At 62.0% G+C, this 55,345-nt stretch carries 59 protein-coding genes and 1 pseudogene (1 of these 60 cut by a window edge); 27 read left to right on the forward strand and 33 right to left on the reverse strand.

The window, feature by feature from the left end; translation table 11 throughout:
* Positions 1-199: 199 nt before the first annotated feature.
* The 5 genes from rpsN to RIF72_RS15225 form a co-directional block, all read right to left on the reverse strand.
* Positions 200-505: a 30S ribosomal protein S14 gene (gene rpsN, locus RIF72_RS15205; RefSeq protein ID WP_011776360.1), complete on the reverse strand. Its 306-nt coding sequence runs from the start codon at positions 503-505 to the stop codon at positions 200-202.
* Between the two features lie 4 nt (positions 506-509).
* Positions 510-677, reverse strand: coding sequence for a 50S ribosomal protein L33 (rpmG, locus tag RIF72_RS15210; protein WP_003798558.1), 168 nt, complete (start codon positions 675-677; stop codon positions 510-512).
* Complete coding sequence (gene rpmB / locus RIF72_RS15215; RefSeq protein ID WP_011776361.1) at positions 677-913, reverse strand: 50S ribosomal protein L28; 237 nt, start codon at positions 911-913, stop codon at positions 677-679. Before rpmB ends, rpmG begins: the two co-directional genes overlap by 1 nt.
* Before the next feature lie 400 nt (positions 914-1,313).
* The gene (locus RIF72_RS15220) at positions 1,314-2,078 is read right to left on the reverse strand and encodes an SGNH/GDSL hydrolase family protein (RefSeq protein ID WP_091463440.1); all 765 of its coding nucleotides are present in this window, start codon (positions 2,076-2,078) and stop codon (positions 1,314-1,316) included.
* A gap of 53 nt (positions 2,079-2,131) precedes the next feature.
* Positions 2,132-2,611, reverse strand: coding sequence for a MarR family transcriptional regulator (locus RIF72_RS15225; protein ID WP_309075680.1), 480 nt, complete (start codon positions 2,609-2,611; stop codon positions 2,132-2,134).
* 68 nt (positions 2,612-2,679) lie between these two features.
* On the opposite strand from RIF72_RS15225, the gene RIF72_RS15230 reads away from it, so the two are divergent.
* Positions 2,680-2,967: a YciI family protein gene (locus RIF72_RS15230; RefSeq protein WP_309075681.1), complete on the forward strand. Its 288-nt coding sequence runs from the start codon at positions 2,680-2,682 to the stop codon at positions 2,965-2,967.
* Positions 2,968-2,996: 29 nt separating this feature from the next.
* On the opposite strand, the gene RIF72_RS15235 is transcribed toward RIF72_RS15230, so the two are convergent.
* The 6 genes from RIF72_RS15235 to RIF72_RS15260 all read right to left on the reverse strand — a co-directional run bounded on the left by RIF72_RS15235 (position 2,997) and on the right by RIF72_RS15260 (position 9,209).
* Positions 2,997-3,833, reverse strand: coding sequence for an SGNH/GDSL hydrolase family protein (locus tag RIF72_RS15235; RefSeq protein WP_309075682.1), 837 nt, complete (start codon positions 3,831-3,833; stop codon positions 2,997-2,999).
* 200 nt (positions 3,834-4,033) lie between these two features.
* On the reverse strand, positions 4,034-5,089 hold the full coding sequence (locus RIF72_RS15240; RefSeq protein ID WP_309075683.1) for a siderophore-interacting protein: 1,056 nt from the start codon (positions 5,087-5,089) through the stop codon (positions 4,034-4,036).
* Positions 5,086-5,910, reverse strand: coding sequence for an ABC transporter ATP-binding protein (locus tag RIF72_RS15245; RefSeq protein WP_309075684.1), 825 nt, complete (start codon positions 5,908-5,910; stop codon positions 5,086-5,088). Before RIF72_RS15245 ends, RIF72_RS15240 begins: the two co-directional genes overlap by 4 nt.
* Before the next feature lies 1 nt (position 5,911).
* A complete protein-coding gene (locus tag RIF72_RS15250; protein ID WP_309075685.1) occupies positions 5,912-7,021 on the reverse strand; it encodes an iron chelate uptake ABC transporter family permease subunit in 1,110 nt (369 codons plus the stop codon).
* A complete protein-coding gene (locus RIF72_RS15255; protein ID WP_309075686.1) occupies positions 7,018-8,133 on the reverse strand; it encodes an iron chelate uptake ABC transporter family permease subunit in 1,116 nt (371 codons plus the stop codon). Before RIF72_RS15255 ends, RIF72_RS15250 begins: the two co-directional genes overlap by 4 nt.
* A 5-nt stretch (positions 8,134-8,138) precedes the next feature.
* Entirely contained in the window at positions 8,139-9,209 is a 1,071-nt protein-coding gene (locus RIF72_RS15260; RefSeq protein WP_309075687.1) for an iron-siderophore ABC transporter substrate-binding protein, read from the reverse strand.
* A 489-nt stretch (positions 9,210-9,698) separates the two neighbouring features.
* Here RIF72_RS15260 and RIF72_RS15265 point away from each other — a divergent pair, with 489 nt between their 5' ends.
* Entirely contained in the window at positions 9,699-10,193 is a 495-nt protein-coding gene (locus RIF72_RS15265) for an FBP domain-containing protein (protein ID WP_309075688.1), read from the forward strand.
* Between the two features lie 101 nt (positions 10,194-10,294).
* On the opposite strand, the gene RIF72_RS15270 is transcribed toward RIF72_RS15265, so the two are convergent.
* The 3 genes and pseudogenes from RIF72_RS15270 to RIF72_RS15280 all read right to left on the reverse strand — a co-directional run bounded on the left by RIF72_RS15270 (position 10,295) and on the right by RIF72_RS15280 (position 16,249).
* Complete coding sequence (locus tag RIF72_RS15270) at positions 10,295-13,786, reverse strand: ATP-binding protein (RefSeq protein ID WP_309075689.1); 3,492 nt, start codon at positions 13,784-13,786, stop codon at positions 10,295-10,297.
* Between the two features lie 238 nt (positions 13,787-14,024).
* A pseudogene (locus RIF72_RS15275) lies at positions 14,025-14,799 on the reverse strand (DUF4194 domain-containing protein); the annotation flags it as partial.
* On the reverse strand, positions 14,792-16,249 hold the full coding sequence (locus tag RIF72_RS15280; protein WP_309075690.1) for a DUF3375 family protein: 1,458 nt from the start codon (positions 16,247-16,249) through the stop codon (positions 14,792-14,794). The pseudogene RIF72_RS15275 and the gene RIF72_RS15280, both read right to left, overlap by 8 nt.
* A 233-nt stretch (positions 16,250-16,482) precedes the next feature.
* Between RIF72_RS15280 and RIF72_RS15285 the strand changes: the two genes are divergently transcribed.
* On the forward strand, positions 16,483-16,785 hold the full coding sequence (locus RIF72_RS15285) for a hypothetical protein (protein WP_309075691.1): 303 nt from the start codon (positions 16,483-16,485) through the stop codon (positions 16,783-16,785).
* Positions 16,786-16,847: 62 nt separating this feature from the next.
* Positions 16,848-18,812 (forward strand): acyl-CoA dehydrogenase family protein, encoded by a 1,965-nt coding sequence (locus RIF72_RS15290; protein ID WP_309075692.1) that lies wholly within the window; start codon positions 16,848-16,850, stop codon positions 18,810-18,812.
* 4 nt (positions 18,813-18,816) lie between these two features.
* Here the strand turns inward: RIF72_RS15290 and RIF72_RS15295 are convergent, their stop codons facing one another.
* The gene (locus RIF72_RS15295) at positions 18,817-19,221 is read right to left on the reverse strand and encodes a YchJ family protein (RefSeq protein ID WP_309075693.1); all 405 of its coding nucleotides are present in this window, start codon (positions 19,219-19,221) and stop codon (positions 18,817-18,819) included.
* 187 nt (positions 19,222-19,408) lie between these two features.
* Here RIF72_RS15295 and RIF72_RS15300 point away from each other — a divergent pair, with 187 nt between their 5' ends.
* Positions 19,409-20,275, forward strand: coding sequence for a hypothetical protein (locus RIF72_RS15300; RefSeq protein WP_309075694.1), 867 nt, complete (start codon positions 19,409-19,411; stop codon positions 20,273-20,275).
* 26 nt (positions 20,276-20,301) lie between these two features.
* Here the strand turns inward: RIF72_RS15300 and RIF72_RS15305 are convergent, their stop codons facing one another.
* Complete coding sequence (locus RIF72_RS15305; RefSeq protein WP_309075695.1) at positions 20,302-20,793, reverse strand: flavin reductase family protein; 492 nt, start codon at positions 20,791-20,793, stop codon at positions 20,302-20,304.
* Positions 20,794-21,045: 252 nt separating this feature from the next.
* Between RIF72_RS15305 and RIF72_RS15310 the strand changes: the two genes are divergently transcribed.
* Together RIF72_RS15310 and RIF72_RS15315 are read left to right on the forward strand one after the other, a co-directional pair.
* Positions 21,046-22,080, forward strand: a complete 1,035-nt coding sequence (locus RIF72_RS15310) for an aldo/keto reductase (RefSeq protein ID WP_309075696.1) — start codon at positions 21,046-21,048, stop codon at positions 22,078-22,080.
* Between the two features lie 163 nt (positions 22,081-22,243).
* Positions 22,244-23,347: a sulfite oxidase gene (locus RIF72_RS15315; protein ID WP_309075697.1), complete on the forward strand. Its 1,104-nt coding sequence runs from the start codon at positions 22,244-22,246 to the stop codon at positions 23,345-23,347.
* 90 nt (positions 23,348-23,437) lie between these two features.
* Here RIF72_RS15315 and RIF72_RS15320 read toward each other — a convergent pair whose 3' ends face one another.
* A complete protein-coding gene (locus RIF72_RS15320; RefSeq protein WP_309075698.1) occupies positions 23,438-24,829 on the reverse strand; it encodes an MATE family efflux transporter in 1,392 nt (463 codons plus the stop codon).
* A 320-nt stretch (positions 24,830-25,149) separates the two neighbouring features.
* On the opposite strand from RIF72_RS15320, the gene RIF72_RS15325 reads away from it, so the two are divergent.
* The 4 genes from RIF72_RS15325 to RIF72_RS15340 all read left to right on the forward strand — a co-directional run bounded on the left by RIF72_RS15325 (position 25,150) and on the right by RIF72_RS15340 (position 28,030).
* Complete coding sequence (locus RIF72_RS15325; protein WP_026267468.1) at positions 25,150-25,530, forward strand: RNA-binding S4 domain-containing protein; 381 nt, start codon at positions 25,150-25,152, stop codon at positions 25,528-25,530.
* Between the two features lie 321 nt (positions 25,531-25,851).
* Positions 25,852-26,070 (forward strand): hypothetical protein, encoded by a 219-nt coding sequence (locus tag RIF72_RS15330; protein ID WP_309075699.1) that lies wholly within the window; start codon positions 25,852-25,854, stop codon positions 26,068-26,070.
* Positions 26,071-26,573: 503 nt separating this feature from the next.
* Positions 26,574-27,089, forward strand: a complete 516-nt coding sequence (locus RIF72_RS15335) for a DUF6318 family protein (protein ID WP_309075700.1) — start codon at positions 26,574-26,576, stop codon at positions 27,087-27,089.
* The gene (locus RIF72_RS15340; RefSeq protein ID WP_309075701.1) at positions 27,086-28,030 is read left to right on the forward strand and encodes a PKD domain-containing protein; all 945 of its coding nucleotides are present in this window, start codon (positions 27,086-27,088) and stop codon (positions 28,028-28,030) included. The genes RIF72_RS15335 and RIF72_RS15340 overlap by 4 nt, the downstream gene beginning before the upstream one ends.
* A gap of 188 nt (positions 28,031-28,218) precedes the next feature.
* Here the strand turns inward: RIF72_RS15340 and RIF72_RS15345 are convergent, their stop codons facing one another.
* The 3 genes from RIF72_RS15345 to RIF72_RS15355 all read right to left on the reverse strand — a co-directional run bounded on the left by RIF72_RS15345 (position 28,219) and on the right by RIF72_RS15355 (position 29,955).
* Entirely contained in the window at positions 28,219-28,680 is a 462-nt protein-coding gene (locus tag RIF72_RS15345; protein WP_309075702.1) for a DUF3817 domain-containing protein, read from the reverse strand.
* Between the two features lie 84 nt (positions 28,681-28,764).
* On the reverse strand, positions 28,765-29,370 hold the full coding sequence (locus RIF72_RS15350; protein ID WP_309075703.1) for a hypothetical protein: 606 nt from the start codon (positions 29,368-29,370) through the stop codon (positions 28,765-28,767).
* Between the two features lie 78 nt (positions 29,371-29,448).
* Positions 29,449-29,955, reverse strand: coding sequence for a hypothetical protein (locus tag RIF72_RS15355; protein ID WP_309075704.1), 507 nt, complete (start codon positions 29,953-29,955; stop codon positions 29,449-29,451).
* Between the two features lie 214 nt (positions 29,956-30,169).
* On the opposite strand from RIF72_RS15355, the gene RIF72_RS15360 reads away from it, so the two are divergent.
* The 8 genes from RIF72_RS15360 (at position 30,170) to RIF72_RS15395 (ending at position 37,751) form a co-directional block, all read left to right on the forward strand.
* Positions 30,170-31,279: a thermonuclease family protein gene (locus tag RIF72_RS15360; RefSeq protein WP_309075705.1), complete on the forward strand. Its 1,110-nt coding sequence runs from the start codon at positions 30,170-30,172 to the stop codon at positions 31,277-31,279.
* A gap of 115 nt (positions 31,280-31,394) precedes the next feature.
* Positions 31,395-31,619, forward strand: a complete 225-nt coding sequence (locus RIF72_RS15365; protein WP_309075706.1) for a helix-turn-helix transcriptional regulator — start codon at positions 31,395-31,397, stop codon at positions 31,617-31,619.
* A gap of 31 nt (positions 31,620-31,650) precedes the next feature.
* Positions 31,651-31,884 (forward strand): HipA N-terminal domain-containing protein, encoded by a 234-nt coding sequence (locus tag RIF72_RS15370; protein WP_309075707.1) that lies wholly within the window; start codon positions 31,651-31,653, stop codon positions 31,882-31,884.
* An 80-nt stretch (positions 31,885-31,964) separates the two neighbouring features.
* Entirely contained in the window at positions 31,965-32,684 is a 720-nt protein-coding gene (locus RIF72_RS15375) for an FCD domain-containing protein (protein WP_309075708.1), read from the forward strand.
* Positions 32,681-33,769, forward strand: a complete 1,089-nt coding sequence (locus RIF72_RS15380) for an asparaginase (protein ID WP_309075709.1) — start codon at positions 32,681-32,683, stop codon at positions 33,767-33,769. Before RIF72_RS15375 ends, RIF72_RS15380 begins: the two co-directional genes overlap by 4 nt.
* 13 nt (positions 33,770-33,782) lie before the next feature.
* Entirely contained in the window at positions 33,783-35,216 is a 1,434-nt protein-coding gene (locus RIF72_RS15385) for an aspartate ammonia-lyase (protein WP_309075710.1), read from the forward strand.
* A 149-nt stretch (positions 35,217-35,365) separates the two neighbouring features.
* On the forward strand, positions 35,366-36,874 hold the full coding sequence (locus RIF72_RS15390) for an amino acid permease (RefSeq protein ID WP_309075711.1): 1,509 nt from the start codon (positions 35,366-35,368) through the stop codon (positions 36,872-36,874).
* A gap of 205 nt (positions 36,875-37,079) precedes the next feature.
* Positions 37,080-37,751: a FadR/GntR family transcriptional regulator gene (locus RIF72_RS15395; RefSeq protein WP_309075712.1), complete on the forward strand. Its 672-nt coding sequence runs from the start codon at positions 37,080-37,082 to the stop codon at positions 37,749-37,751.
* On the opposite strand, the gene RIF72_RS15400 is transcribed toward RIF72_RS15395, so the two are convergent.
* From RIF72_RS15400 to RIF72_RS15420, 5 genes are read right to left on the reverse strand one after another with little or no spacing between them, the layout of a single operon-like run.
* Positions 37,748-38,617 carry an amidohydrolase family protein gene (locus tag RIF72_RS15400; protein ID WP_309075713.1) on the reverse strand — a complete coding sequence of 290 codons (870 nt, stop codon included), beginning with the start codon at positions 38,615-38,617 and terminating at the stop codon, positions 37,748-37,750. The two genes, RIF72_RS15395 and RIF72_RS15400, sit on opposite strands and share 4 nt — an antisense overlap.
* Positions 38,614-39,558, reverse strand: coding sequence for an aldo/keto reductase (locus tag RIF72_RS15405; RefSeq protein WP_309075714.1), 945 nt, complete (start codon positions 39,556-39,558; stop codon positions 38,614-38,616). Before RIF72_RS15405 ends, RIF72_RS15400 begins: the two co-directional genes overlap by 4 nt.
* Positions 39,555-39,869 (reverse strand): L-rhamnose mutarotase, encoded by a 315-nt coding sequence (locus RIF72_RS15410; RefSeq protein ID WP_309075715.1) that lies wholly within the window; start codon positions 39,867-39,869, stop codon positions 39,555-39,557. Before RIF72_RS15410 ends, RIF72_RS15405 begins: the two co-directional genes overlap by 4 nt.
* Positions 39,862-41,154: an alpha-L-fucosidase gene (locus RIF72_RS15415; protein WP_309075716.1), complete on the reverse strand. Its 1,293-nt coding sequence runs from the start codon at positions 41,152-41,154 to the stop codon at positions 39,862-39,864. Before RIF72_RS15415 ends, RIF72_RS15410 begins: the two co-directional genes overlap by 8 nt.
* Positions 41,151-42,455 (reverse strand): L-fuconate dehydratase, encoded by a 1,305-nt coding sequence (locus RIF72_RS15420; protein ID WP_309075717.1) that lies wholly within the window; start codon positions 42,453-42,455, stop codon positions 41,151-41,153. Before RIF72_RS15420 ends, RIF72_RS15415 begins: the two co-directional genes overlap by 4 nt.
* A gap of 140 nt (positions 42,456-42,595) precedes the next feature.
* Here RIF72_RS15420 and RIF72_RS15425 point away from each other — a divergent pair, with 140 nt between their 5' ends.
* From RIF72_RS15425 to RIF72_RS15440, 4 genes are all read left to right on the forward strand, one after another.
* Complete coding sequence (locus RIF72_RS15425) at positions 42,596-43,510, forward strand: fumarylacetoacetate hydrolase family protein (RefSeq protein ID WP_309075718.1); 915 nt, start codon at positions 42,596-42,598, stop codon at positions 43,508-43,510.
* A 7-nt stretch (positions 43,511-43,517) separates the two neighbouring features.
* On the forward strand, positions 43,518-44,279 hold the full coding sequence (locus tag RIF72_RS15430) for an SDR family oxidoreductase (protein ID WP_309075719.1): 762 nt from the start codon (positions 43,518-43,520) through the stop codon (positions 44,277-44,279).
* A 109-nt stretch (positions 44,280-44,388) separates the two neighbouring features.
* Positions 44,389-45,687, forward strand: coding sequence for a GNAT family N-acetyltransferase (locus tag RIF72_RS15435; protein WP_309075720.1), 1,299 nt, complete (start codon positions 44,389-44,391; stop codon positions 45,685-45,687).
* A gap of 31 nt (positions 45,688-45,718) precedes the next feature.
* Positions 45,719-46,963: a low temperature requirement protein A gene (locus RIF72_RS15440; RefSeq protein WP_309075721.1), complete on the forward strand. Its 1,245-nt coding sequence runs from the start codon at positions 45,719-45,721 to the stop codon at positions 46,961-46,963.
* Between the two features lie 87 nt (positions 46,964-47,050).
* Here RIF72_RS15440 and RIF72_RS15445 read toward each other — a convergent pair whose 3' ends face one another.
* Together RIF72_RS15445 and RIF72_RS15450 are read right to left on the reverse strand one after the other, a co-directional pair.
* Positions 47,051-47,587 (reverse strand): phosphohydrolase, encoded by a 537-nt coding sequence (locus RIF72_RS15445; RefSeq protein ID WP_309075722.1) that lies wholly within the window; start codon positions 47,585-47,587, stop codon positions 47,051-47,053.
* A gap of 102 nt (positions 47,588-47,689) precedes the next feature.
* Positions 47,690-48,481, reverse strand: a complete 792-nt coding sequence (locus RIF72_RS15450) for an SDR family oxidoreductase (RefSeq protein ID WP_309075723.1) — start codon at positions 48,479-48,481, stop codon at positions 47,690-47,692.
* Between the two features lie 102 nt (positions 48,482-48,583).
* On the opposite strand from RIF72_RS15450, the gene RIF72_RS15455 reads away from it, so the two are divergent.
* Positions 48,584-49,195, forward strand: a complete 612-nt coding sequence (locus RIF72_RS15455) for a WHG domain-containing protein (protein ID WP_309075724.1) — start codon at positions 48,584-48,586, stop codon at positions 49,193-49,195.
* A gap of 24 nt (positions 49,196-49,219) precedes the next feature.
* On the opposite strand, the gene gluQRS is transcribed toward RIF72_RS15455, so the two are convergent.
* Positions 49,220-50,107: a tRNA glutamyl-Q(34) synthetase GluQRS gene (gene gluQRS / locus RIF72_RS15460; RefSeq protein ID WP_309075725.1), complete on the reverse strand. Its 888-nt coding sequence runs from the start codon at positions 50,105-50,107 to the stop codon at positions 49,220-49,222.
* Positions 50,108-50,468: 361 nt separating this feature from the next.
* On the opposite strand from gluQRS, the gene RIF72_RS15465 reads away from it, so the two are divergent.
* Entirely contained in the window at positions 50,469-50,927 is a 459-nt protein-coding gene (locus RIF72_RS15465; RefSeq protein WP_309075740.1) for an Lrp/AsnC family transcriptional regulator, read from the forward strand.
* A gap of 6 nt (positions 50,928-50,933) precedes the next feature.
* On the opposite strand, the gene RIF72_RS15470 is transcribed toward RIF72_RS15465, so the two are convergent.
* Positions 50,934-51,389 carry an Lrp/AsnC family transcriptional regulator gene (locus tag RIF72_RS15470; RefSeq protein ID WP_309075726.1) on the reverse strand — a complete coding sequence of 152 codons (456 nt, stop codon included), beginning with the start codon at positions 51,387-51,389 and terminating at the stop codon, positions 50,934-50,936.
* A gap of 103 nt (positions 51,390-51,492) precedes the next feature.
* Between RIF72_RS15470 and RIF72_RS15475 the strand changes: the two genes are divergently transcribed.
* Entirely contained in the window at positions 51,493-52,134 is a 642-nt protein-coding gene (locus RIF72_RS15475) for a LysE family translocator (RefSeq protein WP_309075727.1), read from the forward strand.
* A 25-nt stretch (positions 52,135-52,159) separates the two neighbouring features.
* Here the strand turns inward: RIF72_RS15475 and RIF72_RS15480 are convergent, their stop codons facing one another.
* The 3 genes from RIF72_RS15480 to RIF72_RS15490 form a co-directional block, all read right to left on the reverse strand.
* Positions 52,160-52,627 carry an SRPBCC family protein gene (locus RIF72_RS15480; protein WP_309075728.1) on the reverse strand — a complete coding sequence of 156 codons (468 nt, stop codon included), beginning with the start codon at positions 52,625-52,627 and terminating at the stop codon, positions 52,160-52,162.
* Entirely contained in the window at positions 52,624-53,010 is a 387-nt protein-coding gene (locus RIF72_RS15485; RefSeq protein WP_309075729.1) for a metalloregulator ArsR/SmtB family transcription factor, read from the reverse strand. Before RIF72_RS15485 ends, RIF72_RS15480 begins: the two co-directional genes overlap by 4 nt.
* Positions 53,011-53,115: 105 nt before the next feature.
* A complete protein-coding gene (locus RIF72_RS15490; protein WP_309075730.1) occupies positions 53,116-54,087 on the reverse strand; it encodes a hypothetical protein in 972 nt (323 codons plus the stop codon).
* A gap of 156 nt (positions 54,088-54,243) precedes the next feature.
* Here RIF72_RS15490 and RIF72_RS15495 point away from each other — a divergent pair, with 156 nt between their 5' ends.
* Positions 54,244-54,723 carry a DUF4383 domain-containing protein gene (locus tag RIF72_RS15495; RefSeq protein WP_309075731.1) on the forward strand — a complete coding sequence of 160 codons (480 nt, stop codon included), beginning with the start codon at positions 54,244-54,246 and terminating at the stop codon, positions 54,721-54,723.
* A gap of 109 nt (positions 54,724-54,832) precedes the next feature.
* On the opposite strand, the gene RIF72_RS15500 is transcribed toward RIF72_RS15495, so the two are convergent.
* Positions 54,833-55,345: the 3' portion of an IclR family transcriptional regulator gene (locus RIF72_RS15500; protein ID WP_309075732.1), read on the reverse strand. The gene runs 303 nt beyond the window's last position; the window shows 513 of its 816 coding nt (coding positions 304-816); its start codon lies off the right edge, out of view — the gene reads right to left on this strand; the stop codon is at positions 54,833-54,835.

Consider the following 55,345-nt stretch of genomic DNA (forward strand, 5'->3'; position numbering starts at 1 on the left):
AACCCCGGTGACAACACTCTCAAGATCATCGGATCGACAGAGCGACGCAATCATGCCGGGATCAGCAGGCCAGCACACCCATATCCTGCACCAGGAAACAGGCTACGAAAAAGGTAACGAGCGTCGGAAGGGTAGACGCGCTTAGACGCAGAAAGGGCCGGCAACCATAACGGTTGCCGGCCCTTTCAGAGCTTCGTGATTACCAGGAAGACTTGGTGATGCCCGGGAGCTCACCGCGGTGAGCCATGTCGCGGAAGCGAACACGGGAGATACCGAACTTCTGGAGCGTGCCGCGGGGACGGCCGTCGATCTGGTCGCGGTTACGCAGACGGATCGGGGAGGCGTTGCGGGGCAGCTTCTGCAGGCCGAGGCGTGCAGCTTCGCGTGCTTCGTCAGTCGCGTTGGGATCAACCAGGGTCTTCTTCAGTTCGAGACGCTTGGCAGCGTAACGCTCAACAATGACCTTGCGCTGCTCGTTGCGAGCAATCTTTGACTTCTTTGCCATGTGTTTAGCGCTCCTCTCGGAATTCGACGTGCTGGCGGATCTTGGGGTCGTACTTCTTCAAGACCAGGCGGTCAGGATCGTTACGACGGTTCTTGCGGGTTACGTAGGTGTAACCGGTGCCCGCAGTGGACTTCAGCTTGATGATCGGACGTACGTCCTTGTCCTTTGCCATTAGAGCTTCACTCCTCGTGCCAGGATGTCGGCGACGACTGAGTCGATGCCGCGTACGTCGATTGTCTTGATGCCACGGGCTGACAGGGTCAGCGTGACGTTACGGCGCAGGGACGGAACCCAGTAGCGCTTCTTCTGAATGTTCGGGTCGAACCGACGCTTGTTGCGACGGTGCGAGTGCGAAATGCTGTGTCCAAAGCCCGGCTCGGCTCCGGTCACTTGGCAGTGTGCTGCCATGACTCTCCTCCAAAGATTGAATGTAACGGCGTGCAGATGTTCCTGCGTTGCCGTGCGACAGGCAGCGTCCGCTTCCGGGTCCAAACCATTTCGGTAGTTTCCACAGCAAGTGCGGCGAAGAAGGTTGGCCTCAGGACCGGGCAGTGATAATCACTGGAACAGATCCTGGGATACCGGGCGAATACAGGAATGCACGCAACTTGAGCCCCTAACTACCGGCCACCGGGACGTCAGTAAAACCGACAGTCACCACCAACCGGAGCAATTGCACACGATCCGCACTACCTAGCGCCTAACTATTCTACGGGTCAGGCCAAATTAAGACCAATCCGGCATCATAAGCCCTTGGCGTCCACCGCCGGAACACCGACTCAGATTTGGCGGGTCGCCCGACAGCGGACTACAGGGGCCGAATCAGTTCCGGGTATTTCGGGCTCAAACCGTCGCCGGAAGACACCCCCCGCACCCGGCGGGCAACCCATGGCGCCGCGGATTCCCGGAACCATCGTGCGTTTGCTTTCAATGCCTCAACGCGGTTCATCAGTCGGACCGGCGCCAGTTCGGGAACCTCGATGACGTGCTCGTGCTCGAGGACATCCAGGACTCGCTTTGCCATGTTGACGTGGCCTGCGGTGGACATGTGCATCCGGTCCTCGCCCCAGAGGCGCCAGTCGTCGTACTCGTCGAACCGCCAGTAGTCCACCAGCAGCGCGCCGTGGTTTTCGGCGATTTCGCGCACCAGTTCGTTGTAGATCGCAGTGCGGCCGCGCATGGCACTGAAAACCTTCGAGCCCTTCGCATCAAAGCCCGTGAAGAGGACCACGGTGGCTCCCGACGCGCTCAACTTGGCGATGCCGGCGTCGTACTCCTCCAAAAGCGAGTCAATATCGATCTTGGGCCGCAGGATGTCGTTCGCCCCCGCATACAACGTCACCAAAGTTGGTTTCATCGCGACGGCAGCATCAACCTGCTCCGCCATGATCTGCCGGAGCTTCCGGCCTCGGATAGCCAAGTTGGCGTAGCCGAAGTCCGGGTTGCTGTAGGCGAGCTGCCCGGCAACGACGTCGGCCCAGCCGCGAACGCCGTTGGGGCGGGCGGGATCGTCGTCTCCAACACCCTCGGTGAACGAGTCCCCCAGGGCAACATAACGGGCAGAAAAATCCATGCCGTCAGTCTGCCACTTCAACGCTTGAGGCCACAAAGCCTGCAGCAGGAGGGCTAGGAATCGCGCAGGATCCAGTGGTTGTTGTCCAAGCGGGCAACAATTTTCTCGCCGATGCGTGCAAGGTCCGAGACGTCCTCGGGGCTTAGGGAATCGAGCATCAATGTGCGCACGGACTCCACGTGTCCCGGCGCGAGGGACACGATGGTGGACATGCCGGCGTCGGTCAGGTGGGCTACGGTCACACGGGCGTCGCCGGGGTGCGCTTGCCGTTCCACCCAGCCGCGTTTTTGCAGCTTGGTCACCACGTGGGAAAGGCGTGACAACGAGGCACTTGTCCGTGCGGCGAGCTCACTCATGGAAAGGTATCGGCCCTCGGTTTCGGAGAGCATCGCAAGCACGTTGTAGTCGAACAAGGAGAGTTTGCCGGCCGACTGAAGCTGGGTGTCCAACGCCGAGGGGAGCAAAGTGTTGATGCTCAGCAGGGCCAGCCAAGCACGGCGTTCGTCGGCGTTCAGCCAGCGGGGTTGAGTCATGGCTCCATCTTATGAGAATTCGTTGCTTGCCCGGTCCGCGGTGGCTGCCTTGGCGATAGGCTGGCGGCATGTTTGTCGTCTCATTGACCTACAAAGTTCCCGACGAAATCGTCGATTTCCACCGCCCCGGCCATATGGCCTGGCTTAAAGAAGCGTTCGACGCCGGGACCTTCCTAGCGTCCGGACGCCGCGTCCCAGCCACCGGCGGCGTTCTGCTCTCGAAAGTGGACAGGGCGACGCTGGATGCTTCTCTAGCGAAGGACCCGTTCTACAGCAACGGAGTGGCCGAGTTCGAGATCATCGAATTCACTGCCACCAGCGTGGCTGAGGGTTACGAAAACCTGCTCGACAGCTGAGGTTTTGCCTGAGCGGTTCCCAGGCTGGTTCACTGTGCTTTCTCCCGGTCCTCGATGAGCTTTTTCAGGCCGCCCTTATGTGGAACCTTCACGGGCTCCGGCCAACGCGGGCTGATGGAATCCCCCAGAGTGACGCCGCGTAGCTTGCGTCCGAACAGCGGAACCACCCAGTCGTTGACCCAGCGGCGTTGCCGGCGCTCCCACTCACGCATGGACAGGCGGGTGGGCGGGTCCCATTCTTTCGGGGAGAATTTGTGCGGGATGTTGAGGTGATCCAGAACCTGGGCAGCCAAATATTTGTGGCCCGCCTTGGACATGTGGAGCCGATCCGGAGCCCACATCCGTGAGTCCTTGTACGCGTCGAAGCACCAGTAGTCCACCAGGACTGCGCCATATTTGGCTGCGATGTCGCGGACTCTCTGGTTGTAGTGGGTGTTGCGTTTCTTGAAAGGTTCCAAGACGGCAGACACCTTTACGTCGAAGCCGGTAAACAGGACCACCGTGGCCCCGGTTTCGCTGAGGCGCGCTACGAGCAACTCATAGTCATTGAGGAGAGCATCCATGTCGGTACCGAAATCGAGGATGTCGTTGCCGCCTGCGTAGAGCGTGACCAGCGTCGGCTCCATAGCGAGGGCGGGCTCGAGTTGTTCATCGATAATGTGCCGAAGCCGTTTGCTGCGCACTGCCAAGTTGGCGTACTCCCACCCCGGCTGGGCCTTCGCCAATTTCTCGGCAACCCGGTCTGCCCATCCGCGGACACCGTTGGGCAATACGTTGCTCGGGTCCCCCACTCCTTCGGTGAAGGAATCCCCGATGGCGACATACCGCCGTCGAACCTTTTTTCCGTCCCCGAATTCCTCCCGCACGCAGCCGACGCTACCCGTCCCCGGTTACACCGGAACCAACCCAAAGTGAACAAGCCCGAGGGAAGTGAAAGAGCGTTGGAAGCTGGCGCAAGGACGGGCCGGTTGGCGGCCATCCGGCAGCGTGCGTCAAAGCGACGAAGGAGCAGCACGCCGAGGATGGCCGCCAACCGGCCACCCAGCGGCGGACTAGCAGAGGAGGCTTAGCCCTCGGCCTTGCCGCGTCGCCAGTAACCCATGAAAGCAACCTGCTTGCGGTCGATGCCAACGTCCCGCACCAGGTATCGCCGCATTTCCTTGATCACGAACGCTTCACCGGCGATCCAGGCGTAGAACGGCAGGGCACCAGCTGGAAGGGTGGGGTTTTTGGTGGCTTCGATGGCTGCGGTGTCCATGCGCTGCGGGGTTTCCCAGAGGATGTCCTGGTCCACGTTGACGTCTTCGGGCTCGGGTCCGGCGGCGGTCCCGACGCCCTTGATGCCTACCCAGCCCGGCACGGGAACGGCCTTGGCGACGGCTTCCTTGAGGAGTTCGCCGTGGGGACGTGAGCGTCCGATGGCTGCGCCACGTGCGAGCCAGGTGATTTCGATATCGGCTGCCGTGGAGATGTCTTGGAAGTCGCCGGCTTCGGGTACCTCGAGGAAAGCGTGGCCGGTGATGTCAGCCGGGAGGCTTTCGAGGATGGCGCTAATTGCGGGAACGGCGGTTTCGTCGCCCGCCAGGAGGACGCGCTGGGCCAGACCCGGGCGCCATTCGATGCCGCCGTAGGCACCGGCCGTGGTGCACTGGGCTGCGCGATTGTTGGGGCCGATGATGGTGATGGCGTCCCCTGGTTTCGCAGAAACAGCCCAGTTTGCAGCGGGTCCGCCGTGTCCGGCATCGTCGAAGTGCATGACGAAGTCGATGTCGATCTCGGGGTAAACGGCGTCGAGACGCTCGGACCGGACGGTGTAAGTGCGCATGTCACCGCGCACGGACGGGTCCATCGCCAACCATTCCTGGTACCAGCCAGCCTCTTCCATCTTGAAGGGAGGCAGCGGAATGACGTTGCCGGATGCGTCGAAGGACGGGATCATCAGCTTCACGCGGAGGTCCAGGGTGTCCCCGGCAACGCCGAAGTCACGCAGCGAGTAACCGCCGAAGGTGATACGACGGAAGTTGGGGCTGAGCTCCTGAACAGCCGTCACGGTGACGTCGAAGGCGAGGGTCATGGGCTCCACGGCGGCACTTGCTTTTGCCTGGGTCGGTTGTGCACTCATGAGGCGATCTCCAGTTCGTTGGTTGAAGCGGGGCGTGCGTGGTGGCGTCCGATGGGTACGATCAGCGGTGTGCCTGAGATGGGGTCCGGAACCACTCGGGATTCCAGGCCGAAAACGTTGAAGACCAGTTCTTCTGTCACGACGACGGGCGCCGGTCCTTCGGCCACGATGCACCCGCCTTTCATGGCGATGACATGGTCGGCGTAGCGTGCAGCGAGATTGAGATCGTGGAGCACGATCGCCACGGTGGTTCCGCGGCTGCGGTTGAGGTCCGTGATCAGGTCCAGGACTTCCACTTGGTGTGCCAGGTCCAAATACGTGGTGGGCTCGTCCAGCAGCAGGACTTCCGTTTCCTGTGCGAGGGCCATGGCGATCCACACGCGCTGGCGCTGTCCGCCGGACAACTCGTCGATGCTCCGCTCAGCGAGTTCCTGCGTGGAGGTGGCGTCGAGCGCGCGCTGCACCGCGGCGTCGTCGGCTGCGCTCCAGCTGCGGAAGAAGCCTTGGTGCGGGTAGCGCCCGCGGCCTACGAGGTCCCGGACGATGATGCCGTCGGGGGCGGTGGGGTGCTGTGGGAGCAGGCCAAGGGTGCGCGCGAGTTCGCGGGCGGGACGGGTGTGGATGTCCTTGCCGTCCAAGGTCACCGCACCACCAGTGGGCTTGAGGAGACGCGACAAGCCGCGCAGGAGCGTGGACTTGCCGCAGGCGTTAGCGCCCACGATCATTGTCACTTTGCCCTCAGGGATCTCGGTGGTGAGTCCCTCCACCACCTTGCGTGCCTCGTACTGGAGCGTGAGGTTGTTGGCATTAAGGACGGCCATGTCAGGCCTCCTTTCGGTTGGACGTGACCAGCAGCCACAGCAGGAAGGGGGCACCGAGGGCGCCGGTGATAACGCCGACCGGAAGGACGGTTCCGTCGAGGATGACGGGTGCGATGTTGGAGGCGAAGAACTCTGCGAGCAAGACGATGAGGGCGCCGGTGAGGGCCGACGCCGGGAGGCTGGGTTTACGGACGACGCGGCGGGCTATCGGTCCGGCGAGGAAAGCGACGAACGCTACCGGACCGGCGGCAGCGGTTGCGACGGCGGCAAGTCCGACTGCGGTCAGCACCAGCGCCAGCCGGGCTGCGTTGACCCTGATTCCGAGGCCCGCAGCGGCGTCGTCGCCGAGTTCGAGGATCCGCAATGGGCCGGCAAGGGCAATGACTGCGGGGACCAGGATCAGCAATGACACTGCGAGGACGCCCGCCCGGTCCCAAGTGGCTGAGTTCAGGGAGCCGTTGAGCCAGATGAGGGCGTCCGCAGCAGTTCGGATATCTGCGCGGGTCATGAGGAAGTTGACCACTGCATGAAGTGCGGCGGCGATACCAACGCCGGCCAGGATGAGGCGGTTGCCTGCTGCGTTGCCGCGGCTGCCTCCACCCGCGCCGGTGCCGCCGCGGGAAATCGCGTAGATGATGGCCGCAACACCAAGCGCTCCGCCAAGGGCTGCACCGGAAACCACGGCTCCGGAAGCGCCGAAGATCACGATGGCCGTCACGGCTGCGGCACTGGCACCGTAACTGATTCCAATGATGTCCGGGCTGGCCAGCGGGTTGCGGAGCATGGTCTGGAACAGTGCACCGGCCAAACCGAAAGCGATACCGATCATGGTGCCCACGACGGCACGGGGCAGCTTATGCTCCATCACGATGAAGCTGGCTCCGGGGATTTTCTCGCCGCCAGTCAGGTGGTTGACGACGATGGTGAAGAAGTCGGGGATGGTCACGGTGTAGCTGCCCAGGAGAACGTACACCGCGAATATGACCACGACTGCCAGCCCGAGGAAGAACGTGGGGCTCAGCACGCGCCGAAGTGACATTTGATGCCCATGTTTGTGGGAATCATTGGTGTTAAGTGCCAACTCGGTGGGGAGTTTGTGAATGGTGGTCACAGTCCGGCCCCCTTTCCGCGGCGGATGAGCCAGACGAAAACGGGAGCGCCAATGATCGCCGTCATAATGCCTGCCGGAACTTCACCGGGAAGAAGGATCACGCGGCCAACAATATCGGCGCTGATCAGCAGGATAGGGGCAGCAACAGCGGAAAACGGCAGGATCCACCGGTAGTCCGGGCCAGTCAGCGAGCGGACGGCGTGAGGTATGACCAGGCCGAGGAAGGCAATAGGTCCGGCGACGGCGGTAGCGGATCCGCACAGCAACACAATGCCCAGCCCAGTAATGCTGCGGGCCAGCGTGACGTTTTGGCCGAGACCGCGGGCAATGTCGTCGCCCAAGGCCAGGCTGTTCAGGATGCGGCCACCGGCAAGGACAATCACGGCCCCGACGGCGAGGAACGGCAGCGCGGGAAGGAGGACGGACCAGTCACGTCCGCCGACGGTGCCCACCTGCCAAAAACGGAAGCGGTCGAAAGTGTCTTGGCTCGAAACCAGGATGACGTTCATCAGAGAGAACAGGCCGGCGCTCAAGGCCGCTCCCGCGAGAGCTAGCTTGACCGGCGTCGCCCCGTCGCGTCCCATGGACGCGATCGCATAAACCACGACGGCGGCCGCTGCGGCGCCGATGAAGGCGAACCAGATGTAGCCGGACAACGAGCCGATACCGAAAACGTAGATCCCCACGACGACTGCAAGGGCAGCACCGGCGTTGAGTCCCAGAATGCCGGGATCGGCCAGGGGGTTGCGGGCTACGCCCTGCATGGCTGCACCGGCCAAACCAAGTGCGGCTCCGGCAAGGAGGCCCAGCACGGTGCGGGGAATCCGGGCGAGGACCACAGCGTGGTTACCGTCTTCCGGATTGAAGTTAGTGAGTGCTTCCAAAACCGTATTTAGGGGAAGGCCGCGTGCGCCGATCGCGAGGGATGCAGCACACACTGCAGTGAGTACGACGACGGCCAGCAGCAACCAAGCGGTGCGCTTGCCTGCGGTGCTGCGGGAACCGGTTCCCCCTCCGGTTTCCACGGCGTCAGGGGCGATGCCTCCCGGGCCAGCCGGTACCAAGGTACCGTTGCCCCGCCCCTGGACTGCCGCCGTCGTACTCAGTTTCATTGCAGTTACTTGCCAGCCGCGTCCGCTGCTTTACCCAGCTGCGGCAGGAAAGTATCCAGTGCCCACGGCAGGCTGAGCGGCGAGGAAGCGGAGATGGACAGCGTCAGGGTGTTGTCCGAATCGGCAACCAACGCGCCCTTCTTTATGGCCGGGATCTGGCCGAGCAGCGGGTCAGTCTTGATGGCCTCTGCTGTAGTGGCGTCCGGAACCCATGTGACGAAGATGTCGGACTCGAGCTCGTTGGCCTTCTCAGCGGACCACGGGATGAAGAAGTCGGTGGACGTCTTGGTGTTCTGCTCCACCACGGGAGCGAGCTTCATGCCGATCTCGGAGAGGAAACGGGGGCGGTTGTCGATAGCGGTGTAGACGTTGGCGCCGTCACCCTTGGCGGGCTCGAGGTTGCCGTAGATGAACGTCTTGTCCTTGATCTGCGGGAAGTTGGAAACCTTGTCCTTGACGGTGGCCTCGGTGTCCTCGATCAGCTTTTTGGCTTCGGCTTCCTTGCCCAGTGCCTTGCCGATCAAAGTGGTGCTTTCCTGCCACGGCGTGCCGTAAGCGAGCTCCGGCTGGGCCACAACGGGTGCAATCTCGCTGAGCTTCTTGTAGTCAGCCTCTTCCAGGCCCGAGTAAGCGGCCAGAATAACGTCCGGGCTGAGCTTGGCGATCTCGGTGAAGTTGATGCCGTCAGCCTCGGAGAACTGGACCGGAGCCTTGTCGGTGCCAAAGCCGGCGCCAAGCTTCTCCAGCGCTGCATCCTTCCAAGGGGTTGAGCCCTTGTCGTTGTTGCCCCATTCGTTCTTCGGAACGCCGACAGGGACAACACCCAGGGCGATCGCGATGTCGTCGTTGACCCACGAGACGGTAACTACGCGCTTGGGCTGTTCCTTGATGGTGGTCTCACCAAAGACGTTCTTGATGGTCACCGGGAAAGTCGCCGATGCTGCCTGCTCAGTTGCCGGAGCGGACGTTGCGGGGCCGGTCGAGCAGCCGGTGAGGGTAAGAGCGACGGCGGCCAAAGCGGCCGTCGCGGTTCCTGCTGTTTTCAGCAGGGCGCGGCGTGGGAGAAGGGAAGCCACGGTACTCCTTAAGTAAGTGATGCGAACCTAAGTAAGGCTAGCCTAGCCTGTCGCGAATTAAGAAACGTTTGCGTCACCTAATCCGACTGTTAATCGAAATGGGACGCAGCTCACACGCTCTCTCACATCCCAAGCCCTTCATCCGAACCCTCTTCCACATCCCGAGCCCTTCACCCGAACCCTCTTCCAGTGGACATCTGCCCGGAAGTTTTGAAAGTATTAGCGGCAGCGGACTACCGCTTCCAAGGATCACGACGAGGGGATGAGCGTGCGCACTGTTTCAGTTGCTGCAGCCATGGTTAGCGAGGTGGCCGCTTTGGCCTGCTTGGCACTCCCCCGCACGTCGGCATCTTCCTGGGTTTAAGGCACGCCCTGTTATTAGGGGCTATAGAGCTGTGCCCTTCTTCGCACGATGACCGACGCCTGCTGCAATTTCCCGCGCACATCTTCAGCGCGCGTACGTCGACCATTTCCGAAAGAAGCTTTGCCATGCAGAAAATCACTGCCCCACAGATCCGTTCGTCCTTCATTAACGCCAGTCGCTCCGAGGCTGCCAGGCTGAACCTCCCCCGCAACTTCGAAACCATCGACTGGGACAACCTGGAATTCCTGGGTTGGCGGGACGAAAAGATGCCTCAGCGCGGTTACCTCGTGGTTCCGCACCGGGGCAAACTCACCGGAATCATGCTCCGCGCACCTGAAGGCGGCTCCGGGAAGAGGCGCGTAGTACTCTGCGAACTCTGCCGCGACGTGTTTTCGAAGGACGACGTTTACCTGTGGGTCGCCAAGAAAGCCGGTCAATCCGGTAAGGACGGGAACACCGTGGGGACACTGATCTGCGCCGAATTCGGCTGCAGCGCCAACGTGCGGAAGGAACCGCCCGCCAACGAGATCAACCCGGACCCGGCCGCCGTCGTTGTTCGACAAATCGCAGGGCTGGAGTCAAGAACTGAACAGTTCCTTGACCGGGTCCGTGCGAAGTAATTCCAAGTAACAAGCCCAAGTAGGTAGCAGCAAGTGCCGTTTGGGACCCTCAAAACGACCTGAACTGCTACCTACTTGGGCCCGCCGGACGAGAGGTGACGTCAGCGCAGAACGATGTCAACCGGGTTGGCCTCGGAACGCCACGCTCCCGGCTCCCCGGGTCCAGCGATGACCGGAGCCGTGAGCACACCCGAGCGGTTAGTGCGCTTGTCCCGGAGGATTTCCGTGACGGAGCCCAGGTGCCGGGACAGGTCGATCACGTTTTCCGGGGCCGCGAGGAGCAACTGGAAACCGAATTCGTGAAGCGCCTTGATACCCGCACCCGCAAATTCCTCGGAAGCCAACACGAAGGCTTCGTCCATCATCACCGTGCCGTACGTGGTGAAGCCTTGCTCGGCGATTCCCAACTGGTAGCTCAGAGCCGCGGCCATGATGAACGCCGTGAAGCGTTGACGCTCACCGCCTGACATGGAGCCGGTGTCGGCATGCATGAAGACCTCGGTCTTCTTTTTGCCCGATTTTCCAGAGGCGCCGGCCTTACCCGATTTCGAAGCAACCTCGCGGTGTTCCTTGCACTGGATAAACAGGTGACCGCGCACGTCCAGCACCTCCGCCCGCCAGCGCCGGTCCTCCGGCGTCTGCGAGCCAAGCCGCTTTACCAACGTCTCCAACGACTTATAGCGCGCGGTGAGCTCGGCGTCGTCCTCGATTTCTGCCGTTGAACCAGCACCCATTGAAGCGGCAGCACCGCGGGACGGCCGCGTGTGCTTCGCCTTCAGGGCGTTCTGGATTGCGTCCTTGAATTGTTTGGCCGTGGCTGGAAGCGTCTGCTTGATGTCCAATTCCAGGAAGCTGCCCTCATGGAAGTTGACCTGCGACAGGATGCCGTTGAGGGGCAGGATGCGGCTGGTGATGCTGCGGCGTTCCTCGTCCAACAAATGAAGGAGTGTACTGAACGATTCATGCGTGCGTTGGTTGAAGAACAGCCGGAATTCGGCCTCCTGAGCGGGCAAGCCATCGCTCACGATCGCGTGGTACCGGGATTCGAAGTCCCCGGCGGCTCCGATCGAGGTGCCGTGGTCGGCGCTGATGGCGCTTCCCCAGTCGCGCACGAACGCCTCAAACATGCGGGTCAGCCGTTCGGCCGTCGCCTGGCCGCGGGATTCTGCGGCATGCAGTTCGTCGAGCAGCCTGTTCCGGACGCTGTTGGCGAGGTTGTCGAGCTCGTACAGTTCGGAGACTTCAGCGGCACCGTCGAAGTACGGCTCCAGCGCGGTGACGGTAGAGGCCGACGGCGGTGCTTGCTCCAGCTTCAACCTCGCCGTATCGAGCAGGCCATCCGCCGTGGTCATCTTGTGGTCCAGCGCCTTGTATTCGCTCTGGAGGACGGCCGCCGTACCTGTGGAGGACTGGTGCTTTTCCCGGACAGTTTCAATGTTGGCACGCAAGGGCTCCAGGTCTGCCTGTGCAGCCAAGGCGTCCGTCAGGCGCTGTTCGATCCTGGCGAGCTCATCTGCGGCGACGACTGCGGAGACCTGCTCCCACGGGCGCTCATCTTCAGCGACCGTGCGCAGCGCTTCGAGCTGACGGGCCATGCCCTGATGCGAATCTTCGCGGCTCTGGGCAAGTTCCGCGGCCTTCACGAGCTCGTTTTCCAACTCCCCCACGCGCGCCGCCACCAGTTCGAGCTTGGAAGCGTTGTCGAAACCGAGGACGTAGTCCTGGCGGCTCGTGAAACGGTCGTCCTTCTCCACTGTGTGCCGGTTGCGTTTAACCACGCCACCCAGACTCAGGCCCTTGTCCATCAACGCAAGCTCGTCAGGGTCCTCAACGCACGGGTACGCGAAGTCCAAGGCAATCCGCTCGCGGATCCACTCCCCGGCGTCGGCATTGGCGCCCGAGGTGAGAATGCTCAACTTAGTCAAGAGGTCGCCGTCGGACACGTCCTCCACAGCCAGAGCGCCACCGGCAAGCGGTTTGGAAACATCGACAGCGCGAAGGGCGCCCCGAACGGTGTTGTCGTTCAGGTACCGCGTCACCGCGGCGAAATGCTCGCCCGGAACCAGCAACGTGGTGGCGAGGTTACGCAGCGCCCGCTCGGCAGCAGGGCGCCAATGATCCTGCCCCTCTGCGAGATCTATCAGCTCACCGCCAAACGGCATCCGCTCTTCCGGAATCCCTGTTGCTGCTGCGATAGCAGCCCGGTTCTCAATGCTCGACGGCGGCAGCAACGACTTGCGCGACCGCAACGAAAGCAGCTCCTGCTGGGCCGCAGCAAGCTCACGCTTCTTGGTCGCATGGCCGTCAAAGGCCTCAAAACGAAGCTCCTTGAGCGCCTCGGAATCGTCCTTCAACTCCGCCGAGCGAGCAGCTGCCTGCTCATGCGCCTGATCCCACCCCTCGGCGGACCACTCGAGATTCAGTCCGGCGTCGGCCAACGCCTTCTTGGCCGAATCCTCAACTTGCTGACGCAGCTTGAGGCCAACCCGGGCGTTCTCCAACGACTGCTCAATCGCCGAAATGGCATTGCCGCCGCGGTTGTTGTAGTCCAGCTCAAGGTCACGGAGCTCCTTGGCCAAGGCATCCCGCACAGTGCGTTCAGCAGCCAGTTCCTGGGCTTTGGACTGAGCCAACTCCTTGAAACGGGCCAGCGTCTTGGCGTGCACCGTGACCGCGAGCTGCTGCTTGTAGGCCTCGAACTCCTCGCCGGCCAACTCCCGGAGACGGTTCGCGTCCAGCAACGCCTGCGCGTACTCCTTGTTCAGCCCCGGAACCGGAGCCAACTGGTCCCGCTGCTGTCGGACATCCTCCAACCGCTGCCGAATCGACATCAGGTTGCTGAATTCCTCCACCACGTCATCGGCGGCAGCCAACGTGGCCGGAGCGTCGAGCACCTGGTCGCGGAAGAACGTGTTCACGCTGCCGCCCAAGCCCTTACCGGCCTGGATTACGCGAAGCAGCGGAAGAGCCTGGTCCGAGTTGATACCCAGGAGCCTGCGGAACCTTTCGGCGAACGCCTTGTGCACGTCGAAGACCTGGCCCTCGGGGAAGATCGACTCCAACGCGCCCTTGGTAAACCGCTTCTGCGCAATGCCCTCGATCGCCTCAAGGTCCAACGGCTTGCTGTCAATCACATAAAAACGCCCGACACTCGACTCCGTGCCATTCTTTGGCAAATCGAACAAAGCCGACACCGTCACCTTCGTGCCGGCAGCGTTATCAAACGTCAGTGCGACGGCGGACCAGGTGGCACCGGGGCGCTGGAAGGCACTCGCCGAGCTATCCCCCACCGCCTTATCACCCACCTTGCCGCGCATGTAAGTGAAGGTGGTCCTCTTGTCCTCCACAGACCCGCCGGACCGCTGGGCCGCAGCCTCGTTCGAGCGCGGACGGGCATCAAACACACGGAGCATCGCATCAAAGAGAGTCGACTTGCCGACACCCGAGTTACCCGTCAAGAGGGTGCCCTTGCGGTCCACGTGCATGGTGTGAGCCCCATGGAAGGTGCCCCAGTTGACCACCTGCACGAGCGCCAAACGCATCTGGCCCGGGTTCGTGAGCTCGCCGAGCGGGAGCATGCTTGCGATCGTCACTTCTGGGTCCCTTCAGCGTTGGTCGCGTCCGCGGCGGTACCGGACACATGCTCTGCATGCTCGCTCGTCCCTCGCTTAGACGCATGCTGCCGCATGTCCCCGGCATCGCCGCTGGTGCCGTTCCCGACTTCATCGGCATCACCGATCTCATCCGAAGAACGCTCGACGTCGGCGCTCACGTCAGCGGACCCGTCACCTTCAGAGTCCTCGTCCAGGTAGTCAGCTGAGGGCGTGGGTTGGTTGGGGTCGAGGTCCAGGAGGGGCTCCGTGCCGGATTCGTCGGCCGCTACTGCTATCAGGGCCTCGATTTGGGCCGGGATGTCGCCGATGTTTTCGAAGGGGAGTGCCAGCGGGAGGGCGTTGCTGATGGTGTACGTGTCATCCAGCGGGGTGGGGAGGATGAGTTGGCGGGCCAGGAGCTTTGTGATGGTGCGGGTGACAACGTCCGAGTCGCGGAGGGCGTCCTGTTGGCCGGAGGGTGTGTAGTTGGCGACGAGGTCCGCGATTTCTTCCCGGGTGATGGTCGGGTCAGTCTGGGCTGTGACGTGGCGGTCCAGCAGCAGGCGAAGGCGCAGCAGGACGATGGTTTCCACCCGGCTCAGGGCTCGCTGCTGGCGCAGGATGCTGGAACGGGAACTGGCGCCGATGACTTCGGGGTCAACGGGACGGAGGACTGCGATTTTGCGGTCGTGATCGAGCTGGAGGGTGAGGAAGAGCTCGGAAAGGCGGCTACGGAGGATCAACTGGTTATCCAGCAGAGTTGTCCACAATTTCTCATCGCGGCCACCGTCGATATACGGGCCCTTGAGCAGTTTCACCAGCGCATGCCGCACCTTCATGGGCAGCACTCCGGTGTCGCCGGGGAACAGCGCGGCGCCGTCCACGAACGTGTCCCGCGGCGTGACTCGGAATGGGTCCGTGTGGCTGACTTCAGGAGCAGGCTCAACATCAGTCACTTCTTCGGTGACCTCGTCCGCTTCGGTGATATCCGTCGTCGTGATTTCTTCAGTCATCAGAGTCCTTGTTCAGCGAGACGACAGGCAGGTACGCGGTGCGGATGCTGCCGTCGATTTGTTCGAAGTCGATGTGTTCCCAGGCGGCCCGGTCGAAGGCCGCGCCGGTCTGCAGTGCCATGGACAGCAGGGTGCGCACGGTGTTGATGTGCCGCTCTTCGGCGGGCAGGTTTTCCCACGCGTCGCCCAGCGTGGCTGCACCTGCCATGGCTGCCCGGACAAGCTCAGGCCGCGCTTTGCCGGTTCGCGCTGACCGCACCCTGTCCGAGTCGCTGAAAGCGATCGGATCGGCCAGACGTGGTGGTGTTGCGAATTCGTCGGGGTCGAAAAGTTTGACCATGGCCAGCGACTCGAACCCGGCATTGAAAAGCGCGGGTCCGTGGACCAGGCCGGGTCGGTCCCGTTCATACGGCATGGATCGGATGGCTTGCTCGGCCTCAGCCAGCACCTTCCGCAGGCTGACGGACTGCCTGACGTCATCGCTCTGGATGTAAGTGTTGAGGCTTTCGGAGAGCTTGCCATAGATCCGCTGGATCTGGCTGTGCTGCGTTCGCAGCTCGGCCACCAGGTTTTTCAGCGTTTCGCGGTCCTCATGGGACAGGTCATCCGCGAACTGCCGGCTCAGCACCTCCCCGATCGCCGATCGGAACCGCAACTGCTGCTGCGGATCCTCCAGAAAAGCGGTGAACGAGCGGAAAGTGCGGCCCTCGGGGCTTTGCCGCAGGCGCTTGTCGGCTTCCAAAACCTGGGCCATGGTAGCCCCCTTGCTCAGGGATTCCTCGATGATCTGGTTGCGGAGTTCGCCCACCAGCTCTTCGATGCGGTCACGCATCTTCTTGTAATCGGCCGGCAGGCTGGCCGCGAGGTCCAGGATGTTGCCCGCCGCTTCAACGGCTTCTTCGTCGTCCAAGAGCCCGTCGAACTCTCCGGAGCTGATGTCTTCCACTAGCTGCTGGCGCTCTTGGATTTCGTCTTCAAGGGCTTCCAGTCTTGCGCTCTGGTCCGGGTTGGTCTCGTTGGCGAGCTTCTCAACGTCGCCCAGAAGCGTGCCAAGCCGGGAACCGTTCAGCGTGGAACGCTCGCTGGAGAGGCTGTCCAGAAACGCGAGCACACGGGCCGCGGGTTCGGTAACTTCGTAGACGATCTGACCTGATTGGTTGCGCCTTGTCAGGAATTGCTTCCGGGTCCATTCGTCGCCGAATAGCTTGCCGTTCTGCTGGCCGCCCAACGCCGGGTCCTGCCGACGGAGCTGCTCAAGGAAAGCGTCGACGTCGGCGTGAAACTCTTCGAGCGGAAGCTGCGGTCGAGTGCGGGTAAAGGATGCTTGCAACACCGCGATCACCCACGGCGCCGATCGCGTCAAAGCCCAGGCGGGGCCCTTGGTCAACTGTTCGAGGTCACGAAGCCTGGCGCTGATGGCGTCGGCGGAGGACATGGCTGAACGGGACAACTACTCTCCTTCAGCTGCTGCGAAACTTGGCGGGCAGCGAAAACTGCCCCGTACAAGGTTAACGCAGAGCGCCGCAACCATTCCGTAACCTACCGCCCGGTATGGTTTCGATCCCATATCAACGCCGTCATAACACGTTTCTGCTCTGGCCGGAAAGTGCCCCCGCCCCTAGTGTCAGAGCATCGACGCAGCCACGCCGCGTCAACCCATGCATCGTCGCCCCGGGGGGAACCATGAATTTCGACTTCACTGCGTTAGATACAGCCACCTACGTATTCATTGGAACGCTGGTTTTCGCTGCAATTCTGGTGGCCTTTATTGCCGCAGCAGCAATGGCAACAATTATTCTTATCGGAGCAATGGGCATTGCCTGGTACGCCATTAAGGCGGTGCTGGGCGGCCTTGTCCACGGTATTAACTTTGCGTGGGACCGCGTGGTTCACCACGCTGGCCAAGTGGAAATTCCTAGCGAATTCCAGCCGCAGGTTTCCCCTAGCACCGGTAGCTACTCGCGGGTAGCATTGAGGGACAGCTGAAGGGTTCGCACCCAAGGCGGATCCTGGCTCCATCCGGCACCACCGGCTAGAGGAGTTATCCCATGACGTCCGCCACTGACAACAGTCTCACCGCTGCAAGCGTCAATGCCACCGCAGAAGAAGCCCGCGCCGTTGCCGAGGCTGCCCGGGAAACAGAATGGAACCGGCCCAGTTTCGCCAAGGGCCTCTACCTGGGCAGCTTTGACCTCAGTCTTATACACCCATGGCCGCAAGCCAGAACTGACGATGTGCAGCGTGGTGAGGAATTCATGGCCCGCTTGGTGACATTCGCCAAAACCATGTCCGGCCGCGCCATCGAGCGCGATGCCAGGATTCCCGACGAATACCTGAAAGGGCTCGCGGACCTGGGTGTTTTCGGCATGAAGATTCCGCGTGAATATGGCGGATTGGGCTTGTCACTGGTCTATTACGGCCGCGCCCTTGCCCTACTGGGGTCGGTACATCCGAGCCTCGGCGCCCTCATTTCCGCCCACCAATCCATCGGCGTACCGGAACCCGTGAAGGTCTTCGGCACGCCGGAGCAGAAGCAGGAATACCTCCCCCGCTGCGCCGCCGGCGCCATCACGGCCTACCTCCTGACGGAGCCCGACGTCGGCAGCGACCCCGCGCGCATGGGCGCCACTGCCGTTCCTTCCCAAGACGGTTCTTCTTATGTTTTGAACGGCGTCAAACTCTGGACCACCAACGGTGTGATCGCCGAGCTCGTGGTGGTCATGGCAAGGACACCATCCCGTACCGACGCCGACGGAACCGCCCACAAGGGCGGCATTTCGGCTTTCGTGGTGGAGATGAACTCCCCCGGCATCACCGTGGAGAACCGCAACGCCTTCATGGGTTTGCGCGGAATCGAGAACGGCGTAACCCGTTTTCACGATGTCCGTGTACCAGCAGCCAATCTTCTGGGCCGCGAAGGCCAGGGACTGAAGATCGCCTTCACCACTCTCAACACAGGACGGCTTTCCCTCCCGGGCCTGTGCGTGGCAGCAGGAAAATGGAGTTTGAAGATCGCCCGTGAATGGTCGGACGCACGGACCCAGTGGGGCCGTCCGATCGGCAAGCACGAGGCTGTGGGCAAGAAGATCGCGTTCATCGCCGCCACCACTTTTGCATTGGAAGCGGTTTTTGAGTTGTCTGCCGAGATGGCTGACGCTGGCCAAAAGGACGTTCGAATCGAGGCTGCCCTGGCCAAACTGTGGTCGTCGGAACTGAGCTGCCGCATTGCTGACGAATTGGTGCAGATCCGCGGCGGCCGGGGCTTCGAGACAGCCGACTCCCTGGAAGCCAGGGGTGAACGGGCAGTGCCGGCGGAGCAACTCCTGCGCGACCTCAGGATCAACAGGATTTTCGAGGGTTCAAGCGAAATGATGAAACTCCTGATCGCGCGCGATGCAGTGGACGCCCACCTTGCCGCCGCGGGCGACCTCGCCTCTGCGGATGCGAGCCTGCAAGACAAGGCGAGGGCCGCCGTCGGGGCCTCCGGCTTCTACGCAAAATGGCTCCCGAAACTCGTGGCCGGTGCCGGGATGGATCCGCGGTCCTATGCTGAGTTCGGGCGCTTGGCCAAGCAGCTGCGCTTCGTTGAAAGATCCTCACGGCGGCTTGCCCGGCAGACCTTCTATGGCATGGGCAGGTGGCAGGCCAAGCTTGAGCACAAGCAGGCGTTCCTGGGCAGAATCGTGGACATCGGCGCTGAGCTGTTCGCCATGGCCGCGTGCTGTTCACGCGCCGAAATGCTGCTCCGCACCCACCCGGAACAAGGCGCTACCGCGTACGAACTGGCCGAGGCGTTCTGCGAGCAGGCGCGCGTGCGGGTGGACGAATACTTCGATCAGCTGTGGAGGAATACTGACGACGGCGATCACGACCTTTCGCGCAAGGTCCTCGCCGGCGACTACGCCTGGTTGGAGGCCGGCGTCCTGGACCAGTCCGAAGGAACCGGCCCGTGGATCGCCGATGCCTCGCCGGGCGCCTCAACCAAGGAAAACCTGCACCGCAGCTACCGGTGACCGGCTAACGAACGTCCCCGTCCACATAGAACCAGCGCTTCTCTTCCCGCACGAAGCGGCTGATTTCGCGCTGTACGCCGCGTTCGCCGTCGAGCCTGTAGTGCGCAGCGAACTCCACTGTGCCCGTCGTGTCCAGGGGCCCGCCATTCGACGTGGAAACGATGTCCAGCCTGCGCCACTCCATGTCTGGATCGAGATCCATGGACGCTGGACGGGTGGAGGCGTGCCAAGTGCGCAGGAGGTAGCCGGCATCAAGGACGACGAAGGCGGCATACCTGGAGCGCATGAGTTGCTCGGCCGTGGGCGCGTCCGCCTCGCCCCGGTGGAAGCGTCCGCAGCAATCGACGTACTGCTCGCCGGAGAGGCACGGGCAGGCGCCGTTATGGAGCCGGGCTGAAACAGGGGTCACGAGGTCCCAATCTGAGGCTGAAAATGAGAGCTGGGCAACACATTTTCCCACGCCGTATAACAGCTTTGAAACAACCCTGCCGGAGTGTGGGGCGGGGCGTGATTCCGTCGGTGCTGGACCTTAGGCTATATAAGCAAGCTGGGTGGGCAATGGGCGCATCACAAAACGACGGCCAGGGGAGGCTAACGTGGAGGATCCGACAACACTCGCCATCAACCTGACGTATTTGGGCACACTGGGACTCGCCGTCCTGATGTTCCTGGGGCTCGGGTTGATCATTATCATCACTCTGGTGGTCGCCGGAGTTGGGCGGCTACTGTCGATCATCCTCTTGGCGATGGTGGGGATTTTCCCCAAGAAGGACCACACCCCCATCGTTCACCTCCCCCAGCATCCGGCGCGCAAGCCTGATCCCGTGGATGTTGACGCCGACGATTCCGCGCCTTCCGCACCAGAGCCTGCTTTCGTGCCCGAACCCGCACCTTCTTTCGTGCCCGCCCCTGCAACTGCTGCAGTTACCGCGCCGGCAGCAGCTGCCGCGCCTAAGCGCGACTTCATGGGAGATGTTCGACGGCGGCTCTCGGGCGCGTCCTCCACGCTCAAGGAAGGCGCGTGGAAGGCAAAAGTCGACCCCCGCAACCTGCCGAAACCGGCCGAGGTGAAATCGGTGGTGGAACACCAGACCGCCCACCATCCCATAGTCGTCGCAGCCGCCAAGGAACCGCCTGTGCTCGCAAAGGACTGGGCGGATGCTGTGGCCGAAGCAGACGAACGCGCCGCGGCGCGAGCCAAAGCCCAACAGCCGCCCGCCATTAAGGTGACTGTCCGCGACCTTGACGACCCCACGCCGTCGTCCAATGGCAAAACTCCGACTCCAAAGCGTCCGGACTTCCCGCCGAAGAGGCCGGACAACGGACCGACGCAGACCGGCGATGCCAAGCGCCCTAACTCAAGCAACGGGGCAAAGAAACCAGGCCCGAACACTTCCAAGAGTGGAAAGTCTCCGAGCCCGATTCAAAAAGGTTCGCTCAGCGGCGCCAGCCGCAACTCCTAGCTGACGCCTACGCTGCCAGCTGACGCTTATGCTGCCAGCTGTCGGAATGTCGCACCGTGGTAGATCAAGGGTTTCGACTCAAGGTTGATGGTGGTCGCTTTGACCTCGAGAACCACTATCGCGTGATCGCCGGCCGGTGTCTCGGAGATGACTTCGCATTCAAAACCCAGCACCGCGCCGTCGATCAGCACTGCACCTGAGTCGCTCACGCTGGTATCCAGCCCGGCGAAACGGTCGCGCGTCTTGGACGCCAACTGGAGGGCCGCCGCTTCCTGCCCCTCGGCGAGCACCGAAACGCCCAGGCGCTGGGCCTGACGGAGCTTCGGCCAAGTGCTGGAGGAGTTCTGAACGGCGAACATCACCAACGGCGGCTCCAGCGAGACGCCAACCGTGAAGGACGATGCCACTAAGGCTTCCGGCGTGAAATCCACCATCGCGCTGAACGCAGCAACTCCGGACGGAAACTGCGCAAATGCCGCCTTGATGGCCGCCGTTTCTTCCACTGTGGTCTGTGTCATTCCGCTTTCCCCTATCATGCGTTCGCCTGCGTTCCTTTCCATAATTCACCTGCTTGGGGCAACGGCAATATTTGTTGATTCGAAAGACATTTGTGTTGCCGCATGTCAAGAAATGTCGCGAAGTAAGGCCGCTTCCATTACCTCCCAAGACGAAAAACGAAGAACTTCTACCATTTGCGTTTATGCCTCCGGCGGCCGTGTGTAGCCTCGATTGAACATCCCACCAGCACCGTCCCACCACAGGAAGCCGACATGAGCCTCAACGAGCTACGAACGCTTGGACGCACTGGCGCCCTGATCAGCCCCCTCACTCTGGGCACCTTGAACTTCGGCACCGGTGCCGCACCCACGGGTCCAGCGGAGAGCATCCGCATCATTAAGGCCGCCCTTGACGCCGGTATCACCAGCGTTGACACCGCTGACATCTACTCGCAGGGCGAGGCCGAGACCGTGGTTGGCCAGGCCATCCACAGCCGCCGCGACGACGTTTTCCTTGCCACAAAGTTCCATGGCCAGATGGGCTCCAACCCTGCGCACGCGGGTAACTCCCGCCGGTGGATTGTCCGGGCTGTGGAGGACAGCCTGCGGCGACTGAACACGGACAGGATCGACCTTTACCAAGCGCACCGCCCGGACTACAGCACTGACCTGTTGGAAACCATCACAACCCTCAACGACCTCATCCGGCAGGGCAAGATCCTGTACTACGGCACGTCCGTTTTCAGCCCCGCCCAGCTTGTAGAGGCCCAGTGGATCGCGAACACCAACCATCTGACCCCGCCGGTGGTGGACCAGGTTCCGTATTCGCTCTTGGTACGCGCGAATGAACGGGACGTTTTCCCCATCACCCAGCAGTACGGCGTCGGGATTTTGAGTTACGGACCGCTCGACGGCGGGTGGCTGGCTGGCGGTTATCGAGTGGGCGGCGGGCAGCCGGAAAGTTCGCGATCGGCCGCGGTTCCGGGCCGCTTCGACGTGAATGCGCCCTTTAACCAAGGAAAACTGCACGCAGCAGATGCCCTGGCACAACTTGCGGCGCGCCATGGGTTGACCCTGATCCAGCTTGCAGTGAGCTTCGCCCTGAACCACCCAGCAGTCACCAGCGTGGTCATCGGGCCGCGAACCGAGGACCACCTCACCGACTATTTGAAAGCTGCAGATGTGGTGCTCAGCGAGTCGATTCTCGACGAAATCGACGACATCGTTGCCCCGGCCGTGAACTTTTTAGAGCGTGACGCCGGCACGGTTGCACCCCATCTTGAGTACCCGGAATTACGACGCCGGTAGCTCCCTTGCGTTGTGGGGCCCGCTTTGCGCACTCTCTGCTCGCTTTTGGGCGCAGAGCAGGCCTCACAACGAGCTCTTGACGGGGTTCGCCCGCGGCGTGATCCTTGACCTAAGTGCTGCGGCACTCCGCAGCGTTTAACTTCCAGTAGAACGCCGCCGTCCCATGTCCAAGCACCATGTCAAACAAAGAGCAACCAAGGCCGCCAACCCCGGCCAACCGACCCAAGGTCCGCTGACCCACGAAGAACTGCAGCTCTCCGGGCGGAATCACTCCATGCCACTGGAGGCCCTGCACGACGACATCACGCCGGCCGGCCTTCACTACCTGCTGATCCACTTCGATATCCCGCACGTTTCCGCGGAGACATGGCGATTACGCCTGGGTGGCGCAGTTAATCGGAGCCTCGAGTTGAGTCTGGAAGACATCAAAGCCCGGCCCGCCGTCACCATGCCTGTCACCCTTGAATGCGCAGGCAATGGCCGGTCCCTGCTGCAACCTCGACCCGTCAGCCAACCCTGGGTTCTGGGTGCCGTGGGCACAGCCAAGTGGACCGGAACCCCGTTGGCGCCCTTGCTGGAGGAAGCCGGTTTGGCGAGTGACGCCGTCGAACTTGTTTTTACCGGCGCCGACGACGGCATCCAAGGAGGCGTCGAGGAGCCTTATGCGCGCAGCCTTTCAGTGGCGGAAGCGATGCATCCCGAAGTCATGCTGGTCTACGCCATGAACGGCAACCCTTTGCCCATCCAGCACGGGTTCCCGCTCAGGCTGCTGGTGCCGGGTTGGTACGGCATGGCGAGTGTGAAGTGGTTGACGTCGATCGAGGCCGTGAAGTCTCGGTTCATGGGTTTCCAGCAGGCCGTCGCGTACCACTACCTTCAAGGGCCTGACGGTCCAGGCATACCCGTGAGCCACATCCGCGTCCGCTCCCTCATGATTCCGCCGGGCATCCCGGACTTCTACACCCGGCGACGCGTGGTGGACGCTGGTCCCGTGATGCTGCACGGGCGCGCGTGGTCCGGGCACGGCGAGGTTGAGCGCGTCGAGGTAGGCATTGACGGCGAATGGATGCCAGCGCACCTCGAGCCTGCTCTGGGTGATTTCGCCTGGAGGTCGTGGTCCATGGTGTGGGTCGCGAGCCCGGGCGAGCACGTTCTGAGGTGCCGGGCAATGGATACGTCCGGCGCGCTGCAGCCCACTGAGCAGGTGTGGAACTATCAAGGCTTCGGGAACAACATGGCGCAGGTGGTTGAGGTGACGGTGCGGTAGTTTGGGATGGACTGCGCGCTACAGCCGCCGCAGGTGGGCCACCCGCGGTTCCCGACGGCGGGTTCCCGGCCAAGTGGTCAGGCGCGCCACTCAGAACCTCCCGATTATGCGATAGCCGAGTTGCCTTGTCCGCATGCTGTACCTCAGGGCAAGAAGAAGCGACGCCACGGCCGCGGAGGCAACGGCAACCATCGCCGATTGCCACACCAGTATCCCGAGGATGGCAATCGGGATGGTGATCAGATACGTGACAACGGTTGATGGCAGGGAGAGCCACGACGACCGCTGTTCCACCGTCAAGATCTCCCCGCACAAATTCTCTATAACATAGGCGGGTACTGCGATGAGATAGGCAGCAGTCAGTATCCACACCAATCCGACGTCAACCTCATCGCCGCCCAAGACCTTGGCAAGAACGGGCACGGCCGCTGCCACACCAGCCGCTGCGATGAAACTGGGCCACACAACATACTTACGCGAACGTTGCACCACAGCGTGGGCGTCCTGCTGGCTTCTGCCCCGGGAGTACCCAACAAAAACGCCAACAGCGCTGAGCGTCGCCTGGGGAACCCGACAGTAGAGAGTCCAGATCCTCGTAGCCACCGCTGCCGCGGCAACAGTGGCTACGTCCAAACGGCTGATGAGCATGAAGGGCACCACGGCAGCGGCGTAGTTGTTCATTTGCCGCAACCCGACACCGAGGCTTGTTACAAACATCTCCCGCGTAAGCGGGATGATTCGCGGTTGATCAGTTTCGGCAACTCTTTCCCCGCGACCTCGGGAGAAATGCCGTGCGAGGACAACAAACCCGCAGGCAGCAGTGAGAACCTGGGCGATCACCGTAGCGATGGCCACCGCGATCACGGGGTTGGCTGCTACCACTTTCAGCGGGCCGTAAACCAAGGCGGCATTGAAGGCTGCATTCAACACGAACACGGTCACAATGAGGACAATCGAAGCGCGTTGTCGCCCCACGACGCGGAGGGTGACCGAGACGGCAGCAAGAGCCAACGTGAATGGAATGCCAATCATGCGTACGGTCAAGTAGTCGCTGGCTATGGCAGCCACAGCAGGCTCGGAGCCTACAACGTCAAATATCAGGGGAACAACCCGGGTGACCACCATTCCGGCTGCAGTCCAGACAGCAGCAACGAGAAGCAGCGCGGTAAACAATTTGGGCAATAACCTGCTGGCGTCGTTCCGCCCTTCGGCGCGAGCCAATTTCACGGCAAAAACGTCGATGATTCCCGCGAAGAAGGCCATGAAAAGTGCGGTCACGAGATCGCCCAAACCTATGCCGGCCACCATAAGGGCACCGAACGGGGCCACGAAGGCCAGGTCAATAGCTCCATTTCCGGCGCTAAGGAGATCGACTGCAAACATGGTCCCGGCCAGGGAGACAAACGTCCGAGGCGAAAGGATGGTGTGGGCAGCGGCGCTCGACGCCGCCGGTTCCTCCGTTGAACTGATTCGTTGTGACATCACGCTATTCCCGCGCGAGCAGGTCCTTTGCAGATTGAACTCGGGCACTGCGTACTCGTCAGTACGAGTCACAAGCTAACACACATTATTCGCCCACTCATGATTCCCGCCGGTTTTCCAAAATTACTTTGATCGGAGTTCTTAGGTCGATGGAAATTACGTCAGAATGCCGCTTCATCGGATTACGGCAGGCAGACCGAAAATGCTGAATTGCCGCAAGTCACATTCATTGGGTTCGTTTCTCACGGGCCCGCCCGGCGCCCCTGACGCCTTGAAACTGAGTCCGCAGTGCACACATGCCTGTTATCGGCGACAATTCAATGATGAGCATCCCGTCTTCGTCCCCGGCCAACGTGCGAGTCGACGCTTGGCTGTGGGCGATCCGCGCGTACAAGACCCGTTCCGCTGCCACGGCCGCCTGCCGCGCAGGGCACATCCGGATCAACGGGAACCCGGTCAAGGCGTCGCAGAGCGTGATCATTGGAGACACCATCCGGGTCCGGGAGTCAGGCTGGGAACGGATCCTCGAAGTCCGGCGACTCATCGCCAAGCGTGTGGGTGCCGAAGCCGCGTCCCACTGCTTCACCGACCACACTCCCCCGCGTCCCGTTGCTCCAAAGCTCGGTCTCCCCCAGCGTGACCGCGGCGCCGGCCGACCCACCAAGAAGGACCGCCGGGATATGGAGAAGCTGCGGGGGTAGGTGCTTTCCACATACCACCGCTAGGGCGCCCATTCCCGGGACATCTTCTTTAGATTGAAGTTGCGACCACGCTGCCGCCAGTTCCTGTTCCCGTCAATGTGACCTTGCACGCGGCACCAACCGAATGGTGGCATTTCCTGTCAGCTCTGGCTCCTCTGGCTGTACTGACCGCGGCTGCCATCGCAGGTTGGATCGCTTGGAAGTCGCTGAGTCAGAAGAGCGCTGCAGACAACCGGGCGGAGTGGTGGCGGAGGGCAGAATGGGCATTCGACAGTATCTTGTCCCCAAGAGCCACGCCGCGCTCAGGTCGGCTTACAGGTAATGACCATCTTGGCCGAGTCAACACCAAGCTCGGAAGAAGTCGAAATCACAACCGTTGCTTGGGCGAAGCCCTTGGAAGAGGCGGCAGATCTTCGACGGGTGGGCACCGCTTCATCCGGTGAACCTTTCCTTGATCACCCAAGTTCCGGTCTGAACAACGCACTGGACCAGAAGTCCGATTCCGGCAACAATGAGTCAACTAGACACGACATCATTTGAGAGGCCAGCGATGAGTGCAGAACCGGTGGGACCATCGGGACAAATCCGGTCTCCAATAGATACAACGACGCGCATCGATCGTGGCGCCGCAGCACGGGACCGCGGGGTGCAGATCGCGGCGGCACAGCTGCGACTCGTCACGGATCGACGCCTCGGAAAAGTGACTCCTGATTGGATCAAGAAGTTAGCTGCTGAAGGACCCCCACGTAGCACTTAGCTTTTTCCCGCTCCCCCTGATCCTGCTTAGTGTGAGACCGCTTATCCACAGGCCCCGTTTTCTGACATGAACGGTTACCCGTCCCCGCCTAGACTGACCGGCACACCGCCAAACAGCTGCTGGGGAGCCTGTCATGTCACGCCATTTGTTTGCTTCTTTTTCTTTCGTTCGCGTCCGAACGGCGGTTTTGGTTCTGACCGCTGCGCTGCTTCTGAGCAGTTGCCAGGGTGGCTCCGCGTCTGGCGGCCCACCTTCAGAAACAAGTTCGACGACGGCGTCGCCCACCGTGAGCGTTTCGGTTCCCTCGGCGTCGGCTACTCCGTCAGCGCCTCCTGTCTACAAGCCTGCCGACGCGAAGGGGAAAGCGGAGAACGTGCCCATTCCGGTGATGCCGGAGCTGGCGAAGGAGAACTCGAAGGCGGGGCTGGAGGCGTTTATTGGGTACTGGTTCCAACTGCTGAGCTACGCCTACGAAACCGGCGACACAGCGAGGGCCAAGGAGCTGTCCAATGAGAGCTGTTTACTCTGTGCGGACCTCTTGTCAGGGGTCGCCACGAACTATACAGAGGGCCGATGGCTGGTCGGCGGAAAGTACCAGACGCCTGTAATCGACGTTATTTGGGAGCCCTCAGCAGCCTCGCAACCAGCAAAAGTACAAGTGTTGCAGCAGCAAATCTTGTACGTAAACGTGGATGGTTCGCATGGTCGAGAGCCGACAGCTGCAATAAATGACGCGGCTGCCTTCTTTGGTGAGTTTGCTGATGGATCTTGGTCTACAACGGACCTTGGCGTAATTAGATGAGCTCCCTCTCCGTCAGATTCGTAGCCGTCGGTGCTCTATTCGCTTTGACGATCCCCTTTTCGTGGCCTTCCTGGGCGGCCACTAAGCCCAGTCCAGGAACCGGCTTCAGTGATCGCTCAATTTCGGTAGGCGCCGAGTTCATCATCGATCCAGTGACCGGAGTGCCCTCCACGGATTTGGGACAGGACGTCGCCGCGGAAGATCCAAATCAGTACATGGCTGACGTGCACTGCCGATCAGGTGGAACGGACACTCCCGACAGGGGTTGCCTCACGATGGAATGCCCGGCCAAGACACCGGGAGGCGAAGAAGGCACACCGGTGATCTGGCGACAGGCACCAAAGTCCATCACCAACCCGACATGGACCGACTACCCAGCCGTCAGCGGACCCACCTGCCTCTACGACCCCGAACCCGAGAACGTCCTGGCCAACATCGCCGCCAGGATCCTCAACGACTTCCGACAACTTCCCGTCAACCCGGGAAGCCTCGAAGCACAACCCTTCCCCCACACCCTCAAAGGCGGACCCACCAACTTCTACGCCACCACGGGAGAACAAGGCTTCGACGTCACCATCCTCGGCCAAACAGTCCACCTGACCGCCACACCCGCCAACTACACCTACACCTTCGGCGACGGCACCCCCCTCGGACCAACACCCGCGGCCGGCTACTCCATCCCCGAAACCGAATGGCTCAACAACGAGACCCGAACCAGCCACACCTACACAGACACCGGCAACTACCAAGCAAGCCTCACCACCAACTTCACCGGCACCTACTCCGTCAACAACGGACCACCACTACCCATCAACGGAACACTCGACATCACCACACCCGCCAAAACCATCCACGTCTGGAAAACAGAAAAAGCACTCGTCGCCGACACCTGCCAAGAAAACCCCAACTCCTGGGGCTGCCCGGGCGTGGAGGACAGGTAGACAGACGGCGCACGTACCGCCACCTCCCACTTTGATCGCCTAATCCTGGCGACACACCATTAAGTCGGCGCGTCGAGACCACCCACGATTCAAAGTGGGTGGGTGCGGCCCATGGAGTCAGGGATCCTTCGCTTTAAGTGAAGAAAGGCATCAGTTGCTAAGAACTGATGCCTTTCGTCTGCTGAAGCCTAGGAGAACCAGGTACCTGGAGGACCCATGAACAGCAGGAAGCTAAACACTGCGCCCACGGCCACGAGAGTCACCACAACAGCAAGAATCGGGTTCCGGAGAACCCAAGCTTGGGCTTTCTCGAAGCCTCCCTGAGGCTTCTCTCCCCCGGCAGCCAAGCGCCAATCACCGGCGAGGAGGCCGCGGCGGTCCAGCGACTTCTCCATGGGGATGGTGGCATAGGGAATCACTGCTGAAGCGATGGCCAGCAGGCCGGTGCGGGTTGTCCACTTCTGGTTGATCCACGTGAACGCGGCCGTCGCGGCGTAGCAAAGGAACACGAACCCGTGGATGCCTCCGGCGATGCTCACACCAACGTCTGTGGTGCGCGTGACGTACTTAAGGAACAGCCCGATCAACAACAGCGTCCATGTCACGGCCTCGGCAAAAGCAACGGTACGGAACAAGGTGCGGGGCTGCATGGAAGTCCTCAGGTAGAAAACGGGAGACGCACCCTATTTTACCGGCTGTAGAACTTCCCTTGCGTCAATCAGTGCAACCGTGAGTTACGGCAATGGGAGCGCCGCCCGATTACGGATCCGGGAGTCGCCGAACTCAATGGCCACGGTAGCGATCTCCATCGCCGGCTCATGCCTGGTCCGGGCTTTCCCGACCGCAATGTGGGGCAACCATCGGGGCGATCTGTAACCAAGTGCGGGCGAGCTCAAGATGAAGTCGTCGATGTTGTCGAGGCCGAGGTCGTCAAGAAGTACGTGCAGCCCTTGCACCAAGAGTGCTTGGTAGTCGTGAACCTCCTGCGGCACGTCCACTTCGAGCCCCATAAGACGTCCACCGCCCAAGGGGATCAGTTTGTCCGACTTCCCCAGAAAACCCTGCAGTACAGGCAACTCCGTCAACCAACTGGAGATCTCGGGGAGCACTTTCTCCGGGGGTGACAATCCCTTGGTCCATGCAACGATGTCCCTTCCCAGCTCGTCCAGAATCCCAATATGCAGCAGCGTCATGTGCAAGCCTTGGGGCTTCCGCAGGGAGTCGACGAAGCGGTTCAGTCCCTCGTAGTCCGAAAGCCCTGCCCCGACGCGTACGACGGGCACCTCCACAGTGATGCGGGATCCATGAGGTTTGCTTCCAGGGGAGACAAGGTCCGTCATGGATGCCATTATGCGCCGGAATTCAAGCCAGCGGCAGGCCGACGACGCAAGCTGAGTACCGCCGTCGTACGTTAAGCACTACTTCTTGGAGCGGGCCTGAACCAGGTTGGCGAACGGAAGACGACCAAAGGCGGCAACAAAGTCAGCGTGGTAGGCGGCCTCGGCGGCGTTGACTTCGGAGGCGGGGAGTTCCTTCCATGCAACGATCAGGTCCAGGGCGTCGCGGAGTTGCCAGATGAGCCGGGCGTCCCAGACGACGGTGGGTCGTCCACGGCCGTAATCCATGAGCTCTTGGAGCTGCTTGCGTAACCCGCGGTTGCCTTGGCTCCCGGCGCTGGCTTTGCCGATGTACAACACGGAAGCATTCGGAATCCATTCGGACTCCAGCGCCTCACGTTTGAGGGAAGGGTCCTTCTTCTTGAACGTGCCGGCGGTGCTCTTCGTTAGGAACACCGGTTCAAAATCCGCGGGACGAAGGATTGCGAAGATGCCAGGTCCTTGGGGAATCCTCATGGGATCGAGTTCGTCGAGCGGTCGGAATCCGGTGAACCCGTCCTCAGTGAGTGACTTTTTGGTGAAGAGCATGGTCCATTGTGCCAAGGGAGCGCGTCACATTGGCGTCGTGCGCTGAAGGAAGTCTTCAGGATGTGAGTTGTAGCTTAAAGTGTTCTCGGCTGCTAAGCAGCCAAACCATCACTCTTAGCCATTCGCATAAATAGGGGGACTATTTGCGCACCCAAAACCGGCTGCCCCACAGCCACCACCCACTTCCGGCCTTCACCGAGGAAGGCTCAACATCGTGCGAAAGCTAATCATTGGAGCTGCGGCCGCAGTTGCGGTCGTAACCGGCTCGTTGGTTGCGGCCGCTGCCGCAAACGCAGACTCAGGGATTGTAGTCCGGGTAGTCGATGGTGACACCGTAATCGTGTCCATCAACAACATAGATCAGACCGTTCGCCTGCTGAACGTCAACACTCCGGAAACGAAGGATCCGAACAAGCCCACCGAATGCCTCGGTCCAGAAGCCAGCGACTACCTCAAGGAGGCCCTGCCCGCGGGCAGTAAGGTTCGGCTGGAGTTCGACGTCGAACGTCACGACAAATACGGCAGAACCTTGGCAGGGGTCTTCAACGCCAGCAACCAGCTCGTCAACGCCGAGATCGCCCGCCGAGGGCTTGGCGTTCCCATGGTGGTCGGCGAAAACCGGAAGTTCCTTCCGCCTGTGGAAGCAGCGCACTCGGAAGCACGCTCTGCTCAAGACGGTCTCTTCTCGGAAGCAGTCGAGTGCACCCTTCCCGCCCAAGTGGCAGCAGCCTCGGACGCACTTGCGGCCGCTGAAAACACCACCCCGGCAACGACGTCAGCGGCCGCGGGTGCCACCGCTGCAGGGATTGCGGCAGCGCTCATCACGGCGAAGGCCGCGCGCGATCTCCTTTCCGTGGCCCGAGATACCGAGCAGTCGATCGTCTGGGCGGCCTACGAGTCAGCTGAGGCAACCTCAAAGCTGGCTGCCCTCTCAACCAGGATCACTCGAGCGGAAAACACGCTGACCAAGGCCAAGGCTCAGCAAACGTCACTGGCGGCTGCGGAAAAGAAGGCCGAGGAGGAGCGTCTGGCCGCTGCCGCTCGGGCAGAAGCGGAGAGAAAGGCTGCTGAGGAAGCCGCTGCTGCTGCCAAGAAGGCCGCGGACGAAGCTGCAGCAGCAGCGCAGGCACGGGCTGCTGCTGCAGCTGCGGAGGCGGAACGGATCCGCAACATTCCGGCTCCAGTCGCGCCGCCGGTCCTACAGTATGTTCCGCCAGTTCAGCAGTACGTGCCGCCCGCACCCGCTGTTCCGGCGGATCCGGCACCGGGTTATACCGGCCCCCGATGCTACGCACCGGGCGGAAAGACCTGGCGCCCCTGCTGATAGCTTCAAGCAAGCCCGGCCGGACCGAGATGCACTGTCGCCGTACGGCAACAAATGCTAGAGTCGGCGTACGACGACATTTCCGAAAGTCGCCGTACGCCGACAAGGAGTTGGAATGCGCACGGTACGAGAGGCCGGCCCACTGGTACGCGAGTTGCGTGAAGAGCAAGGCTGGACCCAGGCCGAACTTGCCCGCCGCGCGAACGTTTCACGAACCTTCGTGATCGACCTTGAGTCCGGGAAGCCAACTGTGGAGACCTCAAAATTCATGGACGTCTTCCAAGCTCTTGGCTACGAGCTAGCCATACGGGACAGCGTGACAGGCAAAGTCCGATGGTAAGTACGTAAGTACCCGCGCCCTCGAGGTATTCATGGACAGGGCGCTTCGTCGCCGGGTTGAGCTGACGCCGTCAGGAAATCTGACATTCCGCTACGACCCGGAATACCAAGCAATCCCTGACGCCACGCCCTTGTCGCTGTCGATGCCGCTGGCCGCCGCTTCACACAAGAAACGCGCGGTCCTTCCCTTCCTGCAAGGTGAACGCCGCCGAGTCGCGCTACAAAGCGGCGCTCATGACGCGAAAATTCGGCTAAACAGGAACTGAACCCATCCACCGTGACGCCAAACCGTGAAGCAAACCTTTCAGCGTTGACAGCCCCTTGTGACCCGTGCCATATTCAAAACGTGAACCTGTCAGACAGCCGGACAGCCGGACAGCAAGGACCCCAGAGTGGGCATACGCCGATCTCACGCATTTCCGCTGCTGAAGCGGTCTTTGCGGCACTCAGGCGAGCCATCGAAGGCGGCCAGTTCGATATCGGAACCAAGCTGAGCTCGGAAGCGACGCTGGCCGGCCAGTACGGCGTCAGCCGCTCCGTCATCAGGGAAGCGTTGAGGTCCTGCAACACCTTGGGCCTCACCACTACCAAAACCGGCAAGGGCACATTCGTTGTGGCCAACAAGGTTGCTAATGACCTTACCTTGGGTCAGTACAGTGCACGCGATCTCAACGAGGCACGTCCGCACATCGAGATCCCCGCAGCGGGCCTCGCCGCCCAACGTAGGACGGACGATGAGTTGGAGCACCTCAAGGAAATCGTCCAAGAGATGCTTACGGAGAACGATCCCGAAGCCTGGGTGAACCTCGACGCCAGCTTCCACTCAGCCGTGGCCCGTGCCAGCGGAAACCGGGTGTTTGCCAGCGTCGTCTCCGATATACGTGAAGCCCTGGCCCACCAGTCCGAAACCTTGAACCTCGTGGCAGACCGGCAACACCGCTCTGACGAGGAACACGTCGCCGTACTCAACGCAATCGAAGTCGGCGACTCCGAAGCCGCAAGCAAAGCGATGGCCGCTCACCTGCAGGCCGTCAGCGTGGCGCTGGACACGATCCTCAGCAAATGACACCCCCAAAGGACACTGCCACCATGCCCGTCCCCGCAGCGCCGGCCCACAACGCCGCGCCCGAAAACGCCGTGCCCGAAAACGCCGCGCCTGCACACGCAGCGCCCCAACAAGCTCGACACATCAAAGCACCGAACCACGTCCCGCTCGTAGAGGTAACCCGCGACGGCCTGGTCGAAAGCATCCATTACGGCTCGCTGATCGCGGTCAGCGCAGATGGCGGCACCGCAATCCAAGCCGGCGAACCGGACGCCCCCATATACCCACGCTCGAGCCTGAAGCCGCTGCAGGCTGTTGCCCTGCTCAAGGCCGGTTTGGACATCCCCGAGGACCTCCTCGCGTTGACCGCTGCCAGTCACTCCGGTGCGCAGATGCACCGTGACGGCGCCCAGGAAATCCTCAGGCTGCATCACCTGACGGATAAAGCCCTGGGTAATAGCACGGACCTCCCTTACGGCGTCGCTGAGCGTGAAGAGTGGCTCCGCCAAGGCAACGGCCCCACCCAAATTGCACAGAATTGCTCCGGCAAGCACGCTTCCATGACCGCCGTCTGCGTCATCAACGACTGGCCTGTGGAGGGGTACTTGCACCCCGAGCACCCGCTGCAGGTCCTGGTCCGCGACACCATCACGGATCTGACCGGTGAAGAAGCTGCGGCGGTCAGTACTGACGGCTGCGGCACTCCGCTGTTCGCTCACTCCCTTCGTGGCATGGCCCGCGCTTACGGCCGCCTCGCCGCTGCCGACGAAAGCACCGACGAAGGCAAGGTTGCCCACGCCATGCGCCGCTACCCGCAGATGGTTGCCGGCGAAGGCCGCGATGTCACCGCCCTCATGCGGGCAATCCCCGGACTCCTCGCGAAGGACGGCTTCGAGGGACTCCAGCTTGTCGGACTCCCGAACGGCACCGGCATGGCGGTGAAGATTTCCGACGGCGGCGATCGCGCCCGCATGCCCGTCACGGTTGAGGTTCTCCGCCAGTTGGGCGTCGACGGCGGCAGTTTGGACACGCTTCAGAGCCCACCTGTGCTGGGCGGCGGCCTTCCGGTCGGCGAGATCCGCGCAACCAAAATTTTCAGCAACTAAACCAAGGACAGCTATGACCACCGTCGATCAGGCGATCCCCCTCCGTTCCGAACACGACCTTCTGGGCGACCGTAATGTACCCGCAGATGCCTACTGGGGCGTTCACACCCTCCGCGCAATAGAGAACTTCCCCATCACAGGGCAGCCCCTCTCTACCAATAAGCACCTCGTCAGGGGCCTGGCTGCAGTGAAGCAGGCCGCGGCCCGCACTAACCACGAGCTTGGCCTCCTGGACGCCGAAAAGGCGGGTGCCATCGAGCAGGCTTGCCAGGACATCATGGACGGCATGCTCCAGGATCAGTTCATGGTGGACGTCATCCAGGGCGGCGCGGGAACCAGTTCCAACATGAACGCCAACGAGGTCATCGCCAACCGTGCGCTGGAGATCCTGGGTCACCCTAAGGGCGACTACTCCAAGCTGCACCCGAACGACCACGTGAACCTGAGCCAGTCCACCAACGACGTCTACCCGACCGCGGTGAACCTCGCCACGATCTTCTCCGTGAAAGAGCTCCTGGAAGCCCTCGAGGAACTCGAGCTGGCCTTCGCCGAGAAGGGCCGGGAGTTCCGGACTGTGGTGAAGATGGGACGCACGCAGCTCCAGGATGCCGTTCCCATGACCCTCGGCCAGGAGTTCGGCGGTTACGCCGTGACAATCGGTGAGGACCGGGCGCGCTTGGACGAGTCCCACATGCTGATCCACGAGATCAACCTTGGAGCCACGGCAATCGGCACAGGTTTGAACGCTCCGGCCGGCTATGCTGAGGCCGCTTGCCGCCATCTGGCCGAAATCACAGGCCTTCCCCTTCTGACCGCTGCTGACCTCATTGAGGCCACGCAGGACGTAGGAGCCTTCGTTCACTTGTCCGGCGTGCTGAAGCGCGTGGCAGTGAAGCTCTCCAAGATTTGTAACGACCTCCGCTTGCTGTCCTCCGGGCCGCGGGCGGGTTTGGGCGAGATCAACCTTCCGGCCGTACAGTCCGGTTCGTCGATCATGCCTGGCAAGATCAATCCGGTGATCCCGGAGGTGGTCAGCCAAGTGGCGTACGAGGTCATCGGCAACGATGTCACCGTCACCATGGCTGCGGAGGCAGGTCAGCTTCAGCTGAATGCTTTCGAGCCGATCATTGTGCACAGCCTGCACAAGAGCATCTCCCACCTGGAGGCAGCGTGCCGCACCCTGACAGCACGCTGCGTCCGGGGGATCACAGCTAACACCGAACGGCTACGGCTTACCGTTGAGCAGTCGATCGGTCTTGTCACTGCATTGAACCCCCATATCGGTTACGCCTCCGCCACCGCTATTGCCCAGGAGGCGCTGGTAACGGGTAAGGGCGTTGCGGAACTCGTGTTGGAGCACGGTCTCCTGACCGCCACCCAGCTCGAGGAACTGCTCAGCCCGGAACGTCTGGCAAACCTGAGCAAGCAGGCCGAACCCGGCCTCTAAGCCCTGCCTGGCAGCCAGCCATCTGAACTGGGCTGCCAACAGCACGTCCCGCCCATGAGGCATACCCCCACGAGGCTTTGTTCTGCGTGCCCGGATCCCCGACCGGACGTGCCCAGGACACCTCCAACAGGACACCCCTAAGGATTCCAATGACCAATCCCATCACGGACCACACGGTCCCGGCCCAAGCGCACGCCAGCGAGAAAGCCCTCCACAAAGAGGACTCCGGGTACCACAAGGATCTCAAGCCCCGCCAGATCCAGATGATCGCGATCGGCGGCGCAATCGGCACCGGCCTGTTTCTGGGCGCCGGCGGCCGGCTCAACGCTGCCGGCCCGTCGCTCGTTATCGCCTACGCGGTTTGTGGCTTCTTCGCTTTCCTGATCCTCCGCGCACTCGGTGAACTCGTTCTCCACCGCCCGTCGTCGGGATCCTTCGTCTCCTATGCCCGTGAGTTCTACGGCGAAAAGGCGGCCTTCGTCTCCGGCTGGTTCTACTGGATCAACTGGGCCACCACCACCATCGTGGACATCACCGCAGCGGCGCTCTACATGGAGTTCTTCGGCAAATACGTCGCCTGGATAGGTGCCGTTCCGCAGTGGGCGTGGGCGCTCATTGCACTGGTTGTAGTGCTCTGCCTCAACCTGGTCTCTGTGAAGGTCTTCGGTGAAATGGAGTTCTGGTTCGCGCTGATCAAGGTGGCAGCACTGGTGGCCTTCCTCCTGGTGGGCACCTACTTCGTCATCTTCGGCACTCCGGTGGATGGCCAGGAAGTCGGCTTCAGCCTCATCGCAGACAACGGCGGAGTCTTCCCCAACGGGGTCCTGCCCATGATCATCCTCATGCAGGGTGTGCTGTTCGCCTACGCGTCGATTGAGCTGGTGGGTACCGCCGCCGGTGAAACTGCAAACCCCGAGAAGATCATGCCCAAGGCCATCAACTCCGTGGTCATCCGCATCGCCCTCTTCTACGTTGGCTCCGTGATTCTGCTGGCTCTCCTGCTTCCGTACACCTCTTACGAGAAGGGCGTCAGCCCGTTCGTGACATTCTTCGGTTCCATCGGCGTGGAGGGCGTGGACGTCATCATGAACCTCGTTGTGCTCACCGCAGCACTGTCTTCGTTGAACGCAGGGCTCTACTCCACAGGCCGCATCCTCCGCTCCATGTCGGTGGCCGGTTCTGCCCCGAAGTTCGCCCAGCGCATGAACAAGGCCGGCGTCCCTTACGGTGGCATTGCGATCACCGCCGGCGTTTCCCTGCTGGGTGTCCCGCTGAACTACCTCGTTCCGTCCGACGCTTTCGAGATCGTCCTGAATGTCGCTTCCGTGGGCATCATCGTCACTTGGGCCACCATCGTCCTGTGCCAGATGCAGCTCAAGCGCTGGGCCGACAAGGGATGGCTGAAGCGCCCGTCCTTCCGGATGTTCGGCGCCCCCTACACGGGATGGTTGTCCTTGATCTTCCTGGCGGCCGTGCTGATCATGGTGTTCATCGAGTCCCCGTTGACCATGCTGGTCACCGCGATTGCCTGCGGACTCATGGTCTGGGGATGGTTCCTGTGCCGCAAGCAAATCCACGAGCTAGCCGCCACCCGAGACGGCTACACCGGCAGCGAGCCGGTGCTGGCCAACCGTCCGCTCCCCGGCGGCGACAAGTAAGCGATAAGTAACAACCGCTAAATCACGACGGCGGCACCCGGGTTCCGTAACGATCGGAACCCGGGTGCCGCCGTCGTCGGTTAACGCCCCCAAGTAGGTCGCAGTTGAGGTCGTTTTGAGGGCTGAGAACGACCTGATCTGCGACTCAGTTGGGTGAGGACGCGGCGGAGACAGACATCCGATCATTCGTGGCTACTATTGGTCCATGGCTGTCACAGATGAGGCGATCAGCAAGATCAAAGACATGCTGATCCGCGGCGAACTCAAGGCCGGCGATCGACTTCCGCCGGAAAAGGAACTGAGCGAACGGCTCGGTCTTTCCAGAAGTTCGTTGCGTGAGGCCGTGAAAGCCCTCGAACTGATCCGCGTGCTGGACGTCCGCCGTGGTGATGGCACCTACGTGACCAGCCTCGACGCGAAGCTCCTCAACGAAGCCGTCGCCTTTGTGGTGGACCTGCACCAGGACCGGTCCATCCTGGAACTCTTTGAGGTTCGACGAATCCTGGAGCCGGCCACCGCACACTTGGCGGCGGGCAAAATCACGCCGGACGAGCTCTTGGCCCTGCGGAGCACCATGGACGGCATCGACGAGAACACTGACGTCGAGGAGCTCGTGGCCCATGACCTGGAATTCCACAGAATCATCGCCGAAGCCGCCGGAAATGACTACCTCGGGAGCCTCTTGGAAGCCCTGTCCAGCAGCACCGTGCGGGCGCGTATATGGCGTGGCCTGACGCAGGAGAAGGCCGTGGCGCACACCTTGGCTGAACACCGCGCGATCGCGGACGCACTGGAACGGGGCGACGCCGAACTTGTGCGGGCCCTCGTCACCGTGCACATCAGCGGCGTGGAGAACTGGCTGCGGCTGGCGCTCTAAATGTCGGTCAGAGGGGCAACTGCCAAGCCATACGTCCGGATGGCGGTCTCCTCAAGCACCAAGTCCTGGTCCGAGGGGTCCAAGGAAGACACCAGCTCCAGCAGGACATCGAGTGTCCGGCCGTAGGGTGCCCCGAGCGTACTGACCGGCCAGTCGCCGCCGATCATCAAACGCTCCGGCCCGAAAGCCTCCAACGCTGAATCAAACAGGGGTCGCAATGCATCCGCCGTGTAGTCAACGCCACGCAAATGCAGTCCGGAGAGCTTCGCAACGGAGTTAGGCTCCCGCCCGAGCGCCCGAAAGTCAGCGCTCCACGAGTCCATGAGTTCAGGATCAGCCAGCGGCGGCTTACCCAGGTGATCCAACACAACCGTCAGTTCCGGCATCTCGCGGGCCAGCCGAACCGCGGACCCCAGGTGCCTGGGGAAAGCATCGGGAATGTCCAAGGTGAGCCCTTCCCTAGCCACTAGCGCCAGGGAATCGCGGACGGCAGGAAGATCCAGAAAGTCATCACGGGGATCATCATGCAGGAGGTGCCGCACACCTTTAAAGGCGGGCTGAGCTGTGAAGCGGTGCAACTGTTCTGCAGCTTCAGCAGGCGCATCCAAGCTGATCCAACCCACTACTCCGAGCACCCAGGGATTCCGCGCCGCTACTGCCAACATGCTCTCGGTGTCGGCTACGGTGTCGTCGGCCTGGACCAGCACGGCTCCCCTCACGCCGGCAGCGTCCAACGTCTCGCGCGCCTCGTCCTCGCCAAAGCTGCGGAAGAGCTCACCGTGTTGCGGTCCGAGCCACGGATAGTGGCGCACACCGCCGGTGACGAAGGAGTCCAAGGTCCACAGGTGCAGATGCGAATCAATCACGTCGGGCGCTCCTCCAACACGTTCCACAGTTCGTCCGGCACGGGCGCTTCCATTCTGGCAGCGTTCGTGGCCACCTGTTCAGGAGAAGTCGCCCCGGCTGTCACATTCACCACGGCCGGATGCCGCAACGGGAACTGGAGCGCCGCCGTCGGGAGTTCCACGCCGAAGTCCCGGCAGAGGGCCGCGAGCGCACGCGCGCGCTCCAGCACGTCGCGCGGTGCTTGATCGTAGTTGTAGTGGGCGTCTTCCGGAACGTCGGGTCGGGCCAGGAGGCCCGAGTTGTAGGCGCCCACACTTACGACGCCGGTGCTTTGCTCCACACAGCGGTCAAGCAGCGGGACGCTGGGCTGCTCAAGCAGGGTGTAGCGGCCGGCCAGCATCACGAGGTCGAGATCGGCGGCTTCGACGCATTTCAACGCTGCCTCGGCGGAGTTGATGCCCACGCCGATTGCCCGGACTACTCCCTCAGAGCGCAGCTTCTCGAGAGCCGGAAGTCCTTGGGAGATTCCGGCCTGAAGATCGTGGACGTCGGGGTCGTGAAGGTAAACGATGTCCACGTGGTCCAAGCCGAGCCGTTCCAAGGAGTCTTCGATGCTGCGCCGGATGCCTTTTTCGGAGAAGTCCCACACGCGCCGTGACGTCGCTGGGACCTCGAAGCCCTCCGGGTCCTGCCCGCCAACGGAGTTGGGTTCGAGTAGCCTGCCAACCTTGGTTGAGATGACGAATTCGTTCCGGGGTTTATCACGGAGGACGGCGCCCAATCTTTGCTCGGAGAGGCCCAGACCGTAGTGGGGCGCGGTGTCGAAGTAGCGGATGCCCGCGTCCCATGCAGCGAGCACGGTTGCGAGCCCCTCCCCGTCCGGGATCGCCCGGTAGAGATTCCCGATGCCCGCTCCGCCGAAGCCCAGTTTGCCTAGTTTGCCGGGATCAAGTGAGTTCATGGCAGTTCCCATACCTTCTGGATACCCGTATCCTCCCCCGAGTAATCGTCCTGGACCTCCAAAAGTTCAGCCAATCGGGCTTGCCACGGCACGTTGGCCGGGTGCTTGGCTAGCGCATGCCGCATGGCTTGGTAGTTTTCCACGTCCACCACATGGAAAAGATCGAGACCGTTGCGCCAGATTCGCCAGTTCCGGACGCCGGCATCCTTGAGCGCGGCTACCAGCTCAGGGGGAATGTTCGCGTGCGCGTCGGCGTACTCCTCTTCATTTCCCGGCTTGAGTCTGGTGTGCAGGGCGATGCTCTCAACCATTCACGGCCTCGGGTGTCAGGAACAGCTCCAGCACCGGAACAGCAACGTTCGGCCGCTGGACAGGCAGCTTGATGGTCAAGGTCCCTGGCGGCTGGCCTCCCTGGGTCATATTCATGGCCTGCTGTCCGGGGTCTACCTCTTTGAGGAAAACCTCGGACGCGTCGTTCAGCAACTGCGCGTACTCAACTTTTCCGGCGAGGTCCGGGAGGTGCACGTACTCGAATGGCCAAGCGAACAAGTGAACATAGAGCCTGTCCCTGCGCTGCGTGTACCGGGCGTCCGCGGGTGCCGTGAACAGGGAGGCCCCCGTCCCGTAGATGGCGCGCGAGTGCAGCTTCATCCACTCGCCGATGCCTTCCAAGGACGTCAAGGCCCGCGGATCGAGGTTTCCCCTGCCTGTGGGGCCGACGTTGAGCAGCAGATTGCCACCCTTGGATACGCCATCCACGAGCATTCGGATGAGCAGGTCCACGGATTTGTAGTTCAGGTTGTCCCTGTCATAACCCCAACTACCGTTGAGGGTCTGGCAAGCCTCCCAGGTGACCGGTTCGCCGTCGACCATCATGGGGCCGGCGGGCTGGTACTGCTCGGGAGTGACAAAGTCGCCGGGGATCTCCAACCGGTCATTGACCACAATGCCGGGCTGCAGCTCCCGCACCATGGCGAGCAACGCCTCCGAATCCCAGTCCTTCCGGCCCTTGCCACCCCAAAATTCTTGTTCGTGCCCACCTGTGTAGGAGAAGTCGAAGAACAGGTAGTCGATGGTGCCGTAGTTGCTCAGGAGTTCACGGACCTGGCCGTGCAGGTACTCGCGGTAGCGCGCCATGTCGCGTCCGGCGTTCAAGCTTTCGACGTCGGCCGTGTTCCGTTGGGGGTGTACGCCGTCCACGGTGAAGTCGGGGTGGTGCCAGTCGATGAGCGAGTGATAGAAGCCGACCTTCAGTCCCTCGGCCCGGAGTGCTTCCACATAGGGCGCTATCAGGTCTCGGCCGGCGGGCGTGTTGGTGGCCTTGTAATCCGTCAGCGCCGAGTCCCACAGACAGAAGCCGTCGTGGTGCTTGGTGGTGAGCACCACATACTTCATCCCGGCGCCCCGTGCTGCGCGTGCCCATTCCCGGGGATCATAGAGGTCCGGGTCGAATCGCTGGAAGTACTTGGAGTACTCCTCCACTGTGATTTCTTCCCTGTTCATCACCCACTCGTGCCGGGCAGGCAGGGCGTAGATGCCCCAGTGAACGAACATCCCAAAACGTGCCTCTTCAAACCAAGGTGCGTGCTGGATCAACGGGATTCCTTCCATACGGGGCCGTTCGGAAAGCTGTACGCGGCCAGTGTTTCACGGAGCATTTCGTTTCCTGCGCCAGGATTCGACGGCGGCCAGTATGCGCCGTCGTGGACGTCCACGGGCGTGACGAAGTGTTCATGGAGGTGGTCCACGAACTCGATGGTCCTGTTCTCCTTGGTCCCGGACACCGCAATGAAATCAAACATGGATAGGTGCTGCACGGCTTCGCACAGACCGACACCACCGGCATGCGGACAAACCCTTACCCCGAACTTGGCAGCGAGAAGGAGGATGCTGATGTTCTCATTCACACCCGCTACCCGGGCAGCATCAATTTGCAGGACCTGAAGCGAACCGGCTTGGAGCATCTGCTTGAACACCACCCGGTTCTGGACGTGTTCGCCGGTGGCCACAGGGATGGGAGCCACTCCGCGGGCGATAGCGGCATGACCCAGGATGTCGTCCGGGCTGGTGGGTTCCTCAATCCAGGCGATGTCGTAAGGAGCAAGGTGTGCCATCCAGTCGATGGCTTCCTGCACGTCCCAGCGCTGATTGGCATCTACCGCGATCCTGACGTCGGGTCCAACGGCAGCGCGGGCGGCCCGCACGCGGCGGATGTCGTCCTCCACGGAGGCGCCAACTTTCAACTTGATTTGGGCAAATCCGTCGGCCACGGCTTCCTTGGCCAGCCGCGTCAGTTTGTCGTCGCTGTAACCCAACCAGCCCGGCGTCGTGGTGTACGCGGGGTAACCCTCAGTGCGAAGTGCCTTTTTGCGCGCTTCCCTTCCGGGTTCGGCGTCGCGGAGGATTTCCAGAGCTTCCTCCGGGGTGAGCGCATCCGTGAGGTAGCGGAAGTCAACGAGTGCTACGAGCTCATCGGGTGTCATGCCGGCGAGCAACTCCCACAGGGGCAGCCCTGCGCGTTTGGCTTTCAAATCCCACAACGCATTGACCACGGCGCCGATGGCCATGTGCATGACGCCTTTCTCGGGGCCCAGCCATCTGAGTTGGGAATCGTGTGCCAGCAGCTTCCAGGTTGCACCCATGTCATCAAGCAGCGAGTCAACGTCAGCGCCAAGGATGTGATCCCTCAGTGCCCCGATCGCCGCCGTCTCCACTTCGTTGCCCCGCCCGATGGTGAACACAAAGCCGTGGCCCTCCTGTCCGTCCCCGGCATCCGTGCGAATGATCAGGTATGCGGCGGAATAATCGGGGTCCGGGTTCATGGCGTCGGAGCCGTCCAGTTCCAATGATGTGGGGAAGCGGATATCGAAGGTATCCAGTGCGGTGATGATGCTCATACGGCTCCTGAGTTGCGGCAAGGTTCATCAGCGAGCCTAAACATCCGATGTCTGCCTTGTCAATGGGTCACATTTCCGTATTATGGGTGACAACACCACACTAGAGCTCGGATGTTAGTCCCGAAAGCACGGAGGAAGCCATGACCTTGAAATTCGCCAGGCTGGGTACGGCCGGAAACGAACAACCGGCCGTCATCGCCCAGGACGCCGACGGCGCTGAGAAGTACTTCAGCCTCACGGCCCTGACCAACGACATCGACGGCGGTTTCCTCGCCTCGGACGGCATCGAACGCAGCCGCGAAGCCCTGAACAAGGGGGAACTTCCCGAGATCTCGCCTGAAGGCCTGCGCATCGGCGCCCCCGTCGCCCGACCCGGCGCAGTGGTTGCCATCGGACTCAACTACACCGCGCACGCTGCCGAATCCGGCGCTACGCCGCCCGAGGTTCCAGTGGTGTTCCTCAAGCCCACCAACACCATCACCGGCCCGTTCGACGCAGCCCCCATCCCGCCGTCGTCGGAAAAGTACGACTGGGAAGTGGAACTCGCAATCGTGATCGGCAAGGAAGCGTCATACCTTTCCACAGTTGACGAGGCCACAGCCTGCATCGCCGGTTACGCCGTGGCCAACGACCTCTCCGAGCGCGACTACCAGATCCCCGGCGCCGCGGGACAGTGGACCAAGGGCAAGACCCTCCCCGGTTCCACTCCCCTGGGCCCATGGCTGGTCCCGTCCGCGGATGTTGACGCCGGCAACCTTCGCCTGCAGACCCTGGTCAACGGCGAAAGCCGGCAAGACTCCAATACCTCGGACATGATCTTCGACCCCGCCACGATCGTCCACCACCTCAGCCAGTACATGGTCCTGGAACCGGGCGACGTGATCATCACGGGCACCCCCGAGGGCGTTGCACTGTCCGGCAGATTCCCCTTCATCCAGGCCGGTGACGTGGTGGAGCTGGAAATTGAGGGACTGGGCCGCCAACGACAGGAATACTTCCGAGCGCAGGCCGGCTCGCGCCCCGGGGCAGCAGCCCCCGTCAGCATCAACGCCTGAGGCCGCCATGGCAGCCTCGGTGGGCAACGAGTTCCAAGGCCTGACAGCACTCGTGACCGGCGGCGCCTCCGGAATCGGGGCAGCCATCGCGGACCGCCTCGCAGCCGGCGGTGCGCAGGTGGCGGTCCTGGACCTCGCCCCGGAAACCAGCCCGCATTTCGGTGTGCAGTGCAATGTGGCCGATGACGCCTCGGTGCGCACCGCCGTCGAGCACGTAGTAAAGCAGTTCGGCCGCTTGGACATCGTGATCAACAACGCCGGCATCGGCGCCCAAGGCGACATCGCGGCGAACCACGACGACGAGTGGCTGCGCGTTCTCAACGTCAATGTGGTGGGAATCGCCCGCGTCAGCCGGGCAGCCTTGCCGCACCTGCGTGAGTCTCCGGCGGCCGCGATTGTTAACACTTGTTCCATTGCGGCGACGGCCGGGCTTCCGCAGCGTGCCCTGTACTCGGCGTCGAAGGGTGCGGTTTTGTCGTTGACGCTCGCCATGGCAGCAGACCATGTCCGTGAGGGGATCCGTGTGAACTGCGTGAATCCCGGCACCGTAGACACCCCCTGGGTTGGCCGGTTGCTCGATTCAGCCGCTGACCCCGCAGCCGAGCGCGCCGCCCTCAACAGCCGCCAACCGCACGGGCGGATGGTGGACCCCGCCGAGGTAGCCGGCGCCGTCGCTTATCTGGCGAGTCCTCTGTCGGGGTCGACGACCGGGACCTCACTGGCGGTCGACGGCGGCATGCAGGGCCTGCGGCTGCGCCCGGCGCAGTAGGCGGTTTTCGTAACGCAACGGGCCCGCAACCTCCTGCAGCGGTCGTTCGCCTATGCTCAAGTCCAAGAGATCAACGGCGACTCACTTAGCAGACTCAGGAGATACAGCCATGAGCAACTGGCGCATCAGGGACTTCCATTCGTCCGATTTGGACGGCATCCTGCACCTCTGGGAGTCACTCAAAGCCGATGGCGTGGAGCCCGTCTACGCGTTGTCTGAGGTACTGGCCTCCTGCGAGAAGGACCACGCCGTAGTGGCCGTCCAGGGCGACCAGGTAGTGGGTGCCGCCGTCGGACGCGCCGCCCATGACCAAGGGTGGATCGTTTTCCTGGCCACGCTGACCGAGTTCCGGGGCCGCGGCATCGGCACCTCGCTGCTGTCCGCCGTCGAGAACCGCATGGCCCCGCACGGGCTCAACAAACTCTCCGCTCTGATGCCGGAGACCGAAACACGTGTTGAAGCCTTCTTGGGACGCGGGTTCGTGGTGAAGAAAAACCTGCGCTATTTCGAGCGGACCATCCCGGTACAGCGGCAGGAACTGGAACCGTTGAGCTTGCTGGGCGGACGCATTCTTGCCCGGGACCTGTGGGAGAACGTGGCTGGCATGCGCCGGGAGAAGGAGCTGCTGGAGCGGCGACTGGTACTTCCTTTGGCCGAGGCTGACCTCGCGGACGAGTACGGCGTGGTCCCGCCCCGGGCAGTAGTCCTTTTCGGCCCTCCGGGCACCGGCAAAACCACCTTCGCCAAGGCCATCGCATCCAGGCTCGAGTGGCCGTTCGTGGAAGTCTTCCCGTCCCGATTGGCCGCTGACCCCAAGGGCCTGGCCGGTGCACTACGCGAGACATTCCTGGAAATCGCCGAGCTGGAACACGCCGTGGTCTTCATCGATGAAGTGGAGGAAATCGCGTCGCAGCGCGCCGGTGATCCACCGTCGCCGCTGCAGGGGGTCACCAACGAACTCCTCAAGATCATCCCGGCTTTCCGCGAACAACCCGGCCGCTTGCTGGTGTGCGCCACGAACTTCATCCGGGCCTTGGACACCGCGTTCCTGCGCCACGGCCGGTTCGACTACGTCATCCCCATCGGCCTCCCGGACGTCCACGCCCGCGAAGCCATGTGGCAGCGATTCATCCCCGCCACCGTGATGGACTCGGTCGACATCGCCCAGCTGGTGGAGCGAACCGAGGGCTTCTCACCCGCGGACATCGAGTTCGCTGCCCGCAGCGCCTCCCAGCGGGCCCTGGAAAAAGCCGTGTACGACGACGGCGGCTCCGGCCTCGCTCCCAACGGACGTAAAGGGCCGGTCACCCAGGACTACCTCGATTCCATCTCCGATACCCGCACCACCGTCAGCGCCGAAGTGCACCAGGACTTCCTGGAAGACATCGACGTGTTGGGGCGCGTGTAGGAGGTCCTGATCACGGGATAATCTTTGTCCCATGTCCTCGAATCCCCTTCGCCATGCGCTGTCCCGCATGGGCGGCCGCGATCCCCATGAAAAGCACCGCACAGCAACTCCGCTGGAGCTCTTCTTCGACCTGACCTTTGTTATCGCTTTCGGTGTTGCCGGCAACCAGTTTGCCCATGCTGTCGCAGAGGCGCATTTCTGGCCAGGTCTCCTCGCCTTCTCGTTCGCCATGTTTGCGGTGATCTGGGCATGGATCAACTTCACCTGGTTCGCCAGCGCCTACGACACCGACGACTGGGTGTTCCGCGTGGTCACCATGGTGCAGATGGTGGGTGTCCTCATCCTGGCCATGGGCGTCGAACCGGTGTTCCACTCCATCATCGAGGGCAAGCACGTGGACAACTTCACCATGGTGCTCGGCTACATCGTCATGCGGGTGGCCCTGATTTTCCAGTGGCTGCGTGCAGCCCGGCAGGATCCCGAACGCCGGGAAACTTGCTTGCGTTACGCGAAGTACGTGGCGATCGTCCAAGTCGGGTGGGTCGCGGTTCTCCTGATTGACGCGAGCGTCCTCACTACGTTCCTCATGGCAGCTCCTTTGTTCATCATGGAAATGGCAGCGCCGTACTTCGCGGAACGCAAGATCCGTACCCCGTGGCACGCGCACCACATTGCGGAAAGGTACGGGCTCCTGGCCATCATCGCCTTAGGTGAGTGTTTGATTGGTGCAATTGAAACCTTGCGTGCCATCGTGGCCACCCACCAGTGGTCCGTGGATGCCGCCTTGGTTGGATTGAGTGGCACCGGGCTGGCCTTCGCCATGTGGTGGATCTACTTCATCCTGCCCTCGGGTCCGGCGCTTCACGTCCAGCGGCACCGTTCATGGGTGTTCGGCTACGGTCACATGTTCATCTTCGCCGCCATCGCCGCAACCGGCGCTGGGCTACACGTTGCTGCCTACTTCATCGATCACGAAGCCCACATTCCTGCGGCCGCCGCGGTGGCCTCCATCGCCATTCCCATTATTGTTTTCAAGGTCTCGCTCAGCACGCTGTACGGCATCATGCTGGGCCTGGACCGCGAACACTTCTGGAGCTCGGTGCTGGTGGTCCTTGGCTTGGCTGCAAGTATTGCCATGGCCGCCGCCGGCGCCTCCGTGCCCATCTGCATGCTGGCAATGATGGTGGTCCTGGGCCTGTCCATTGCCTACGACGAACGATGCGGGCACAAGGGCCGGGCCGCGGCACTCCGGCGGCTGGAAACCGCCGCGGGCTAAGGCATTCCCCTGCGTTGCGGGGCCCGCTTTGCGCCCCAATTCCGGCGCCAGGCACGCAGAGCAGGCCCCACAACGAGCGCGGGCAGGCTACTCGGGAACGATCTCGTCCAGTTCCCGAAGCAGGTACGGGTTGATCCGCTCCAGGATCATCCGGACCTCTTCGCGGGGAACCGCCGTGTAGAGCACGGGTCGGGCATCGGCGTATCGGGTGACCGGCGGCTTGTCCGGCCACTTTTCAGCTAGTGCCTTGACCCTCTCCGGCAGTGAATTGTGCGCATTGTCCGCGATCTTGACCAACGTTGCGTCGTGGTCCTCCGCAACGAAACGGATGCCGGCGTCGTAATCATCCGGGTCGTCGTGGAAGCGGCGGGTGACGCGTTCGATGATGTCTACCGCCCGCTCGGACACTCCCATGTCAAGCAGGGCTTGGCGGGTGATGGGCGTATCCTCGGCGATGTCATGGAGGTAGCCCGCGATTTGGATATCTTCGTCAAAGTCGGCGAGCGCATCGCCCACGGCGAGAACGTGCTCCCGATATGGACGTTTGAGCTTGTCCTTCTGCCGGTTGTGAGCCACCTCGGCCAAAACCTGGGCTGTCTCAACGGTAAAGCGTGGTTCGGTCATGCTGGCCTCCGGCTTGAAGAGGGACCGATGGGGACCGGTCCTCACCTTCAGGCTATCTGCTGTTCACGCACCCGCAGCAACGTCTTACCAGTCCTGCCGGTTCTACGAGTCCTGAACAGCGCGCGCTGCGATGGCGACGGTAACGGCCCTTGGCAGCCGCTGGGCGAACCCGGCAGCAACACGGTTAACCCAACCTGAGACGACGCTGCCCGGCGTGTCTTTGCGATCGAGGGCTTTGAGGGCAGTCCCTACAACCTGGTCAGAGGTTTGCATTTTGCCTACTGCTGCGGACTCACCACCGACGACGTCGAAGAACTCAGTTCGCGTCGCACCCGGGCAAAGGGCCAGGACGTTGAGTCCGGCGTTCTTGGTTTCGTGGGCAACGGCTTCGGTGAAGCTTAGGACGAAGGCCTTGGTGGCGCCATAAACGGCCATGCCGGGGATGGGTTGGAACGCGGCAGTGCTGGCGACGTTCACCAGGGCACCCTTCCCGGAGGCGAGCAGTTCCGGCAGGAAGGCGCGGGTAATGTCTACGAGGGCGGCAACGTTCAGGGCGATCTCCGATGCGATGGTGTCCGGGTCTTCCTCCACCAAGGGGCCGTGGGTGCCGAAACCCGCGTTGTTGATCAAGGTGTCCACGGTAATCCCGCGGTCGGCCAGTTCGTCGAGGAGCTCGCGTCCCACTCCTGCACGGCTCAGATCCATAGGGAGGACGGTAACTGTGACGCGGTGGCGGGAACGCAAGTCCTGAGCCAAATCCTCCAGGCGGTCTGCACGCCTGGCCACGAGGACAAGATTCGAACCCCGGGCAGCGAATTGCCCGGCGAACTCAGCGCCGAGGCCGGAGCTGGCGCCCGTAATGAGGGCAGTGGTGCCTGCGTATGTCATGGTCATTGCGGAATCCAATCGGTTGAGTCGGAGACTAATGTAGTCGCTGTCTACATTGTAGGCAGTGCCTACTTTGTTGTCAATGACTACATTGGCTAGACTTGAGTCATGACTGAGCAGCCCTACCACCATGGCAAACTCCGGGAAGCCCTCTTGGAACGCGCCATGGAAACCATCGAAGAAGCTGGTGTGGATGGGCTCTCTCTGCGGCAACTCGCCCGTGATGTGAACGTCAGCCACGGCGCGCCGGCCAAGCATTTCCGCGACAAGCAAGCTCTGATCGACGCCGTGGCACTTGCTGGCTTCGAGTCGATGAATTGCCGCATCCGGAAGGCCGCCCACTCCGGCGACGACCTCCGAGGGCGTTTCGTCAGTGTTGGGAAGGCATATGTCGACTTTGCTGTTGAGCACCCCGCCCTGCTGACCGTGATGTACTCCACCAAGCACCATCCCGATTCCAGCGAAGAGCTGCGGAACACCGGCGCGCAAGGCATATACGTTGCCAGAGCAATGATTGCCGAGGCACAGGATGCCGGCGCATTGGCCGACGGTGACCCGGAAACACTCGCCATGGTGTGCTTCGTGAGCCTTCACGGCACGGCTCTTCTCGCCGCTGGCGGTCAGTTGGACGGGAATTCGGTGGAAGACGTAGTCACGGCTACCACCGACACCTTGTGGGCGGGAATGGCGGCCGGAGTACCGGCGGCACAGCGCAGATAACCGGCGAGACCAGCGGCGGGCAGTTCAGATCCGGGGAGTTTTCCACACCCAGGGCGTCTTTGGCACGTTATGCGGGGTGAAGTGAGGAAGGGCATCCTGCAAGATTCCCGCGGGCAATTCAAGGGACGCCAGCAGTAGGTCACGCACACGTTCTGCAGGAATTCCGACGGCGGCGAGGTCGCTCAGCGTGACGGCCCCGTCGCGCTTTGCCAGCCTCACGCCGTCGTGATTAACCACCAGCGGAACGTGGGCGTATTCAGGGATCGGCAGCCCCAGCAGCGATGCCAGATAGGCCTGTCGCGGAGTGGATGGGAGGAGATCATCGCCGCGAACCACCTGGTCGATTCCCTGGTGTGCGTCGTCAACCACCACCGCGAGATTGTAGGCGGTCACGCGATCGTTTCGGCGAAGCACAAAATCGTCCACCACACCCACGTATTTGCCGTGCAACAGGTCCTCAACAGCCCACTCCGAAACCTCCGCCCGCAATCGGATGGAAGCGGGACGCGTGGCGCGCCGGATCTCACGTTCGGCATGGGAAAGCCGTCGGCACGTTCCCGGATAAGCACCCTGGGGAGCATGCGGAGCAGACGGCGCCTCCTGGATTTCCCTTCGCGTGCAGAAGCACTCGTAGGTCCGGCCTTCGGCCGTCAGCCGTCCAATCGCTTCGTCGTACAGTGCCGCGCGTTCAGTCTGACGTACGACGGCGGCATCCCAACTGACGCCGATGGCCCTCAGATCGCGGAGCTGCTCCGCCTCTGCGCCGGAGCGGGCGCGGTCCAGGTCCTCGACCCGCAGCAGGAAATCGCGGCCACTGGACTTCGCGAACAACCAGGCGAGAATCGCGGTCCTAAGGTTGCCGACGTGCAGCTCGCCGGAAGGGCTCGGGGCGAAGCGGCCGGCAGCAGTCATGATCCAAGCCTATTCGCCGGGCCACGGGTGACAGGAACGGGCGCCGGGCAACACAAGAGCCCCTCAGCTACCGCAACGATCCGGTAGCTCAGGGGCTCTTGCTGTGCGCCCCGGTAAAAGGGCGGGTGCAGAATGACAATGCTGTGAACAAGAGTCAATCAGCGGCTGCTTCCTTGCGGGAAACCTGTGCAGGGCTCCGGGTGATGTTCCGGATTCCTGGTGCCTGCGGGGTTTGGCGGTAGCCGCGACCTGCTTCGTTGTCACCATTTCAGCAGAAGGACTACAGTTGGTGCAACGGACATCATATTGATTGATCGATCTGATCAGTCTCACATGAAAAGCTCGACAGGAAGTGGTCACTTTGCAAGAACTCGATGCCACCGACCGTCGGATCCTGGCCGCCTTGGATGAAGATCCTCGCGTGCCCATCATGGTGCTTTCCCAAAAGCTTCACCTCGCCCGCGGAACAGTTCAGTCCCGCCTGGAGCGGATGACGGCGTCCGGAGCCCTCCGACCCAACAGCAGTCGCGTCTTACCCTCTGCCTTGGGACGTGGCGTGGCTGCCGCCGTCAGCGCCGAGCTCGATCAAAGCCACCTGAACGAGGCTATTGCTGCTCTGCGGGAGATCCCCGAAGTTCTCGAATGCCATGCTCCCGCCGGCGATACCGACCTCATCATCAGGGTAGTAGCCAAGAGCCCGGACGATCTGTATCGGGTATCCGAGGAAATCCGGCTGTGCCCGGGGATCGTGCGCACGTCCACCAGCATGTTCCTCCGCGAAGTGATTCCCTACCGGACTACTGGCCTGCTTGCGGAGTAGGTCTCCTCAGACCGGCGGTCCTATGTTGGTTTTCAGATTCTTCATCACCAGGGTTGACGTGAGGCGTTCCACCGCAGGAAGTGCCGCGAGTTCGTCGTCGTAGAAGCGCTGATACGCGGGCAGGTCCGCGGCAATGACCTTGAGGAGATAGTCAGGAGATCCGAAGAGTCGCTGAGCCTCCACAATGTTGGGACTGGCAGTAACCCGCTCTTCGAAGTCCGCCATGATGGTGCGTTCCACCTGCCTGAGCGTGACAAAAACAATCGCTTCGAATCCCAGGCCCACGGCGGCAGGATCGATGTCTGCACGGTACCCGCGGATCACCCCCGAGGACTCCAAATCACGCAGCCGACGATGACATGGAGCCACGGTCAACCCCACCTTGGACGCAAGGGCTGTGGCAGTCATCCGGCCGTCCTCTTTGAGGTGGCGCAAAATAGTTCTATCAATTCCATCGATCACGCAATTATCTTACCGAAAACTGCTTCTTTCGGGCTAAATACGGGAACACTTATGGGCGGATTTTCCCTAGAGTTTTCCTACCATCTAGCCCTGGAGAGAAAACGTGAATCCGCAGCTGTTCCTCGCCTTCATGCTCGTCGCTGTCAGCTTGGCGTGCACGCCCGGCGTCGACTGGGCGTACTCGATTTCGGCAGGCCTCCGTCAGCGCAGCTTCGTCCCTGCCGTCGCCGGCCTTTGCAGCGGTTACGTCATCCACACTTTGCTGATGGTGGCAGGACTGGCGGCCCTCTTGGCCGGAGTTCCAGGGCTGTTGGGATGGCTGACCATGGCGGGAGCTGCCTACCTGCTGTGGCTCGGCGCCGCTACCCTCCGCTCGTGGCGAGGTGCCAGCTTCAGTGCGGAAGGCGGCGTCGTGCAGTCCGGAAACCAGCTCCGCACGTTCTTGCAGGGCATGGGCACTAGCGGCATTAACCCAAAGGGCCTGCTCTTCTTCGTGGCTCTGGTGCCGCAATTCGTCAGCCCCGAGGCAGCACTGCCTGTTCCGGTCCAATCGGGCTTGCTGGGCCTGACCTTCGTAATCCTCGCCGGGTTGGTTTACACCGCCGTCGCATTGACTTCCAGGAAGCTGTTGGCCTCCCGGCCCGGCGCCGCCCGGGTTGTGACCTTGGTCAGCGGAATCATCATGATCGGGCTCGGGACAGTGCTGCTGTCAGAGCAACTCCTGCCGCTTCTGCCGCAGATTTAGTTCCCAGCCAACCTGGCTGCAGACGCTAGGCTGCGAGCAGTTCGTCCAGCCGCTCGTATCCTTCGATTACGCCGTAATCCATCCCGGTAGCCAAGGCCATATCGCGCGCTTCAACCGAGGGGTAGACCTCGTGCGCCGACATCCGGGTCCTGCCGTCGATTTCCTCGAACGTTGTGGTGCTGATGACCACCTGGTTCGGTGCTCCTTCGAACTCGACTGTCTGGATGATCAACGCGTCGGCCTCGACGGTATGGAACACGCCGCGGAATCCGTACATCCCGCTGTCATCGCCGCTTTCGTAGTGCCAACTACCCCCCGTAGTGGCGTTGTATTCGGTAATTTTCGTCACCGTGCTGCGCGGGCCCAGCCATTTGGCCAGGAGATCCGGGTCAACGTGGGCTTTGAAAACTGCACTGACCGGGGCATCGAATTCGCGGACCGTGTCAACGAACGGAACGCCACTGTCAGCGGTGATTGTTGTTGGATTGCTCATTTCAGTTCCTCTTTCTTCTTTGCTGGTGTGTTCTCTTGTTCATGGTGCGAGACGCCGGCGCCAAGCAGCTGGTCCAACTGGCGGAAGCGGGACTCGGCGATCAACCTGTACTGGTCGATCCACGCCGTCAGTCGCTCCAGGGCTGCTGCATCCAAATGAACCGGCCTGCGCTGGGCGTCGCGGGAACGGGTCACCAAACCGGCATGCTCCAGGACTTGAATGTGTTTGGAAACCGCCTGTTTGGTGATGGCGAACGGTTCCGCCAACTCATTGACCGTGGCGTCTCCCCGGGACAACCGGGCGACCATGGCTCTTCTCACAGGATCCGCCAACGCCATGAAGGCCCTGTCCAGGGACTCCGACCCCAGGGCATCTTGTTCCATCTCCGCTTCAACCCTCTCTTCAACCAAGGCTAATCAACTGAATCATTGATCAACTGATTGGTTGATTAAGAGAATACGCCTCTCCTGAGTACGGCACAAGGGTGTTTATTCGCCGCCCAGCTGCCTGAAGTCGTTCTCCCACAGACGCCGCATCTCAGCGTCCTTGCGGATGACTTCCAAGGTCTCAAGCTCGGCGGGCGGGACTGGCCGTTTCGATCGCGGAGTGAGGGTTCTACGGCCTTGGTCAAGCGCGAGCAACGCCCTGTCGGTCAAGGCATCATTCTTCAAAGCCAGGTTGGTTTTCCGACGCCGGAGGACCTCCTTCAAGGCAACCTGGGCAGATTCGAAGTCGCCCCTTGCCCGCTGCGACCGCGCCCGAATCAGCAACAGCGCCGCGGACAGGTCATCCGTGTTCAGCAACCCTTCGGTCCACAGCACCACGTCGCGGTGACGCTCCAAAGAGAACGCCGCCGTGCAGCGCGCCAAGGCGGAAGGCAACGACGGCGGCAAAGTCACCACCGCTTCCAAGGCCGCCTCGGTCATCCCCATTTCCCGGAGGCAGTGGGACAACGCCAGAAACACGGCTTCCTCACTGAAGAGGACCGGAACTTCGATGCGTTCGGCTACCTCGACTTTGGTGACCACCTGCCCAAGGTACGTGGCCGAGAACTGGCTGGCGTCGTCGTCGATCCTTGTTGTTAAACCACGCTGCAATAGCTCGGAAGCCCTCAGAAATCCGCCATGCTTGTACGTGAGCAGGCCCGCCATCACGTGGCATAAGCCGGCCCAGCCCGGATAGGTGCGGCCGAAAGCAAGAAGCCGATCCGGCTCCGTGGACGTGAAAACGGCCTCATGCATGGCTTTGGCAGTCTTGGAGGACAGCATCTTCAACCGCGGGACATTCCCCACCACGGACAATCTCGCATGGTCGCGGCCGCTGAGGACGCCGGTAAGCACATCGTTCACACCGTCGGCCAGGCCACGGACCGGCGTGCGGACGTAGCCCTCGCGGAAAGGCGTGAGATCGCGGGTGTCATGGAAGATCGTATGCACACGTCCGTCTGGAGCTTGGCTCATAAATCCATGCTAACGGCCGCTGAACTGGGCTCATCCCCTGCTATCGGAGGCATTTCAGGAGTATTATGGCGGCGTCGGCAAGGTTTGGCGACACCCCTTGCCGCAGGTCGGCTCTCCATGAGAAGAGCCGGGTAACAGCGTGAAAGGGAGGACTTGATGACCACCGCTTCGCACCCCGCCGAACACCACCACATGATGGGGTTGACGCTTCGCAACACCGCCATGGGCGTTGGCATTGTATTTCTGCTGGTAGGCATCCTGGGCTTCATCCCGGGAATCACCACCAATTTCGGCGCCATGACCTTTGCGGGACATGAATCCGGCGCCATGCTGCTTGGAATCTTCCAAGTATCCATACTCCACAACATCGTTCACCTGCTGTTTGGCGTGGCCGGCTTGGCCATGGCAAGGAACGCACGCATGGCCCGCCTGTTCCTCCTGGGCGGCGGCGCCGTGTACATCGTTCTTTGGATCTACGGCCTGGTCATCAACCAGGAAACAGCTGCCAACTTCGTCCCGTTCAATACGGCTGACAACTGGCTGCACCTGATCCTCGGCGTTGTCATGATTGGGCTGGGCGCCTGGCTGGGCAGGGATGCCATGGACGAAACAACCACAGCACGACGGAAGATGTAGACCTTCCGCACGGCTTGTAAATCAACGACGGCGACCGCTCCCTTTGAGGGGACGGCCGCCGTTCTTTGTGCCCGCCGAGTTTCGGGGGGCTCGACGCCGGGCTGCCGGGCTACCGCGGGGCGCGGCCACCCAGGCGCGTGGTGACCTTGGCGGCGGCTGCGGCACAGGCTTCACCGAGGCTGTCCAGGGTGTCCTGCGAAACACGGAATTTCGGCGCGGGGATCAGGACGGACGCCACGATGTCGCCCCGATGGTCATAAACGGGCGATGCCACGCCGACTTCCTCAATGGACGTTTCTCCGAAGTTCACTGCCCAACCGCGCTTCACGGAGTCCCCTACCCGCTCGAGGTACGCCTCAATTGCCTCCTCGTCCAGACCAGGAAGGGTGATCGAACCGCTGCGCAAGAGCTGACGCACCCGATCTTCATTCTCTGCGCCAAGGAACACCTGCACGGACGAACTTAGTGCCTCGCTGTAGCGCGCCCCCAACGGAGCGAGGTGTTTGACCTGATGCCGGCTGGGGATCTGTTCCACGCACATGGATTCGTTGCCGTTCCACACCATGAGTGCGCTCGTCTCCCCCGTCCGCTCAGTGAGTTCGCGCAGCACCGGGTAGGCAAC

Source organism: Paenarthrobacter sp. (assembly GCF_031180005.1).
In the GTDB taxonomy this organism is placed as follows: domain Bacteria; phylum Actinomycetota; class Actinomycetes; order Actinomycetales; family Micrococcaceae; genus Arthrobacter.

Excerpts from the sequence above, each read along its gene's own strand:
- RIF72_RS15435 (WP_309075720.1), top strand. The coding sequence starts at position 44,389 with ATGAGCAACTGGCGCATCAGGGACTTCCATTCGTCCGATTTGGACGGC.
- RIF72_RS15495 (WP_309075731.1), top strand. The coding sequence starts at position 54,244 with ATGACCACCGCTTCGCACCCCGCCGAACACCACCACATGATGGGGTTG.
- RIF72_RS15430 (WP_309075719.1), top strand. The coding sequence starts at position 43,518 with ATGGCAGCCTCGGTGGGCAACGAGTTCCAAGGCCTGACAGCACTCGTG.
- RIF72_RS15340 (WP_309075701.1), top strand. The coding sequence starts at position 27,086 with ATGAGCTCCCTCTCCGTCAGATTCGTAGCCGTCGGTGCTCTATTCGCT.
- RIF72_RS15450 (WP_309075723.1), bottom strand. The coding sequence starts at position 48,481 with ATGACCATGACATACGCAGGCACCACTGCCCTCATTACGGGCGCCAGC.
- RIF72_RS15290 (WP_309075692.1), top strand. The coding sequence starts at position 16,848 with ATGACGTCCGCCACTGACAACAGTCTCACCGCTGCAAGCGTCAATGCC.
- gluQRS (WP_309075725.1), bottom strand. The coding sequence starts at position 50,107 with ATGACTGCTGCCGGCCGCTTCGCCCCGAGCCCTTCCGGCGAGCTGCAC.
- RIF72_RS15485 (WP_309075729.1), bottom strand. The coding sequence starts at position 53,010 with ATGGAACAAGATGCCCTGGGGTCGGAGTCCCTGGACAGGGCCTTCATG.
- RIF72_RS15385 (WP_309075710.1), top strand. The coding sequence starts at position 33,783 with ATGACCACCGTCGATCAGGCGATCCCCCTCCGTTCCGAACACGACCTT.
- RIF72_RS15350 (WP_309075703.1), bottom strand. The coding sequence starts at position 29,370 with ATGACGGACCTTGTCTCCCCTGGAAGCAAACCTCATGGATCCCGCATC.
- RIF72_RS15355 (WP_309075704.1), bottom strand. The coding sequence starts at position 29,955 with ATGCTCTTCACCAAAAAGTCACTCACTGAGGACGGGTTCACCGGATTC.
- RIF72_RS15315 (WP_309075697.1), top strand. The coding sequence starts at position 22,244 with ATGTCCAAGCACCATGTCAAACAAAGAGCAACCAAGGCCGCCAACCCC.
- rpmB (WP_011776361.1), bottom strand. The coding sequence starts at position 913 with ATGGCAGCACACTGCCAAGTGACCGGAGCCGAGCCGGGCTTTGGACAC.
- RIF72_RS15480 (WP_309075728.1), bottom strand. The coding sequence starts at position 52,627 with ATGAGCAATCCAACAACAATCACCGCTGACAGTGGCGTTCCGTTCGTT.
- RIF72_RS15320 (WP_309075698.1), bottom strand. The coding sequence starts at position 24,829 with ATGTCACAACGAATCAGTTCAACGGAGGAACCGGCGGCGTCGAGCGCC.
- RIF72_RS15380 (WP_309075709.1), top strand. The coding sequence starts at position 32,681 with ATGACACCCCCAAAGGACACTGCCACCATGCCCGTCCCCGCAGCGCCG.
- RIF72_RS15265 (WP_309075688.1), top strand. The coding sequence starts at position 9,699 with ATGCAGAAAATCACTGCCCCACAGATCCGTTCGTCCTTCATTAACGCC.
- RIF72_RS15395 (WP_309075712.1), top strand. The coding sequence starts at position 37,080 with ATGGCTGTCACAGATGAGGCGATCAGCAAGATCAAAGACATGCTGATC.
- rpmG (WP_003798558.1), bottom strand. The coding sequence starts at position 677 with ATGGCAAAGGACAAGGACGTACGTCCGATCATCAAGCTGAAGTCCACT.
- RIF72_RS15365 (WP_309075706.1), top strand. The coding sequence starts at position 31,395 with ATGCGCACGGTACGAGAGGCCGGCCCACTGGTACGCGAGTTGCGTGAA.
- RIF72_RS15440 (WP_309075721.1), top strand. The coding sequence starts at position 45,719 with ATGTCCTCGAATCCCCTTCGCCATGCGCTGTCCCGCATGGGCGGCCGC.
- RIF72_RS15370 (WP_309075707.1), top strand. The coding sequence starts at position 31,651 with ATGGACAGGGCGCTTCGTCGCCGGGTTGAGCTGACGCCGTCAGGAAAT.
- RIF72_RS15345 (WP_309075702.1), bottom strand. The coding sequence starts at position 28,680 with ATGCAGCCCCGCACCTTGTTCCGTACCGTTGCTTTTGCCGAGGCCGTG.
- RIF72_RS15255 (WP_309075686.1), bottom strand. The coding sequence starts at position 8,133 with ATGAAACTGAGTACGACGGCGGCAGTCCAGGGGCGGGGCAACGGTACC.
- RIF72_RS15220 (WP_091463440.1), bottom strand. The coding sequence starts at position 2,078 with ATGGATTTTTCTGCCCGTTATGTTGCCCTGGGGGACTCGTTCACCGAG.
- RIF72_RS15445 (WP_309075722.1), bottom strand. The coding sequence starts at position 47,587 with ATGACCGAACCACGCTTTACCGTTGAGACAGCCCAGGTTTTGGCCGAG.
- RIF72_RS15310 (WP_309075696.1), top strand. The coding sequence starts at position 21,046 with ATGAGCCTCAACGAGCTACGAACGCTTGGACGCACTGGCGCCCTGATC.
- RIF72_RS15240 (WP_309075683.1), bottom strand. The coding sequence starts at position 5,089 with ATGAGTGCACAACCGACCCAGGCAAAAGCAAGTGCCGCCGTGGAGCCC.
- RIF72_RS15390 (WP_309075711.1), top strand. The coding sequence starts at position 35,366 with ATGACCAATCCCATCACGGACCACACGGTCCCGGCCCAAGCGCACGCC.
- RIF72_RS15405 (WP_309075714.1), bottom strand. The coding sequence starts at position 39,558 with ATGAACTCACTTGATCCCGGCAAACTAGGCAAACTGGGCTTCGGCGGA.
- RIF72_RS15420 (WP_309075717.1), bottom strand. The coding sequence starts at position 42,455 with ATGAGCATCATCACCGCACTGGATACCTTCGATATCCGCTTCCCCACA.
- RIF72_RS15305 (WP_309075695.1), bottom strand. The coding sequence starts at position 20,793 with ATGACACAGACCACAGTGGAAGAAACGGCGGCCATCAAGGCGGCATTT.
- RIF72_RS15425 (WP_309075718.1), top strand. The coding sequence starts at position 42,596 with ATGACCTTGAAATTCGCCAGGCTGGGTACGGCCGGAAACGAACAACCG.
- RIF72_RS15225 (WP_309075680.1), bottom strand. The coding sequence starts at position 2,611 with ATGACTCAACCCCGCTGGCTGAACGCCGACGAACGCCGTGCTTGGCTG.
- RIF72_RS15285 (WP_309075691.1), top strand. The coding sequence starts at position 16,483 with ATGAATTTCGACTTCACTGCGTTAGATACAGCCACCTACGTATTCATT.
- RIF72_RS15455 (WP_309075724.1), top strand. The coding sequence starts at position 48,584 with ATGACTGAGCAGCCCTACCACCATGGCAAACTCCGGGAAGCCCTCTTG.
- RIF72_RS15230 (WP_309075681.1), top strand. The coding sequence starts at position 2,680 with ATGTTTGTCGTCTCATTGACCTACAAAGTTCCCGACGAAATCGTCGAT.
- rpsN (WP_011776360.1), bottom strand. The coding sequence starts at position 505 with ATGGCAAAGAAGTCAAAGATTGCTCGCAACGAGCAGCGCAAGGTCATT.
- RIF72_RS15325 (WP_026267468.1), top strand. The coding sequence starts at position 25,150 with ATGATGAGCATCCCGTCTTCGTCCCCGGCCAACGTGCGAGTCGACGCT.
- RIF72_RS15330 (WP_309075699.1), top strand. The coding sequence starts at position 25,852 with ATGACCATCTTGGCCGAGTCAACACCAAGCTCGGAAGAAGTCGAAATC.
- RIF72_RS15410 (WP_309075715.1), bottom strand. The coding sequence starts at position 39,869 with ATGGTTGAGAGCATCGCCCTGCACACCAGACTCAAGCCGGGAAATGAA.
- RIF72_RS15245 (WP_309075684.1), bottom strand. The coding sequence starts at position 5,910 with ATGGCCGTCCTTAATGCCAACAACCTCACGCTCCAGTACGAGGCACGC.
- RIF72_RS15490 (WP_309075730.1), bottom strand. The coding sequence starts at position 54,087 with ATGAGCCAAGCTCCAGACGGACGTGTGCATACGATCTTCCATGACACC.